General features: G+C 68.3%; 53 protein-coding genes (2 of these 53 cut by a window edge). 35 read left to right on the top strand and 18 right to left on the bottom strand.

Annotation, left to right across the window (positions count from 1 at the left end; all coding sequences use genetic code 11):
• Positions 1–82, bottom strand: the 5' portion of a protein-coding gene (locus tag AC5Y5V_RS19355; RefSeq protein WP_499938619.1) for an FAD-dependent oxidoreductase. 1,274 nt of this gene lie to the left of the window's left edge; 82 of the gene's 1,356 nt are visible here — the first part of the coding sequence; the start codon lies at positions 80–82; its stop codon lies beyond the left edge, outside the window.
• An 82-nt stretch (positions 83–164) separates the two neighbouring features.
• On the opposite strand from AC5Y5V_RS19355, the gene AC5Y5V_RS19350 reads away from it, so the two are divergent.
• The 16 genes from AC5Y5V_RS19350 (at position 165) to secA (ending at position 18,688) form a co-directional block, all read left to right on the top strand.
• Positions 165–1,670, top strand: a complete 1,506-nt coding sequence (locus tag AC5Y5V_RS19350; protein WP_499938571.1) for an amino acid permease — start codon at positions 165–167, stop codon at positions 1,668–1,670.
• Between the two features lie 603 nt (positions 1,671–2,273).
• Positions 2,274–3,518 carry an alkane 1-monooxygenase gene (locus AC5Y5V_RS19345; RefSeq protein ID WP_499938567.1) on the top strand — a complete coding sequence of 415 codons (1,245 nt, stop codon included), beginning with the start codon at positions 2,274–2,276 and terminating at the stop codon, positions 3,516–3,518.
• The gene (locus AC5Y5V_RS19340) at positions 3,515–3,679 is read left to right on the top strand and encodes a rubredoxin (protein ID WP_499938565.1); all 165 of its coding nucleotides are present in this window, start codon (positions 3,515–3,517) and stop codon (positions 3,677–3,679) included. Before AC5Y5V_RS19345 ends, AC5Y5V_RS19340 begins: the two co-directional genes overlap by 4 nt.
• 21 nt (positions 3,680–3,700) lie before the next feature.
• Positions 3,701–3,883: a rubredoxin gene (locus AC5Y5V_RS19335; RefSeq protein WP_499938563.1), complete on the top strand. Its 183-nt coding sequence runs from the start codon at positions 3,701–3,703 to the stop codon at positions 3,881–3,883.
• A complete protein-coding gene (alkX, locus tag AC5Y5V_RS19330; RefSeq protein WP_499938561.1) occupies positions 3,880–4,530 on the top strand; it encodes a TetR family transcriptional regulator AlkX in 651 nt (216 codons plus the stop codon). Before AC5Y5V_RS19335 ends, alkX begins: the two co-directional genes overlap by 4 nt.
• Positions 4,531–4,614: 84 nt before the next feature.
• Entirely contained in the window at positions 4,615–6,093 is a 1,479-nt protein-coding gene (gene ahcY, locus AC5Y5V_RS19325; RefSeq protein ID WP_499938559.1) for an adenosylhomocysteinase, read from the top strand.
• Between the two features lie 181 nt (positions 6,094–6,274).
• Positions 6,275–7,975 carry a PE family protein gene (locus tag AC5Y5V_RS19320; protein ID WP_499938557.1) on the top strand — a complete coding sequence of 567 codons (1,701 nt, stop codon included), beginning with the start codon at positions 6,275–6,277 and terminating at the stop codon, positions 7,973–7,975.
• 25 nt (positions 7,976–8,000) lie between these two features.
• Complete coding sequence (locus tag AC5Y5V_RS19315) at positions 8,001–8,666, top strand: dTMP kinase (RefSeq protein WP_499938555.1); 666 nt, start codon at positions 8,001–8,003, stop codon at positions 8,664–8,666.
• Between the two features lie 70 nt (positions 8,667–8,736).
• On the top strand, positions 8,737–9,423 hold the full coding sequence (mtrA, locus tag AC5Y5V_RS19310) for a two-component system response regulator MtrA (RefSeq protein ID WP_499938553.1): 687 nt from the start codon (positions 8,737–8,739) through the stop codon (positions 9,421–9,423).
• Between the two features lie 67 nt (positions 9,424–9,490).
• Positions 9,491–11,173, top strand: coding sequence for an MtrAB system histidine kinase MtrB (gene mtrB / locus AC5Y5V_RS19305; RefSeq protein WP_499938551.1), 1,683 nt, complete (start codon positions 9,491–9,493; stop codon positions 11,171–11,173).
• A complete protein-coding gene (gene lpqB / locus AC5Y5V_RS19300; protein WP_499938549.1) occupies positions 11,173–12,936 on the top strand; it encodes an MtrAB system accessory lipoprotein LpqB in 1,764 nt (587 codons plus the stop codon). Before mtrB ends, lpqB begins: the two co-directional genes overlap by 1 nt.
• A gap of 48 nt (positions 12,937–12,984) precedes the next feature.
• A complete protein-coding gene (locus tag AC5Y5V_RS19295; RefSeq protein ID WP_499938547.1) occupies positions 12,985–13,806 on the top strand; it encodes a hypothetical protein in 822 nt (273 codons plus the stop codon).
• A 32-nt stretch (positions 13,807–13,838) separates the two neighbouring features.
• Positions 13,839–14,030, top strand: coding sequence for a hypothetical protein (locus AC5Y5V_RS19290; RefSeq protein ID WP_499938545.1), 192 nt, complete (start codon positions 13,839–13,841; stop codon positions 14,028–14,030).
• A 42-nt stretch (positions 14,031–14,072) separates the two neighbouring features.
• Positions 14,073–14,705, top strand: coding sequence for a ComF family protein (locus AC5Y5V_RS19285; protein WP_499938541.1), 633 nt, complete (start codon positions 14,073–14,075; stop codon positions 14,703–14,705).
• 320 nt (positions 14,706–15,025) lie between these two features.
• Positions 15,026–15,733: a ribosome hibernation-promoting factor, HPF/YfiA family gene (gene hpf / locus AC5Y5V_RS19280; RefSeq protein WP_499938617.1), complete on the top strand. Its 708-nt coding sequence runs from the start codon at positions 15,026–15,028 to the stop codon at positions 15,731–15,733.
• Between the two features lie 87 nt (positions 15,734–15,820).
• Positions 15,821–18,688 carry a preprotein translocase subunit SecA gene (gene secA, locus AC5Y5V_RS19275; protein ID WP_499938538.1) on the top strand — a complete coding sequence of 956 codons (2,868 nt, stop codon included), beginning with the start codon at positions 15,821–15,823 and terminating at the stop codon, positions 18,686–18,688.
• Positions 18,689–18,703: 15 nt separating this feature from the next.
• Here secA and AC5Y5V_RS19270 read toward each other — a convergent pair whose 3' ends face one another.
• Positions 18,704–19,171, bottom strand: a complete 468-nt coding sequence (locus tag AC5Y5V_RS19270) for an SRPBCC family protein (protein WP_499938536.1) — start codon at positions 19,169–19,171, stop codon at positions 18,704–18,706.
• A gap of 84 nt (positions 19,172–19,255) precedes the next feature.
• Here AC5Y5V_RS19270 and AC5Y5V_RS19265 point away from each other — a divergent pair, with 84 nt between their 5' ends.
• Positions 19,256–19,747: a cation:proton antiporter regulatory subunit gene (locus AC5Y5V_RS19265; protein WP_499938533.1), complete on the top strand. Its 492-nt coding sequence runs from the start codon at positions 19,256–19,258 to the stop codon at positions 19,745–19,747.
• A 3-nt stretch (positions 19,748–19,750) separates the two neighbouring features.
• A complete protein-coding gene (locus tag AC5Y5V_RS19260; protein ID WP_499938531.1) occupies positions 19,751–20,902 on the top strand; it encodes a cation:proton antiporter in 1,152 nt (383 codons plus the stop codon).
• On the opposite strand, the gene AC5Y5V_RS19255 is transcribed toward AC5Y5V_RS19260, so the two are convergent.
• Positions 20,903–21,457, bottom strand: coding sequence for an Rv3235 family protein (locus tag AC5Y5V_RS19255; RefSeq protein WP_499938529.1), 555 nt, complete (start codon positions 21,455–21,457; stop codon positions 20,903–20,905). It lies immediately after the preceding gene.
• A gap of 201 nt (positions 21,458–21,658) precedes the next feature.
• Here AC5Y5V_RS19255 and AC5Y5V_RS19250 point away from each other — a divergent pair, with 201 nt between their 5' ends.
• The 9 genes from AC5Y5V_RS19250 (at position 21,659) to AC5Y5V_RS19210 (ending at position 33,256) form a co-directional block, all read left to right on the top strand.
• Positions 21,659–23,068, top strand: coding sequence for a WS/DGAT/MGAT family O-acyltransferase (locus tag AC5Y5V_RS19250; RefSeq protein WP_499938527.1), 1,410 nt, complete (start codon positions 21,659–21,661; stop codon positions 23,066–23,068).
• Between the two features lie 44 nt (positions 23,069–23,112).
• Positions 23,113–23,976, top strand: coding sequence for a polyphosphate kinase 2 (gene ppk2, locus AC5Y5V_RS19245; RefSeq protein ID WP_499938525.1), 864 nt, complete (start codon positions 23,113–23,115; stop codon positions 23,974–23,976).
• Positions 23,973–24,485, top strand: a complete 513-nt coding sequence (locus AC5Y5V_RS19240) for a DUF6912 family protein (RefSeq protein ID WP_499938614.1) — start codon at positions 23,973–23,975, stop codon at positions 24,483–24,485. Before ppk2 ends, AC5Y5V_RS19240 begins: the two co-directional genes overlap by 4 nt.
• Before the next feature lie 147 nt (positions 24,486–24,632).
• Positions 24,633–25,781 carry a ferredoxin reductase gene (locus tag AC5Y5V_RS19235; protein ID WP_499938523.1) on the top strand — a complete coding sequence of 383 codons (1,149 nt, stop codon included), beginning with the start codon at positions 24,633–24,635 and terminating at the stop codon, positions 25,779–25,781.
• Positions 25,782–25,863: 82 nt separating this feature from the next.
• Positions 25,864–27,150 carry a fatty acid desaturase family protein gene (locus AC5Y5V_RS19230; protein ID WP_499938521.1) on the top strand — a complete coding sequence of 429 codons (1,287 nt, stop codon included), beginning with the start codon at positions 25,864–25,866 and terminating at the stop codon, positions 27,148–27,150.
• An 880-nt stretch (positions 27,151–28,030) separates the two neighbouring features.
• Entirely contained in the window at positions 28,031–29,095 is a 1,065-nt protein-coding gene (locus tag AC5Y5V_RS19225) for an AraC family transcriptional regulator (RefSeq protein ID WP_499938519.1), read from the top strand.
• An 81-nt stretch (positions 29,096–29,176) separates the two neighbouring features.
• Positions 29,177–30,658: a flavin-containing monooxygenase gene (locus tag AC5Y5V_RS19220; protein ID WP_499938517.1), complete on the top strand. Its 1,482-nt coding sequence runs from the start codon at positions 29,177–29,179 to the stop codon at positions 30,656–30,658.
• On the top strand, positions 30,639–32,375 hold the full coding sequence (locus tag AC5Y5V_RS19215; RefSeq protein WP_499938514.1) for a GMC oxidoreductase: 1,737 nt from the start codon (positions 30,639–30,641) through the stop codon (positions 32,373–32,375). Before AC5Y5V_RS19220 ends, AC5Y5V_RS19215 begins: the two co-directional genes overlap by 20 nt.
• Entirely contained in the window at positions 32,375–33,256 is an 882-nt protein-coding gene (locus AC5Y5V_RS19210; protein ID WP_499938510.1) for a beta-keto acid cleavage family enzyme, read from the top strand. The genes AC5Y5V_RS19215 and AC5Y5V_RS19210 overlap by 1 nt, the downstream gene beginning before the upstream one ends.
• A 74-nt stretch (positions 33,257–33,330) precedes the next feature.
• On the opposite strand, the gene AC5Y5V_RS19205 is transcribed toward AC5Y5V_RS19210, so the two are convergent.
• From AC5Y5V_RS19205 to AC5Y5V_RS19195, 3 genes are all read right to left on the bottom strand, one after another.
• Entirely contained in the window at positions 33,331–34,893 is a 1,563-nt protein-coding gene (locus tag AC5Y5V_RS19205) for a phospholipase C (RefSeq protein WP_499938612.1), read from the bottom strand.
• 312 nt (positions 34,894–35,205) lie between these two features.
• Positions 35,206–35,694, bottom strand: a complete 489-nt coding sequence (locus AC5Y5V_RS19200; protein WP_499938508.1) for a DUF302 domain-containing protein — start codon at positions 35,692–35,694, stop codon at positions 35,206–35,208.
• The gene (locus tag AC5Y5V_RS19195; RefSeq protein ID WP_499938505.1) at positions 35,691–36,866 is read right to left on the bottom strand and encodes a thiolase family protein; all 1,176 of its coding nucleotides are present in this window, start codon (positions 36,864–36,866) and stop codon (positions 35,691–35,693) included. The genes AC5Y5V_RS19200 and AC5Y5V_RS19195 overlap by 4 nt, the downstream gene beginning before the upstream one ends.
• An 89-nt stretch (positions 36,867–36,955) precedes the next feature.
• On the opposite strand from AC5Y5V_RS19195, the gene AC5Y5V_RS19190 reads away from it, so the two are divergent.
• The gene (locus AC5Y5V_RS19190; RefSeq protein WP_499938501.1) at positions 36,956–37,429 is read left to right on the top strand and encodes a winged helix-turn-helix transcriptional regulator; all 474 of its coding nucleotides are present in this window, start codon (positions 36,956–36,958) and stop codon (positions 37,427–37,429) included.
• 40 nt (positions 37,430–37,469) lie between these two features.
• On the opposite strand, the gene AC5Y5V_RS19185 is transcribed toward AC5Y5V_RS19190, so the two are convergent.
• From AC5Y5V_RS19185 to aroA, 3 genes are all read right to left on the bottom strand, one after another.
• A complete protein-coding gene (locus AC5Y5V_RS19185) occupies positions 37,470–39,308 on the bottom strand; it encodes a PE family protein (protein WP_499938497.1) in 1,839 nt (612 codons plus the stop codon).
• A gap of 292 nt (positions 39,309–39,600) precedes the next feature.
• On the bottom strand, positions 39,601–40,581 hold the full coding sequence (gene rsgA / locus AC5Y5V_RS19180) for a ribosome small subunit-dependent GTPase A (RefSeq protein ID WP_499938495.1): 981 nt from the start codon (positions 40,579–40,581) through the stop codon (positions 39,601–39,603).
• Positions 40,578–41,855 (bottom strand): 3-phosphoshikimate 1-carboxyvinyltransferase, encoded by a 1,278-nt coding sequence (aroA, locus tag AC5Y5V_RS19175; protein WP_499938493.1) that lies wholly within the window; start codon positions 41,853–41,855, stop codon positions 40,578–40,580. The genes rsgA and aroA overlap by 4 nt, the downstream gene beginning before the upstream one ends.
• A gap of 44 nt (positions 41,856–41,899) precedes the next feature.
• On the opposite strand from aroA, the gene AC5Y5V_RS19170 reads away from it, so the two are divergent.
• Positions 41,900–42,655 carry an SOS response-associated peptidase gene (locus AC5Y5V_RS19170; RefSeq protein ID WP_499938491.1) on the top strand — a complete coding sequence of 252 codons (756 nt, stop codon included), beginning with the start codon at positions 41,900–41,902 and terminating at the stop codon, positions 42,653–42,655.
• 83 nt (positions 42,656–42,738) lie between these two features.
• The gene (locus AC5Y5V_RS19165; RefSeq protein ID WP_499938489.1) at positions 42,739–43,608 is read left to right on the top strand and encodes a 3-hydroxyacyl-CoA dehydrogenase family protein; all 870 of its coding nucleotides are present in this window, start codon (positions 42,739–42,741) and stop codon (positions 43,606–43,608) included.
• 197 nt (positions 43,609–43,805) lie between these two features.
• Here AC5Y5V_RS19165 and AC5Y5V_RS19160 read toward each other — a convergent pair whose 3' ends face one another.
• From AC5Y5V_RS19160 to AC5Y5V_RS19145, 4 genes are all read right to left on the bottom strand, one after another.
• Complete coding sequence (locus tag AC5Y5V_RS19160; RefSeq protein ID WP_499938487.1) at positions 43,806–44,051, bottom strand: hypothetical protein; 246 nt, start codon at positions 44,049–44,051, stop codon at positions 43,806–43,808.
• Between the two features lie 60 nt (positions 44,052–44,111).
• Positions 44,112–44,969, bottom strand: a complete 858-nt coding sequence (locus tag AC5Y5V_RS19155) for a PPOX class F420-dependent oxidoreductase (RefSeq protein WP_499938485.1) — start codon at positions 44,967–44,969, stop codon at positions 44,112–44,114.
• A gap of 85 nt (positions 44,970–45,054) precedes the next feature.
• Entirely contained in the window at positions 45,055–45,675 is a 621-nt protein-coding gene (locus tag AC5Y5V_RS19150; RefSeq protein ID WP_499938483.1) for a TetR/AcrR family transcriptional regulator, read from the bottom strand.
• 4 nt (positions 45,676–45,679) lie between these two features.
• Positions 45,680–46,438: an SDR family NAD(P)-dependent oxidoreductase gene (locus AC5Y5V_RS19145; protein WP_499938481.1), complete on the bottom strand. Its 759-nt coding sequence runs from the start codon at positions 46,436–46,438 to the stop codon at positions 45,680–45,682.
• Between the two features lie 42 nt (positions 46,439–46,480).
• Between AC5Y5V_RS19145 and AC5Y5V_RS19140 the strand changes: the two genes are divergently transcribed.
• From AC5Y5V_RS19140 to AC5Y5V_RS19125, 4 genes are read left to right on the top strand one after another with little or no spacing between them, the layout of a single operon-like run.
• A complete protein-coding gene (locus AC5Y5V_RS19140) occupies positions 46,481–47,725 on the top strand; it encodes an alkyl sulfatase dimerization domain-containing protein (protein WP_499938479.1) in 1,245 nt (414 codons plus the stop codon).
• On the top strand, positions 47,722–48,477 hold the full coding sequence (locus AC5Y5V_RS19135) for an SDR family NAD(P)-dependent oxidoreductase (protein WP_499938477.1): 756 nt from the start codon (positions 47,722–47,724) through the stop codon (positions 48,475–48,477). Before AC5Y5V_RS19140 ends, AC5Y5V_RS19135 begins: the two co-directional genes overlap by 4 nt.
• 3 nt (positions 48,478–48,480) lie before the next feature.
• Positions 48,481–49,659, top strand: coding sequence for a sulfotransferase family protein (locus AC5Y5V_RS19130; protein ID WP_499938475.1), 1,179 nt, complete (start codon positions 48,481–48,483; stop codon positions 49,657–49,659).
• Positions 49,656–50,663 (top strand): zinc-dependent alcohol dehydrogenase, encoded by a 1,008-nt coding sequence (locus AC5Y5V_RS19125; protein WP_499938473.1) that lies wholly within the window; start codon positions 49,656–49,658, stop codon positions 50,661–50,663. The genes AC5Y5V_RS19130 and AC5Y5V_RS19125 overlap by 4 nt, the downstream gene beginning before the upstream one ends.
• Positions 50,664–50,729: 66 nt before the next feature.
• On the opposite strand, the gene AC5Y5V_RS19120 is transcribed toward AC5Y5V_RS19125, so the two are convergent.
• From AC5Y5V_RS19120 to AC5Y5V_RS19110, 3 genes are all read right to left on the bottom strand, one after another.
• Complete coding sequence (locus tag AC5Y5V_RS19120) at positions 50,730–51,401, bottom strand: chymotrypsin family serine protease (RefSeq protein WP_499938471.1); 672 nt, start codon at positions 51,399–51,401, stop codon at positions 50,730–50,732.
• Between the two features lie 177 nt (positions 51,402–51,578).
• Positions 51,579–53,000, bottom strand: a complete 1,422-nt coding sequence (locus AC5Y5V_RS19115) for a phytoene desaturase family protein (RefSeq protein ID WP_499938468.1) — start codon at positions 52,998–53,000, stop codon at positions 51,579–51,581.
• Complete coding sequence (locus AC5Y5V_RS19110) at positions 52,997–54,772, bottom strand: DUF3556 domain-containing protein (protein ID WP_499938466.1); 1,776 nt, start codon at positions 54,770–54,772, stop codon at positions 52,997–52,999. The genes AC5Y5V_RS19115 and AC5Y5V_RS19110 overlap by 4 nt, the downstream gene beginning before the upstream one ends.
• Before the next feature lie 139 nt (positions 54,773–54,911).
• Between AC5Y5V_RS19110 and AC5Y5V_RS19105 the strand changes: the two genes are divergently transcribed.
• Complete coding sequence (locus AC5Y5V_RS19105) at positions 54,912–56,213, top strand: PucR family transcriptional regulator (protein ID WP_499938464.1); 1,302 nt, start codon at positions 54,912–54,914, stop codon at positions 56,211–56,213.
• A gap of 49 nt (positions 56,214–56,262) precedes the next feature.
• Here AC5Y5V_RS19105 and AC5Y5V_RS19100 read toward each other — a convergent pair whose 3' ends face one another.
• Complete coding sequence (locus AC5Y5V_RS19100) at positions 56,263–56,451, bottom strand: hypothetical protein (protein WP_499938462.1); 189 nt, start codon at positions 56,449–56,451, stop codon at positions 56,263–56,265.
• Between the two features lie 197 nt (positions 56,452–56,648).
• Positions 56,649–57,289: the 3' portion of a PucR family transcriptional regulator gene (locus AC5Y5V_RS19095; protein WP_499938460.1), read on the bottom strand. The gene runs 538 nt beyond the window's last position; only the last 641 of its 1,179 coding nucleotides appear in the window; the start codon falls outside the window, past its right edge — the gene reads right to left on this strand; the stop codon is at positions 56,649–56,651.

Raw genomic sequence — 57,289 nt, 5'->3', positions numbered from 1 at the left:
GGTCGTACACCGTGACGCGTTCGTAGAAGTCGGAAAGCACCCGCGCCGCGCACAAGCCGGCGATGCTGCCCCCGATCACCACCGCGTGTTTACTTTGGTCGCGCATCATCGCGAGGTTACCCAGTACTGTGCGGTCACAACCAGTGCGAGGAAAGGGCGGGCAGATGGCCGGTCGATGGCGGACAAAGTCAGTCGAACAGTCGATCGCCGACACCGACGAGCCCGGGAAGCGGCTGCGCAAGGACCTCACCTGGCTGGACCTGGTGGTGTTCGGGGTCGCGGTGGTGATCGGCGCGGGGATCTTCACCGTCACCGCATCCACCACGGGCGACATCGCCGGCCCGGCCATCTGGATATCGTTTCTGATCGCGGCGATCACCTGCGCGCTGGCCGCGCTGTGCTACGCCGAGTTCGCCTCGACGCTGCCGGTGGCGGGCAGCGCGTACACCTTCTCCTACGCCACCTTCGGCGAGTTCCTCGCCTGGATCATCGGCTGGAACCTGTTGCTGGAGTTGGCGATCGGCGCTGCCGTCGTGTCCAAGAGCTGGTCGAACTACCTGGGTGAGGTGTTCGGATTCGGCGGTGGCACGGTCAAAGTCGGCTCGGTGCATCTGGACTGGGGCGCGCTGCTGATCGTCGGCGTGGTGGCGACCCTGATCGCGCTGGGCACCAAATTGTCGTCGAGATTTTCGGCGGTGGTCACCGGCATCAAGGTGACGGTGGTGCTACTGGTCATCGTCGTCGGCGCGTTCTACATCAAGGCCTCGAACTATTCGCCGTTCATTCCCAAGCCGGAGTCGGGGGGAGAGGCCAAGGGCATCGACCAGTCGGTGCTGTCGCTGCTGACCGGCGCCCACAGCAGCCACTACGGCTGGTACGGCGTGCTGGCCGGGGCGTCGATCGTGTTCTTCGCGTTCATCGGTTTCGACATCGTCGCCACGATGGCCGAGGAGACCAAGAACCCGCAACGCGACGTCCCCAAGGGGATCCTGGCGTCGCTGGCGATCGTGACCGTGCTCTACGTCGCGGTGTCCGTCGTGCTGTCCGGCATGGTCTCCTACACCAAGCTCAAGACCGGCTCCGGCGATCGTCACGCAAACTTGGCCACTGCATTCACGGAAAACGGGGTGACCTGGGCGAGCAAGATCATCTCCATCGGAGCCCTGGCCGGGCTGACCACGGTGGTGATGGTGCTGATGCTCGGGCAGTGCCGCGTGTTGTTCGCGATGGCCCGCGACGGTCTGCTGCCGCGGGGACTCGCGAAGACGGGTTCGCGTGGGACCCCGGTGCGGATCACCGTGCTGGTCGCGGTGGTGATCGCGCTGACGGCGTCGGTGTTCCCGATCAACAAGCTCGAAGAGATGGTCAACGTCGGGACGCTGTTCGCGTTCGTGCTCGTCTCCGCCGGCGTCATTATGCTGCGCCGCACCCGGCCCGACCTGCCGCGCGGCTTCCGGGCGCCTTGGGTCCCGGCCCTTCCTATCGCGTCCATCCTGGCGTGTGTCTGGCTGATGGTGAACCTCACCGCGTTGACCTGGGTGCGATTCGCGGTCTGGCTGGTCGTCGGGACGTTGATCTACGTCGGCTACGGGATGCGCAATTCGGTGCAGGGCAAGCGGCAGGCCGGGGAGATCGAGGCCGCGCCTGACCCGGATCCCGCGCCCGCGTAGTTTCGCGGCCTTTGGCAGCGGCTCGCCACCGCCCCGCGTTTGAGTCTGTGTGTACTGCGCGGAAGTGCGAGTGGGGGCCGCAGTGAGCGCAGAGTCAACGGCCCGGCGCGGGGCCGCCGCCACCCGCCGGCGTTTGAGTCTGCGTGTGCTGCGCGGAAGTGCGAGTAGCGACAGCAGTCAGCGCAGAGTCAACGGCTGGCGCGGGGCCCCGCCACCCGCGGCGTTTGAGTCTGCGTGTACTGCGCGGAAGTGCGAGTGGGGGCCGCAGCCAGCGCAGAGTCAGCGGCATGGCGCGCGGCGGCGGCCGGGGCCGCCACGGGCCGGTGCTTGAGTCTGCGTGTGCTGCGCAGAAGTCCGAGTAGCGACAGCAGCCAGCGCAGAGTCAACGGCCCGCTGCGGGGCCCCGCCACCCGCCGGCGTTTGAGTCTGCGTGTACTGCGCGAAAGTCCGAGTAGCGACAGCAGCCAGCGCAGAGTCAGCGGCCCGCCGCGCCCCCGCAGACCCACCTTGCTTTACAAAGCAAGCACTAATGTCTAGACACAAGACGCAATAGCCGATATTGTCAACCGTGAACGTGGTGTGGCACACAAGGAGGTTTGGCATATGACCACCCAGATCAGCCCGGAAGTAACTCCGGAATCAGCACACGAACCCGAGTGGCGCGACAGGAAGCGCTACCTGTGGCTCATGGGACTCATCGCGCCGACGGCGTTGTTCGTGATGCTGCCGATTACCTGGGGTTTCAATCAATTCGGCTGGCACACGGCGGCGCAGGTACCGCTGTGGATCGGGCCGATCCTGCTCTACATCCTGCTGCCGGCGCTGGACCTGTTCTTCGGGCCCGACGGGCAGAATCCGCCCGAAGAGGTGATGGAGCGGCTCGAGAACGACAAGTACTACCGCTACTGCACCTACATCTACATTCCGTTCCAGTACGCGAGCGTGGTGCTGGGCGCCTACCTGTTCACCGCGTCGAACCTGCATTGGCTGGGTTTCGAAGGCGGCCTGAGCTGGGCCGGAAAGATCGGCGTGGCGCTCTCCGTCGGCGTCCTCGGCGGCGTCGGCATCAACACCGCGCACGAGATGGGGCACAAGAAGGACTCGCTGGAGCGCTGGCTGTCCAAGATCACCCTGGCGCAGACCGCGTACGGACACTTCTACATCGAGCACAACCGCGGTCACCACGTGCGCGTCTCCACTCCGGAGGACCCGGCGTCGTCCCGGTTCGGCGAGACCTTCTGGGAATTCCTGCCCCGCAGCGTCATCGGCAGCGCCCGCTCGTCGGTCCACCTTGAGGCACAGCGGATCCGCCGACTCGGCAAGAGCCCGTGGGACCCCAGGACCTACCTGTCCAACGACGTGCTGAACGCGTGGGCCATGTCGGTGGTGCTGTTCGGGGCGCTGATCGCGATGTTCGGTCCGGCGGTCATCCCGTTCATCGTCATCCAGGCAGTGTTCGGCTTCAGCCTGCTGGAAGCCGTCAACTACCTCGAGCACTACGGGCTGCTGCGGCAGAAGAAGGACACCGGTCGCTACGAGCGCTGCGCACCCGTGCACAGCTGGAACTCCGACCACATTGTCACCAACCTGTTCCTGTACCACCTGCAGCGGCACAGCGACCACCACGCCAACCCCACGCGGCGCTACCAGACGCTGCGCAGCATGGAAGGCGCGCCCAACCTGCCCAGCGGCTACGCGTCGATGATCTCGCTGACCTACTTCCCGCCGCTATGGCGCAAGGTGATGGACCACCGGGTGCTCGCGCACTACGACGGCGACATCACCAGGGTCAACCTGCAGCCGCGCCTGCGCGAGAAGTTGCTGGCCCGGTACGGAGCGGCCGCATGACGAACACCTACCGGTGCCCCGTGTGCGACTACGTCTACGACGAAGCCAAAGGTGATGCGCGGGAAGGCTTCCCGGCCGGAACACCCTGGGACCAGATTCCCGACGACTGGTGCTGCCCGGACTGCTCGGTCCGCGAAAAGCCCGACTTCCAACCCGTCTGAACAGAGTTAAGGAGCAAGAAAATGACCGACTACAAACTCTTCCAGTGCGTGCAGTGCGGCTTCGAGTACGACGAGGCGCTGGGCTGGCCGGAGGACGGCATCGAGCCCGGCACCCGGTGGGACGACATCCCCGACGACTGGAGCTGCCCGGACTGCGGCGCGGCTAAGTCGGACTTCGTGATGGTGGAGGTGGCGCGATCATGATCGGCGCCACACGCCTCGCGAAAACCGATATCGTCGCTCCTGTGAAGCGGATTCCCTACGCCGAGGCATCGCGGAATCTGCTGCGCGAATCGGTGCTGGATGCCATGCGGGACCTGCTGCTGACCCGCGACTGGTCCGCCGTCACGCTGTCGGACGTGGCCCGCGCCGCGGGCATCAGCCGGCAGACCATCTACAACGAGTTCGGCTCCCGCCAGGGCCTGGCGCAGGGTTACGCCCTGCGCCTAGCCGACCGCCTGGTGGACACGGTCAAGGGCGCCCTGGACGCCAACGTCGGCAACATCTACGAGTCGTTCCTGGAGGGCTTTCGGGCCTTCTTCACCGAGTCGGCGGCCGACCCGCTGGTCATCTCACTGCTGACCGGGGTCGCCAAACCGGACCTGCTGCAGCTGATCACCACCGACAGCGGACCGATCATCACCCGCTCGTCGGCCCGGCTGGCCACGGCGTTCACCCAGACCTGGCTGGCCACCAGCGACGACGACGCCAACGTGCTGGCCCGGACGATCGTGCGGCTGTGCCTGAGCTACGTGTCCATGCCACCGGAGGCCGACCACGACGTCGCCGCCGACCTGGCGCGCTTGATGACGCCCTTCGCGGAGCGGCACGGGGTCATTAACGTGCCCTGATCGGGTGGGGCCGACGGCGGCCGCTCCGGGTTGACTACAGTGGCGCGAGAACATACTCAAGCTATCTAAGGATGAGACACCCCGATGACGACGACCGAAAATTCGCTCAAGCCTGACGTTGTAAACGGCATCGATTTCAAGATCGCCGATTTGTCGCTGGCGGATTTCGGCCGCAAGGAACTCGACCTCGCCGAATACGAAATGCCCGGCCTGATGTCGCTGCGCCGCGAGTACGCCGAGGTGCAGCCGCTGAAGGGGGCGCGCATCTCGGGCTCGCTGCACATGACGGTGCAGACCGCGGTCCTCATCGAAACCCTGACGAGCCTCGGCGCCGAGGTGAGGTGGGCGAGCTGCAACATCTTCTCCACCCAGGACCACGCGGCCGCCGCCGTCGTCGTGGGCCCGCACGGCACTCCGGAGGAGCCCAAGGGCGTGCCGGTCTACGCCTGGAAGGGCGAGACGCTCCAGGAGTACTGGTGGTGCGCCGAGCAGATGCTGACCTGGCCCGACGCTGACAAGCCCGCCAACATGATCCTCGACGACGGCGGCGACGCCACCATGATGGTCTTGCGCGGCATGCAGTACGAGACGGCCGGCGTAGTGCCGCCCGCCGAGGACGACGACCCCGCCGAGTGGAAGGTCTTCCTGAGCGTCCTGCGCGAGCGCTTCGAGTCCGACAAGACCAAGTGGACCAAGATCGCCGAGTCGGTCCAGGGCGTCACCGAGGAGACCACTACTGGCGTGTTGCGGCTCTACCAGTTCGCCGCGGCCGGGGACCTGGCGTTCCCGGCGATCAACGTCAACGACTCGGTCACCAAGTCCAAGTTCGACAACAAGTACGGCACCCGGCACTCGCTGATCGACGGCATCAACCGCGGCACCGACGCGCTGATCGGCGGCAAGAGCGTGCTGATCTGCGGCTACGGCGACGTCGGCAAGGGCTGCGCGGAGGCCGTCAAGGGCCAGGGCGCGCGCGTCGCCGTCACCGAGATCGACCCCATCAACGCGCTGCAGGCGCTGATGGAGGGCTTCGACGTGGTCACCGTCGAGGACGCGATCGGCAATGCGGACATCGTCGTGACCGCGACCGGCAACAAGGACATCATCTCGCTCGAGCACATGAAGGCGATGAAGGACCACGCCATCCTGGGCAATATCGGCCACTTCGACAACGAGATCGACATGGCCGCGCTCGAGCGGTCGGGCGCGACGCGGCTCAACATCAAGCCACAGGTCGACTTGTGGACGTTCGGCGACTCCGGCAAGTCGATCATCGTGCTCTCCGAGGGCCGGCTGCTGAACCTGGGCAACGCCACCGGACACCCGTCGTTCGTGATGAGCAACAGCTTCGCAAACCAGGTGATCGCGCAGATCGAGCTGTGGACCAAGAGCGACGAATACGACAACGAGGTCTACCGGCTGCCCAAGCACCTGGACGAGAAGGTCGCCCGCATCCACGTCGAGGCGCTGGGCGGCCAGCTGACCAAGCTGACCAAGGATCAGGCCGAATACCTCGGCGTCGACGTCGAGGGCCCGTACAAGCCCGACCACTACCGCTACTGACCGCGGGCGCGTAGCGCCGCCGCGACGACACCGCGAAACAGTTCGCGGGAGCGCGCCGGCGCGCCAAATATTTGGCGGGAACTCACAGCTCATCGGCAGCCTGTAATAGGCAAACTGGCCTACAGATGACTCGACGACGATCGAGCGGATCGCCGTAACTCCATAGCCACTTGGAGGTGCGATGTCATCGTTTCTAATCGCAGAACCCGACGTATTGGTGGCGGTCGCGACGGACTTGAGCCGCATCGGCTCGGGGATCACCGCCGCCAACGGCGCGGCGGCCGCCTCGACCGTCGGATTGCTGCCTGCCGGCGCTGATGAGGTGTCGGTGGCCATTGCGGAGCTGTTTTCCGCGCGCGGCCTGAGCTACCAGGCCGTCGCCGAACGGGTGGCGGCATTTCACGACCAGTTCGTCCAGGCCTTGACCGCCGGTGCGGGCGCCTACGCGTCGGCCGAGGCGGGCAATGCGTCTCCGTTGCAGACCGTCCAGCAGGAGGTGTTGGGCGTGGTCAACGCGCCCACGGAGGCGCTGCTCGGCCGCGCGCTGATCGGTAACGGTGCCAACGCCACGACGCCGGGGGGCAATGGCGGTGACGGCGGCATCCTGATCGGCAATGGCGGCAACGGCGCTGCCGGTGCGGCAGGCCAGGCCGGCGGCGCGGGAGGCAACGGCGGGATCTTCGGCAACGGAGGCGCGGGGGGCTCGGGCGGCACGGGTGTCCCCGGCGTCAACGGCGGCAACGGCGGCAACGGGGGTGCGGGCGGTGCCGGCGGCAACGCGGGGCTGCTCTACGGCAACGGGGGCCACGGCGGCGACGGCGGGAACGGGGCTCTGGGCGCCAACGGCGGCACCGGGGGTAACGGTGGTGCCGGGGGCAGCGCGGGCCTCGTCGGGGCAGGCGGGTCCGGTGGGCATGGGGGACTGGGCGCGTCCGGTGCCAATGCCGTAAACCCGGGCCTTGCCGCGCCGAACGGGCAAGCAGCTACCGGCACACCCGGCGCCGCCGGTGGCAACGGGGGCGCCGGCGGGCCGGGGTCGCCCGGCGTAGCCACAGGGCAGACCGGCGGTACGGGCGGTCAGGGCGGCGACACCGGCAGGGCCCTGGGCGGCCAAACCCTTACCGGCGGCACCGGCGGCACCGGTGGCACCGGCGGTCCGGGAGCCCCCGGCGGCGCCGGCGGCGCGGGCGGCGCGGGCAGCTCGGACGGGGGCATCGGCAACGGGGGCCTCGGCGGTACGGGCGGCGGTGGTGGGGCCGGCGGCCCGGGTGGCGAGGGTGGTGCCGGCGGTAACTCCACCATGTCGGGCACCGGCGGCGCCGGTGGCAACGGCGGTGTCGGCGGCACCGGGGCCGCGGGCGGTCGCGGCGGTGACGGTGGTAGCGCCCTCGAGGGGGTTGGTGGCGCGGGTGGCAACGGCGGTACGGGCGGCGTGGGCTCAAGCGGCGGCTCGGGCGGCGCCGGCGGCACCGGCGGGGCCGGTGGACACGGCGGCCTGCTCGCGGGCGCCGGCGGCGCCGGCGGTGCGGGCGGTATGGGCGGAGTCGGAGGCAGCGGGGCCCAGGGCGGCACCGGCGGTGCCGGCGGTAATGCCGGTACCGGCCAACTCGGCGTCGGCGCGGCGGGTAACGGCGGCACCGGCGGCACCGGAGGCAGCGGCGGTGGCGGCGGTGCGGGCGGTGACGGTGGCGCCGGCGGTGCCGGCGGATTGCTGGGCGCCGCGGGTTCACCGGGCGCCGGTGCGCCGGGAGGCAGCGGCGGTGTCGGCGGTCTGCCCGGTGCGGGTGGCGCTGCGGGAACCGGGTCCGGCGACGGTGCGCCGGGCGCTCCCGGCCAGTTCGGTGCATCAGGGGCATCCGGAGCGTCGGGCAACGTCGGGTAGCGGCCGTGCCGTATAGGCTCGCGCCGTGCTGATCGCGATCGAGGGCGTTGACGGCTCGGGCAAGCGGACGCTGACCGACGGCCTGCGCAGGGCGTTTCAGGCCGACGGCAAGTCGGTCGCGACGCTGGCCTTCCCGCGTTACGGCCAGTCCGTCACCGCCGACGTCGCCGCGGAGGCGCTGCACGGCGGGCACGGCGACCTGGCGTCGTCGGTGTATGCCATGGCGATGCTGTTCGCGCTCGACCGCGCAGGCGCCGTCGAGCAGATCGAGCGGCTGCACGGCGGCCACGACGTGCTGATCCTGGACCGCTACGTCGCCTCCAACGCGGCCTACAGCGCGGCGCGTCTGCATGAGGACGCCGCCGGGGAGGCAGTGGCCTGGGTGCACCGCATGGAATACCAACGGCTGGGGCTGCCCGCGCCAGACTGGCAGGTGCTGCTCGCGGTGCCCGCCGAACTCGCCGGTCAGCGCGCACGCAGCCGCGCCGAAAGCGACCCGAACCGGGCCCGCGACAGCTACGAACGCGACGACGACCTGCAGCGTCGCACCGGCGCGGTGTACACCGGTCTGGCCGAAGCGGGGTGGGCCGGACCGTGGCTGGTGGTCGACGCGGACGTCGATCCGGGCGCCCTGGCGGCCACATTGACGGCCCCAGGACGGGGTCCGGGACACCCGAATAGCACAATTTGATCTCGATTCGGCCTTATCAGGCGAGAAACGCCCGTGTGGCGCGCCGGTTTTGTCCCGATCTGGTGACACCATGGACGGCATGAGGCAAAGGATTTTGGTCGTTGATGACGACGCTTCGCTGGCCGAGATGCTGACGATCGTGCTGCGTGGGGAGGGCTTCGACACGGCGGTCGTCGGCGACGGCACCCAGGCCCTTACCGCAGTGCGTGAGTTGCGTCCCGACTTGGTGCTGCTGGACTTGATGCTGCCCGGTATGAACGGCATCGATGTCTGCCGGGTGCTGCGCGCCGACTCCGGCGTTCCGATTGTGATGCTGACGGCCAAGACCGACACCGTGGATGTGGTGCTCGGCCTGGAGTCGGGCGCCGACGACTACATCATGAAGCCGTTCAAGCCCAAGGAGCTGGTCGCCCGGGTGCGGGCGCGGCTGCGGCGCAACGACGACGAGCCGGCCGAGATGCTGTCCATCGCCGACGTCGAGATCGATGTGCCCGCGCACAAGGTCACCCGCAACGGCGAGCAGATCTCGCTGACGCCGCTGGAGTTCGACCTGCTCGTCGCGTTGGCGCGCAAACCCCGTCAGGTGTTTACTCGGGATGTGCTGCTCGAACAGGTGTGGGGCTATCGGCACCCGGCGGACACCCGCCTGGTGAACGTGCACGTCCAGCGGCTGCGGGCCAAGGTCGAGAAAGACCCTGAGAACCCGACTGTGGTGTTGACCGTTCGAGGAGTGGGATACAAGGCCGGACCCCCGTGACCCGCGCTGGCGACGATGCAGAGCGTAGCGATGCTGAGGAGCGGCGCAATGCACCTGAGCGACCCCGGTGATGCGGGGTTCGCGTCGTCGCACTCGTAGTCGTTGGGGCCGCTCAGGCCCTATGACGCGCGGTATCGGTGCGCTGAGCCGAGCCGTGAGCGTCGTCTGGCGCCGATCGCTGCAGCTGCGCGTCGTGGCGCTGACCCTCGGGCTCTCGCTGGCCGTCATCCTGGCGCTGGGCTTCGTGCTGACCAGCCAGCTCACCAATCGCGTGCTGGACGTCAAGGTCAAGGCCGCCATCGAGCAGATCGAGCGTGCGCGTACCACCGTCAGCGGCATCGTCAACGGCGAGGAGACCCGCTCGCTGGACAGCAGCCTGCAGCTGGCCCGCAACACGCTGACCTCGAAAACCGACCCGGCTTCCGCCGTCGGGCTCGCCGGCGCGTTCGACGCGGTGCTGATGGTGCCCGGCGACGGTCCGCGCGCGGCGACCACCGCCGGACCCGTCGAGCAGGTGCCCGGGTCGTTGCGCGGCTTCGTCAAGGCCGGCCAGGCGGCCTACCAGTACCACACCGTGCACACCGAGGCCTACAGCGGACCGGCGCTGATCATCGGCACGCCGACGTCGTCGCGGGTGGCGAACCTCGAGCTGTACCTGATCTTCCCGCTGAAGAACGAGCAGGCCACCGTCACGCTGGTGCGCGGCACGATGGCCACGGGCGGCCTGGTGCTGCTCGTGCTGTTCGCCGGCATCGCGATCCTGGTCTCGCGCCAGGTGGTGGTGCCGGTGCGGTCGGCGTCGCGGATCGCCGAGCGGTTCGCCGAGGGACACCTGTCCGAGCGCATGCCGGTGCGCGGCGAGGATGACATGGCCCGGCTGGCGGTGTCGTTCAACGACATGGCCGAGAGCCTGTCCCGCCAGATCACCCAGCTCGAAGAATTCGGTAACCTGCAGCGCCGCTTCACCTCCGACGTCAGCCACGAACTGCGCACACCGCTGACCACCGTGCGGATGGCCGCCGACCTCATCTACGACCACAGCGCCGACCTCGACCCCGCGCTGCGCCGCTCCACCGAGCTGATGGTCAACGAGCTGGACCGGTTCGAGACGCTGCTCAACGACCTGCTGGAGATCTCCCGCCACGACGCCGGTGTGGCCGAGCTGTCCGTCGAGGCGGTCGATTTGCGGACGACGGTGCAAAGCGCCCTGGGCAACGTCGGGCACCTCGCCGAGGAGGCCGGCATCACGCTGCAGGTGGACATGCCGACCGAGGAGGTCATCGCGGAGGTCGACGCGCGGCGGGTGGAGCGGATCCTGCGCAACCTGATCGCCAACGCCATCGACCATGCCGAGCACAAGCCCGTCGACATCCGGATGGCCGCCGACGAGGACACCGTTGCCGTCACGGTCCGGGACTACGGCGTGGGGCTGCGGCCCGGTGAGGAGAAGCTGGTGTTCAGCCGGTTCTGGCGGTCGGACCCGTCGCGGGTGCGGCGCTCCGGCGGGACCGGGCTGGGCCTGGCGATCAGCATCGAGGACGCCCGCCTGCACCAGGGCCGGCTGGAGGCGTGGGGTGAGCCCGGCGAGGGCGCCTGCTTCCGCCTGACGCTGCCGCTGTTCCGCGGCCACAAGGTCACCACCAGCCCGCTGCCGATGAAACCCATCCCGCAACCTAACCAGCCGGGTGGGCAGCCGCCGCATTCACCGCGCCAGGAGCGCCAGCGCGAGCACGCCGACAGGAGCGGGTGATGCGGCCGACGCTGCGGTTGCTGCTCGTGTCGCTGGCAGTGCTGGTCTCGGGCTGCGCCGGCGTGCCCAGCTCGTCGGCGCCGCAGGCCATCGGCACCATCGAACGGCCGGCGCCGACCAACCTGCCCAAACCCACCCCGGGCATGGATCCCGACGTGCTGCTGCGCGAATTCCTCAAGGCCACCGCCGACCCCGCGAACCGGCACCTCGCGGCACGGCAGTTCCTCACCCAATCGGCGTCCAATGCCTGGGACGACGCCGGTAGCGCGCTGCTGATCGACCACGTGGTGTTCGTCGAAACCCGTGCCGCCGAGCGTGTTTCGGCGACCATGCGGGCCGACATCCTGGGCTCGCTGTCCGACGTCGGGGTGTTCGAGACCGCCGAGGGCGTGCTGCCCGACCCGGGACAGATCGAACTGGTCAAGACCTCGGGCGGCTGGCGCATCGACAAGCTGCCCAACGGCGTCTTCCTGGACTGGCAGCAGTTCCAGGCGACCTACAAGCGCAACACGCTGTACTTCGCCGACCCCACCGGCAAGACCGTCGTCCCCGACCCGCGCTACGTCGCGGTCTCCGACCACGACCAGCTGGCCACCGAGCTCGTCTCCAAGCTGCTGGCCGGGCCACGGCCGGAGATGGCGCACACCGTGCGCAACCTGCTCGCCCCGCCGCTGCGGCTGCGCGGCCCGGTGACCCGCGCCGACGGCGGCAAGAACGGGATCGGCAGCGGGTACGGCGGCGCACGAATCGACCTGGAAAAGCTGTCCACCACCGACCCGCACAGCCGGCAATTGCTTGCCGCGCAGATCATCTGGACGCTCGCCAGGGCCGACATCCGGGGCCCGTACGTGATCAACGCCGACGGCGCCCCGCTGGACGACAGGTTCGCCGAGGGCTGGAACACCTCCGACGTCGCCGCCACCGACCCGGGCGTCGCCGACGGCGCGGGTGCGGGGCTGCACGCGCTGGTGAACGGGTCGCTCGTCGGGCTGGACGGCCAGCGGATGGCCCCGGTACCCGGAGCATTCGGACGCATGGGTGACCAGACCGGCGCCGCGCTGTCGCGCAGCGGGCGGCTGGTGGCGTCGGTGGTGACGCTGCGCCGCGGCGCCCCGGACACCGCGGCGTCGCTGTGGATCGGTGACCTCGGGGGCGAGGCCGTGCAGTCCGCCGACGGGCACAGCCTGACGCGGCCCAGCTGGGCGCTCGACGACGCGGTGTGGGTGGTCGTCGACGCCAACAACGTGCTGCGCGCGATACAGGAACCCGCATCGGGTCAGCCCGCCCGCATCCCGGTCGACTCCGCCGCGGTCACCACGCGCTTCCCGGGGCCGATCACCGACCTGCAGCTGTCCCGCGACGGGACCCGCGCCGCGCTGGTCATCGGCGGGCAGGTGATCCTCGCCGGCGTCGAGCAGACCCAGGCCGGGCAGTTCGCGCTGACCTATCCGCGCCGGCTGGGCTTCGGGCTGGGCACGTCGGTGGTGTCGCTGTACTGGAGGACAAGCGACGACATCGTGGTGACCCGCAACGACGCCACGCATCCCGTGTCGTACGTGAACCTCGACGGGGTGAACTCCGATGCGCCGGCGCGCGGCCTGACGATTCCGCTGTTCTCGATCGCGGCCAACCCGTCGACCGTTTATGTCGGTGCGCCGCAAGGGATCCTGGCGTACTCGGCGTCGGTAGCCGAAAATCAGCAGGGCTGGTTCGAGGTCCCCGGGCTGATGTTGCAGGGGGCGGCACCGGTGTTGCCGGGTTGATCCGCGGGTTACCCTCAGCAGTCAGGAGCCTTCGAGAAAGTCCCGCGGATGTCGCCTAGAGTTCCCCGGCTGGATCCCTTCGGCGCGCTGGAGATGCTGGGCTCGCTGTGGTCCTCGACCGGCTTGTCGTCCGTCACCGCCGGAGCCGCCCAGGCCGCCGCGGTGCCGTACCGAACGTTGTTCCTCACGTTGCAGCAGCTGCTCGTCGGCAAGGAAGTCACGGTACGCATCGGCGAGCACGACGTGGTGCTGACCGTCACGGAGCTGGAATCCGCCCTGGAGCCGCAGGGTTTGGCCGTCGGACAGCTCGGCGACGTGCGGTTGGCGGCCCGCGACGTCCGTTGGGACGACAACCATTTGCGCAGCGCCGTCGCCGTCCTGCACAACCTGCACATCCGTCCGGGCATGCCGCCGGTCGTGGTGGCCGCGCCGGCGGAGTTGTCGACGTCGGTGTCGGCCCACATCTTCGACGACGTACTGCGGCAGGCGGCGCCGCAGCTGCGCACCGAGCTGCGCGAGGACGGCAACGCGCGGCTGCGCTGGGCCCGTCGGCCCGCCTGGGGCGGGCTGGACGTCGACGTCGGCGTGATGGGCAAGACATTGTGGTTGCGTCCGCAGGCGGTGGTCACCGGGCGGCGGCGCTGGGCGCTGCCGGCGCGCACTCCCGCCTATCAGGTGCCGCTGCCCGAGTTGCCGCACGGCCTGCTCGTCACCGGCGTCAGCCTGAGCATGGATTCGCTGGACATCTATGGCCTGCTGCCGGAATGGCGCATGGACCTGCCGCTGCGCTACCTCGAGGACCTGATCACCCAGCTGAGTCAGGGCGCGCTGAGCTTCGCGTGGCCGTCTTTGTTCAAGGGCTCCGACTGAGCGGGCGCGGAGTAGAACAAACCTCCAAGGTGTTGGCGCGGATCAAAGGCGGCGAGGAGATCACACTGACCGAGCGCGGCAAGATCATCGCGCGCGTCGTCCCGGCTACCCCGGGACCGCTCGACGAGTTGATCAGTGCGGGTAGGGTGCGCCCGGCGGTGGTGGGTGGTCCTGCGCCGCGGCGACGATCCCGATGCGCGGCGTCGCCGGGCGCCGAAGCCTGAGCGGGCGCCTGGATTGTCACCCCCGAGCGCGACACTTGCCGTGTGCTCGACCTGATCCTGCCGCTGGAATGCGGCGGCTGCGGCGCGTCGTCGACGCGGTGGTGTGCCGCCTGCGCCGCCGAACTCGTCGTCAGACCCGACCAGCCGCACGTGGTGAACCCGCGCGTGGACCCGGAGGTGCCGGTGTTCGCGCTGGGCCGGTATGCCGGTGCGCGGCGCCAGGCGATCCTCGCGATGAAGGAGCATGGCCGCGGCGATCTCGTCACCCCGCTGGCCTATGCGGTGGCGGTGGGCGTGCACCGGCTGCTGACCTGGGGCATGGTCGAGACCCCGCTGACGGTCGTGCCCGCACCGACGCGGGCCTCGGCGGCGCGGCGCCGCGGCGGTGACCCGGTCGCGCGGATCGCCCGGGCCGCGGTGGCCGGGCACCCGGACGTCGCTGTCGTGCGGGCGTTGCGGATGACGGCGCTGGCGCGCGACTCGGTGGGCCTGGGCACGTCGGCGCGGGAACGCAACATCGCGGGCCGGGTGCGGCTGCGGGGCCGCCGCCCGGATGCCGAAGTGGTGCTCGTCGACGACATCGTCACCACCGGCGCGACGGCGCGGGAGTCGGTCCGGGTGCTGCATGCGGCCGGGGTCCGGGTGGCCGCCGTGCTGACGATCGCCGCCGCCTGAGCTTCGTCGGCGACAGAAACCCGTGAACTTCCCATGAGTACGTGAAGAACTCGCAACACCTGTACCAAATCGGTGGCACGCCGGGGCGAACACGGGCTAACGTCGAGAACAACCTTCAAAACTCAGGTCGCGATTTTCCCAGGTTGAGACGCCAGCGCGGGAGGGGGTGAGTATTCGACACCTTGCACCGGCGGGCAGCCTGCGGCGGTGACTTCGGAACCGCTCCAACCCTCGTCGATGCGTTTGTACCGAATGCCGGCACGCAAGGCGCGTGTGACGTGGAAAAGAGAAACGAGTTGTCACGTATGTCAAGGCTAACCGTGGATACGGGTCAGATTCTGGACGAAGCACCGGTCGACACCGACGAGTCGACCGAACCGAAACTCAATGCCGAAGTCGTATACAAAGGCCGCAACGTCGAGATCCCCGATCACTTCCGCATCTATGTCTCGCAGAAACTCGCTCGTTTGGAACGATTCGACCGGACCATCTACCTGTTCGACGTCGAACTGAATCATGAACGCAACCGTCGCCAGCGCAAGTCTTGTCAGCGCGTGGAGATCACCGCCCGCGGCCGCGGGCCGGTAGTCCGCGGGGAGGCGTGCGCCGACAGTTTCTATGCCGCACTCGAATCGGCCGTCGTCAAACTCGAGGGCAGGCTGCGTCGGGGCAAGGACCGCCGCAAGGTGCACTACGGTGACAAGACGCCGGTCTCGCTGGCGGAGGCCACCGCGGTGCTCCCGCCGCTGTCGGAGCGGGCCTTCGACGACGCCTTCGACAAAGGCGCTGACGAGGCCGCCGAGCCCCACCAACACGATGGCGCCGGTCTGGACGTCAAAGACCACGAGCCGGGCCGCGTCGTGCGGATCAAAGAACACCCGGCCAAGCCGATGTCGGTCGACGACGCGCTCTACGAGATGGAACTCGTCGGACACGACTTCTTTTTGTTCTACGACAAGGAGTCCGAACGGCCGACGGTGGTCTACCGTCGGCACGCTTACGACTATGGCTTGATCCGACTGGCTTGATCAGACTGGCTTGATCAGACTCGCGTAGCCGCTCGTCACCTACGATGGGAGTCGCCTGATCGAACAAGACTCCTAGGGGACATTGCTGTGCTGTCGAAGTTGCTGCGCCTTGGTGAAGGTCGCATGGTCAAGCGCCTCAAGAAGGTGGCGGACTACGTCAACACGTTGTCCGACGACGTCGAGAAGCTGTCCGACGAGGAGCTGAAGGCCAAGACCGACGAGTTCAAGAAGCGGCTGGAAGAGGGCGAAGACCTCGACGACCTGCTGCCCGAGGCCTTCGCGGTGGCCCGCGAGGCCGCCTGGCGGGTACTCGACCAGCGCCCGTTCGACGTGCAGGTGATGGGTGGCGCCGCGCTGCACCTGGGCTACGTCGCCGAGATGAAGACCGGTGAAGGAAAGACGCTGACCTGTGTGCTGCCGTCGTATCTCAACGCGCTGGCCGGCAAGGGCGTGCACATCGTCACCGTCAACGACTACCTGGCCAAACGCGACAGCGAGTGGATGGGCCGGGTGCACCGCTTCCTCGGGCTGCAGGTCGGCGTGATCCTGGCCAGCATGAACCCCGACGAACGCCGGGCCGCCTACAACGCCGACATCACCTACGGCACCAACAACGAGTTCGGCTTCGACTACCTGCGCGACAACATGGCGCACTCGCTCGACGACCTGGTGCAGCGCGGGCACAGCTACGCGATCGTCGACGAGGTCGACTCGATCCTGATCGACGAGGCCCGGACCCCGCTGATCATCTCCGGTCCCGCCGACGGCGCGTCCAACTGGTACACCGAGTTCGCCCGCATTGCGCCGCTGATGGAAAAGGACACCCACTACGAGGTTGACCTGCGCAAACGCACCGTCGGTGTGCACGAAAAGGGCGTGGAGTTCGTCGAGGACCAGCTCGGCATCGACAACCTCTACGAGGCCGCCAACTCGCCGCTCGTCAGCTACCTGAACAACGCGCTGAAGGCCAAGGAGCTGTTCAGCCGCGACAAGGACTACATCGTCCGCGACGGCGAGGTGCTGATCGTCGACGAGTTCACCGGCCGCGTGCTGATCGGTCGCCGCTACAACGAGGGCATGCACCAGGCCATCGAGGCCAAGGAGCACGTCGAGATCAAGGCCGAGAACCAGACCCTGGCCACGATCACGCTGCAGAACTACTTCCGCCTCTACGACAAGCTCGCCGGCATGACCGGCACCGCCCAGACCGAGGCGGCCGAGCTGCACGAGATCTACAAGCTCGGCGTGGTCAGCATCCCCACCAACAAGGAGATGATCCGCCAGGACCAGTCCGACCTGATCTACAAGACCGAGGAGGCCAAGTACATCGCGGTGGTCGACGACGTCGCCGAGCGCTTCGAGAAGGGCCAGCCGGTGCTGATCGGCACCACGAGCGTCGAGCGGTCGGAGTACCTGTCGCGGCAGTTCACCAAGCGCCGCATCCCGCACAACGTGCTCAACGCCAAGTACCACGAGCAGGAGGCCGGCATCATCGCGGTCGCGGGCCGCCGCGGCGGCATCACCGTGGCCACCAACATGGCCGGCCGCGGCACCGACATCGTGCTGGGCGGCAACGTCGACTTCCTCGCCGACCAGCGGCTGCGCGAGCGCGGGCTGGACCCGGTGGAGACGCCCGAGGAATACGAAGCGGCCTGGCACGAGGAGCTGCCCAAGGTCAAGGAAGAGGCGAGCGCAGAGGCCAAAGAGGTGATCGAGGCCGGCGGGCTGTACGTGTTGGGCACCGAACGGCACGAGTCGCGGCGCATCGACAACCAGCTGCGCGGCCGCTCCGGCCGCCAGGGTGACCCGGGCGAGTCGCGCTTCTACCTGTCGCTGGGCGACGAGTTGATGCGGCGGTTCAATGGCGCTGCCCTGGAAACTTTGTTGACGAGGCTGAACCTGCCCGACGACGTGCCCATCGAAGCCAAGATGGTCACCCGCGCGATCAAGAGCGCGCAGACCCAGGTCGAGCAGCAGAACTTCGAGGTCCGCAAAAACGTCCTCAAGTACGACGAGGTGATGAACCAGCAGCGCAAGGTGATCTACGCCGAGCGTCGCCGCATCCTCGAGGGCGAGAACCTCAAGGAGCAGGCCCTCGACATGGTCCGCGACGTCGTCACCGCCTACGTCAACGGCGCGACGGCCGAGGGTTACGCCGAAGATTGGGACCTGGAGAAGCTCTGGGAAGCGCTCAAGACGCTGTACCCGGTGGGAATCGACCACGAGACGCTGACCCGGCCCGACACCGACTCCGACCGCGACGAGCTGACCCGCGAGGAGCTGCTCGACGCCCTGCTCGAGGACGCCGAGAGGGCTTACGCGACAAGGGAAGCCGAATTGGAGGAGCTGGCTGGCGAGGGCGCGATGCGCCAGCTGGAACGCAACGTGCTGCTCAACGTCGTCGACCGCAAGTGGCGTGAGCACCTCTACGAGATGGACTACCTCAAGGAGGGCATCGGCCTGCGCGCGATGGCGCAGCGCGATCCGCTGGTCGAGTACCAGCGCGAGGGCTACGACATGTTCACCGCGATGCTCGAGGGCATGAAGGAGGAGTCCGTCGGCTTCTTGTTCAACGTGACCGTCGAGACCATCCCGGCGCCGCAGGTCGCCCCGGTGGACGCGCCGGAGGGTCTGACGGACTTCGCGACGTCGGCGGCGGCCGCCGCCGGTGAGCCGGACGGTGAAGCCCCGGCGGCATCCGAGGAACCCACCGAGCAGCCCGTCAAGGAGCCGGCGAGCACCTTGCGCGCCAAGGGGATCGACAACGACGACGCGCCAGCCCTGACCTATTCCGGGCCGTCCGAGGACGGCTCGGCGCAGGTACAGCGCAACGGCGGCGGCGCGGCCAAGTCGACGGCCGGTGCGGGCGCCGGTGGCAGTCGTCGCGAGCGACGTGCCGCGGCGCGGCAACAAGGCCGTGGCCCCAAGCCGCCGAAGTCGGTCAAGAAGCGCTGATGGCGAGCGCCTGAGCTAGCTCTCGACCAGTGCCGCGATTCGCTCCAGGGTGGCGCGCATGCCGTCGGCGGTCAGTTCGGGCATCGAGCCGCGGGTGATCATCCGCTTCTGCTTGTCCTGCGACACATCCCAGGTCTCGCGGACCAGCGTCCCGCCGTCGGGGGCCTGGCTCAGCTCGTAACGCCAGATCCGGCCGCCGATCAGCCCGCCCAAACCGTAGGTCTGCCAGGCGATCCGGCGATCCGGCTCGTACTCGATGACGGTGTTGGTGGTGCGATACGGGAGGAACAGCGTCTCCTTGCGCCCGCGCATGGCCATCCCGAACTTCGAGCCCCGCGACAGCGGCGCAGACTCCTGCGCGGCGTGGTTGAGTGACCCCGAACCGTCGAAGCTGGCGTGTTTGCCCGCGTCGGCCAATAACGCGAAGACCTTGTCGGGGGACGCTTTGATGACGCGCTCGACGCTGACCGTGTTCCCGTCCATGTCGCCACCCTAGCCGCGCTCGGAGCGTATGAGGTTGGCCAGTACGGGTTACATCCCGGCGGCAAGTCGTCAAGGATTGAATCCATGGATGTCAAAGAAGTGCTGCTGCCGGGCGTCGGCCTGCGGTACGAGTTCACCAGCCACATGGGTGAGCGCATCGGCATCATCGCGCGGCGCGGCGGTGAATTCGAGATCGTCACGTATTCCCGCGACGACCCGGATCAGGCCCGACCGGTCGTCCGGCTCACCGACGAAGAGGCCGACACCGTGGCCCAGATTTTGGGCGCACCCCGGATCGCGGAACGCTTCACCGAATTGACCCGCGAAGTGCCCGGCCTGCAGGCGGGTCAGGTGCGCATCGTCCCGGGCAGCACGTTCGTAAACCGGCCGCTGGGCGACACGCAGGCCCGGACGCGCACCGGCGCGTCGATCGTCGCGATCGTGCGCGAGGAGCACGTGCTCGCCTCGCCGAGCCCGGCCGAAATCCTGCGGGACAAGGACGTGCTCATCGTGATCGGCACCGAAGAGGGCATCGCCGGCGTCGAAAAGATCCTGTACCAGGGCAGTCAGGGCTGAGCCGTGCAAGTCTCGGGGGCGCTGCTGTTTCAACTCGGAGCCCTCCTGACCGGCCTCGCGGTATTGGGCGCCGTGGCACGACGATTCGCGCTCTCGCCGATTCCGGTCTATCTGCTGGTGGGACTCGGCCTGGGCAAGGGCGGCCTCCTACCGGTGGCCGCCGCCGACGATTTCATCATGACCGGCGCGCCGATCGGCATCGTGCTACTGCTGCTCACCCTCGGACTCGAGTTCTCCGCGACCGAATTCGCCAGTAGCCTTCGGCACCACCTGCCGTCGGCGGGCGCCGACATCATCCTGAACGCGACACCCGGCGCCGTCGCGGGCTGGCTGCTGGGCCTGGACGGCGTCGCGGTCCTCGCCCTGGCCGGGGTCACCTACATCTCGTCGTCGGGGGTCATCGCGCGCCTGCTGGAGGATCTGCAGCGACTCGGCAACCGGGAAACTCCGGCGGTGCTGTCGGTGCTGGTCCTCGAGGACTTCGCGATGGCCGGCTACCTGCCGCTGTTTGCCGTGCTGGCGTCGCGCGGCAGCTGGCTGGAGGCCGTCGGCGGGATGCTGGTCGCGCTTGGCGCCCTGGCCGCGGCGTTCGTCGCGTCGTTCCGTTGGGGTCATCACGTCGGTCGGCTGGTGGAGCATCCCGACTCCGAGCAGCTGCTGCTCCGCGTCCTGGGGATCACGCTGATGGTGGCGGCGCTGGCCGAGTCCCTGCACGCGTCGGCGGCCGTCGGCGCGTTCCTGGTCGGCCTCACCCTGACGGGTGCGACCGCCGACCGGGCCCGCATGGTGCTGATCCCGCTGCGTGACCTGTTCGCCGCGGTGTTCTTCCTGGCGATCGGGCTACAGGTCGATCCCAAAGCGTTGCTGCCGATGCTGCCGGTGGCCCTGGCGCTGGCCGTGGTCACGACGGCGACGAAGGTGCTCACCGGGATGTACGCCGCCCGCCGCGACGGGGTGGCGCGCCGCGGCCAGGTGCGCGCCGGCATGGCGCTGGTTGCCCGCGGCGAGTTCTCCCTGATCATCATCGGCCTGGTCGGCACGTCGATCCCCGCGGTCGCGGCGCTGGCGACGTCGTACGTCTTCATCATGGCGATCGCGGGCCCGGTGCTGGCCCGCTACACCGGCAGCTCGCGTCCCGTGAAGTTCGTGAACTGATCAACCGATATGCAGCGCCACCACGAGCCACCGGCTGCCGCTGACCGCGCGCACCCGTTCGATGCGGCCGGCGATGGCGTGGACCCGGTCGCCGCGGCTGTAGGAGCCGAAAATTTCGGCCGCGGCCGCCGGATCGGGATGCCCGGCCGGTTGCAGCCGCAGCCGGCGCAACACCGCCGCGCCGGCCGGTTCGGTCTGGCCGGCCGAGAGCACCGAGTCCACGAGGCTCGGTGTCAACAGCGGTCGCAGCTGGGCCAGCGGGCGACGGCGGTCGATGACCTCCAGCACCCGGCGCACGGCGGCGTCGGCGAAGGCGGCCATCTCACCCATCCCCGGGCGCATCGGCGCGACGGGCGCGCTCGGCGCGACGTGCGCGACGGGCGCGCCCGGGACGCTCGGGACGCTCGGGATGCGGTGCGGCGATCGTGCGTGGGATGATTGCCGGCACTGCGCGGCGCTGCGCGGCAGACTCTGGCTTTCAGGCTCGTACTCCACGACAGGCGATACCGCGAAGGCGTCCCCGCGAGGTGGCTTCGGACTAGAAATTACGGTCAATGGGCACTCTCCAACTCAACGACTGCGCACGGGGAGCCTGCTGGAGAGTGGCAAGCAACTGATTTCTGCGAGTTCAGTTGCGGGCCATCATCGCACAACCCGGGCCGGCGCGTACCCGCGCCGCAATGCGCGCGAGAAGGCGGTTACCGTGGGCAGGACTTCGGTAGACGCGTGATGAATGACGGGAGGGATGGCGCCGCAATGGTGACCCGCTTGTCCACGGCGGACGCGTCTTTCTTTCGGTTGGAGAACACGGCCACCCCCATGTACGTCGGGTCGGTGGCCATCCTGCGCCGCCCCCGCGCCGGGTTGAGCTACGAGACGCTGCTGGCCACCGTCGAACAGCGGCTCCCGCAGATACCGCGCTACCGGCAGAAGGTCCGCGAGGTGAAGATCGGTATGGCCAGGCCGGTCTGGCTCGACGATCCGGACTTCGACATCACCTACCACATCCGGCGCTCGGCGCTGCCGTCGCCGGGCACCGACGAGCAGCTGCACGAGCTGATCGCGCGGCTGGCGGCGCGACCGCTGGACAAGTCGAGGCCGCTGTGGGAGATGTATCTCGTCGAGGGCCTGACCAAGAACCGCATCGCCCTCTACACCAAGTCGCACCAGGCGCTCATCAACGGCATGACCGCACTGGAGATCGGCCACGTCATCGCCGATCGCACCCGTCGTCCGCCGCCATTCCCGGAAGACATCTGGATCCCCGAACGCGACCCCGGCAACACGCGGCTACTGCTGGGCGCCATCGGCGACTGGGTGGTGGGACCCGGCGCACAGATGCAGGCCGTCGGGTCCGCGATCGCGGGGGCGGCAACCAGCACCGCACAGCTGGCCGACACCGGCCGTCGGGTCTTCGACGTCGCCCGCACGCTGGCGCGCGGCACCGCGCCGAGCAGTCCGCTCAACGCGACCGTCTCGCGCAACCGGCGGTTCACCGTCGCCAGTGGCAAGCTCGACGACTACCGGACCGTACGGGCGCGCTATGACTGCGACGTCAACGACGTGGTCCTCGCCGTGATCGCCGGCGCGCTGAGCAACTGGCTGATGTCGCGCGGCGAAACGGTGGCGCAGACCACGACGATTCGGGCGATGGCGCCGCTGTCGGTCTACCCCGATGACCAGCTCGACTCGACCGGGCCCGGTCAGGCGATCAGCCGGGTTACACCGTTCCTGGTCGACCTGCCGGTGGGGGAGGGCAACGCGGTGGTGCGGCTCTCGCAGATCGCCCACGCCACCGAATCGAACCCGACTGCCTCCAGTCTGGTCGACGCCAGGACCATCGTCACGTTGTCGGGTTTCGCGCCGCCCACCCTGCACGCGATGGGTATCCGGGTGGCCACCACGTTCTCGGCGCGGCAGTTCAACCTGTTGATCACCAATGCCCCGGGGGCGCAGTCGCAGATGTACGTCGCGGGCACCAAGTTGCTGGAGACCTATGCGGTGCCGCCGCTGCTGCACAACCAGGCGCTGGCGATCAGCGTCACGTCCTACAACGGCATGCTGTATTACGGGATCAACGCCGACCGCGACGCGATGGCCGACGTCGACATGCTGCCCGGCCTGTTGGGCCAGGCTCTCGACGAGCTACTCGAGGCTTCCCGATAGCCGTCCGGGCTCAAAACAGCAGCTTACGGCTACCATTCGTTGATGTGAGCACCGTGAAGAGCGACGGCTCGTCGGCCAAGCCGAAGAAGAAGAAATCGGGCGGGCCGGCCAAAGCGAAGATCTCCGACGTCGTCTACGAAGCCGAATTACTACGTCTGCAAACGGAATTCGTGAAGTTGCAGGAGTGGGTGCGGGAGTCCGGCGCGCGCGTCGTGATCCTCTTCGAGGGCCGTGACGCCGCGGGCAAGGGCGGCGCGATCAAGCGGATCACCGAGTACCTCAGCCCGCGCTTCGCCCACATCGCGGCTTTGCCGGTGCCCACCGAACGGGAACGCGGCCAGTGGTACTACCAGCGGTATATCCGCCATCTGCCCACCAAGGGAGAGATCGTGCTCTTCGACCGGTCGTGGTACAACCGCGCCGGCATCGAGAAGGTCATGGGATTCTGCACCCCACAGGAATATGTGCTGTTCCTGCGTCAGACACCGATCTTCGAGCAGATGCTGATCGACGACGGGATTCTGTTGCGCAAGTATTGGTTTTCGGTCTCCGATGCCGAACAGCTCCGCCGCTTCAAGGCGCGACAGAACGATCCGCTGCGGCAGTGGAAGCTCAGCCCAATGGACCTGGAGTCGGTCTATCGGTGGGACGATTATTCGCGCGCCAAGGACGAGATGATGGTGCACACCGACACCCCGGTCAGCCCCTGGTACGTCGTGGAATCCGATATCAAGAAGCACGCCCGGCTCAACATGATGTCGCACCTGCTTTCCACGATCGACTACCAGGACGTCGAGACGCCGAAGGTCACGCTGCCCCATCGGCCGGTCGTGAGTGCCGACTACAAACGGCCCCCGCGTGAGCTGTCGAGATATGTCGACGACTACGCCGCGACGTTGACCGGCTGATGCAGGTCTACATCCCGGCGACCCTGGCGATGCTGCGCCAGCTCGTCGCCGACGGTTCATTACGACCGGTGAACGGTACCGCGTTCGCCGTGACGCCGACGCTGCGCGAGTCCTATGCGCAGGGTGACGACGACGAGCTCGCCGAGGTGGCTTTGCAAGAGGCGGCGCTGGCGTCGCTGCGGCTGCTGGCCTCCGAAGGCGACGACGACCTGCCGCCGCGGCGCGCGGTGCTGGCCGCCGACGTCGAGCTGGGCGAATCCGGGGCCAAGTACCGTCCCGACCTCGACGACGCCGTCGTCAGGCTCGCCGAGCCGGTCGCGATCGACCAGGTCGTCGCGGCCTACGTCGACAACGCCGGCGCCGAGGCGGCCGTGACCGCAGCGATCGCCGTCATCGACGCCGCGGACCTTGGCGACGAGGACGCTGAACTGGTGGTCGGCGACGCCCAGGACCACGATCTGGCCTGGTATGCCAACCAGGAGCTGCCGTTCCTGCTGGAACTGCTGTAGTCCTGGCGCTGCCGCTTCGTGGTTGAGTCTGCGGTGAGCGGGGTCATAGCGGGTGTAAACACAGCCGGGGGCTAGCTACGGTACCGTAAGTTACGGTATCGTAGCTTATGCGGTGGGCCCGGTGTCCGCCCTGATCAGGAGCCTCCAATGAGCAGCAAAACTACGGCGATCACCGCGAATGTCGTCAAAACCACCCGTCCGACCGTCGCCGGAGCGGACCAGCATCCCGGCTGGCACGCGCTGCGCAAGATCGCCGCGCGCATCACCACGCCCCTGCTGCCCGACGACTACCTGCGTCTGGCCAATCCGCTGTGGTCCGCCCGCGAATTGCGTGGCCGCATTCTCCAGGTCCGTCGCGAGACGGAAGACTCCGCCACCCTGGTGATCAAACCGGGCTGGGGCTTCAGCTTCGACTATCAGCCCGGCCAGTACATCGGGATCGGGCTGTTGGTCGAGGGCCGCTGGCGCTGGCGGTCGTATTCGCTGACCTCGACCCCCGCCGCCCAGACCCGCGGATCGGCGCGGACCGTGACCATCACCGTCAAGGCCATGCCCGAAGGCTTCCTGTCCACCCACCTGGTGGCCGGCGTCGAGCCGGGGACCATCGTGCGACTGGCCGCGCCGCAGGGCAATTTCGTGCTGCCGGACCCGGCGCCGGCGTCGATCCTGTTCCTCACCGCCGGATCGGGTATCACCCCGGTGCTGTCGATGTTGCGAACGTTGGTGCGCCGCAATCAAATTACCGACATCGTCCACCTGCATTCGGCGCCCACCGCGGCCGACGTGATGTTCGCCGACGAACTGAACGCGCTCGATGCCGGGCATGACGGCTACCGGTTGCGGGTGCGTGAGACCCGCACGCAGGGACGGCTCGACCTGTCCCGGCTGGACGCGGAGGTGCCGGACTGGCGTGAACGGCAGACCTGGGCCTGCGGCCCGGAGGGCCTACTCAACCAGGCCGAGAAGGTGTGGGCCACCGCGGGCGTAGGCGACCAGCTGCACCTGGAGCGGTTCGCGGTGTCGCGGGCGGCACCCGCTGGGGCCGGGGGGACAGTCACCTTCGCGCGCAGCGGCAGGAGCGTGGCCGCCGACGCCGCGACGTCGGTGATGGACGCCGGCGAGGGGGCAGGTGTGCAGATGCCGTTCGGTTGCCGGATGGGTATCTGTCAATCGTGCGTGGTCGAATTGGTCGACGGGCACGTCCGTGACCTGCGCACCGGCCAGGAGCACGAGCCCGGCAGCCGCATCCAGACCTGCGTGTCCGCGGCCTCCGGCGATTGCGTCGTCAACATTTAACGCTACTGACTAGTAACTTACGGAATCGTAGGTTACGATGGCGTAGGTCCGGTAAGTATTCATCGACCGCAGGGAGAAGACGATGGCGATCACAGACGTCGACGTATTCGCACACCTGACAGACGCCGACATTGAGAACCTGGCCGTGGAGCTGGACGCTATCCGCCAGGACATCGAAGACTCACGCGGTGAGCGGGACGCCCGCTACATCCACCGCACCATCGCCGCGCAACGCGCACTCGAGCTCTCCGGCCGGCTGCTGCTGGCCGCCAGCTCACGCCGCTCGGCCTGGTGGGCAGGCGCCGCGACGCTCGGCGTGGCCAAGATCATCGAGAACATGGAGATCGGCCACAACGTCATGCACGGCCAGTGGGACTGGATGAACGACCCGGAGATTCACTCCTCGACATGGGAGTGGGACATGTCCGGGTCGTCCAAGCACTGGCGCTACACGCACAACTTCGTGCACCACAAGTACACCAACATCCTCGGGATGGACGACGACGTCGGCTACGGCATGCTGCGCGTCACTCGCGACCAGCGTTGGAAGCGCTTCAACATCCTCAATCTGGTCTGGAACTCGTTGCTGGCGTTGCTCTTTGAGTGGGGCGTCGGCATGCAGCATGTGGAGATCGGCAAGATTCTCAAGAAGCGGATGGACCACACGGAGGCCCGCGAGCGCATCGACGAGTTCCTGTCCAAGGCCGGTCGCCAGGTGCTCAAGGACTATGTGGCCTTTCCCGCGCTGACCGCACTGTCGCCGGGCGCCACCTACCGGTCCACCCTGACGGCCAACGCGACGGCCAACGTGATCCGCAACGTGTGGGCCAACGCGGTGATCTTCTGCGGCCATTTCCCCGATGGCGCAGAGAAATTCACCAAGACCGACATGATCGGCGAAACCAAGGGCCAGTGGTACCTGCGGCAGATGCTGGGCAGCGCCAACTTCGACGCCGGGCCCACACTGCGGTTCATGAGCGGCAACCTGTGCCACCAGATCGAGCACCACCTGTATCCCGACCTGCCCAGCAACCGGCTGCACGAGATCTCGGTGCGGGTGCGCGCGGTGTGCGACAAGTACGACTTGCCTTACACCACAGGCTCATTCCTGGTTCAATACGGGAAGACCTGGCGCACGCTGGCGAAGCTGTCGTTGCCGAACAAGTACCTCCTCGACAACGCCGACGACGCGCCGGAGACCCGCAGCGAGCGGATGTTCGCCGAGCTGGGTCCGGAGTTCGGGGCCATCGACCCGGTGACCGGCCGCCGGCGCGGCCTGAAGTCCGCGATCGCGGCCGTGCGGGGCTGGCGGCGCGCCAAGCGTGTGGCGGCCGAGACCGTCAGCGACGCCGACGATCTGGCGGCCTGACGGCGGCCTAACGGTCCCGTCGCGGAGCTTCGGCTTTCTTTCGGCCCGCGAGGGCGCTCAAATTGTCGTTTCGGCCCGCGAGGGCGCTCAAATTGGCGGAAATTCGGCCGGATGCCTGGATTTTGGGGCCGCTCGCGGGGGTTGGCCCGTCGCTCGCGGGGCCGGGTCGGCGTTTCGGCCCGCGAGGGCGCTCAAATTGTCGGATATTCGGCCGTACGCGTGGATTTTGGGGTCGCTCGCGGGGCCGCAGCCCGTCGCTCGCGGGGGTCGGGCCGGCGTTTCGGCCCGCGAGGGCGCTCAAATTGTCGTTTCGGCCCGCGAGGGCGCTCAAATTGGCGGAAATTCGGCCGTATGCGTGGATTTTGGGGTCGCTCGCGGGGCCGCAGCCCGTCGCTCGCTGGGCCGGGTCGGCGTTTCGGCCCGCGAGGGCGCTCAAATTGTCGGAAATTTGGCCGTATGCCTGGATTTTGGGGCCGCTCGCGGGGGTTGGCCCGTCGCTCGCGGGGCCGTGTCGGCGTTTCGGCCCGCGAGGGCGCTCAAATTGTCGTTTCGGCCCGCGAGGGCGCTCAAATTGTCGGAAATTCGGCCGTACGCGTGGATTTTGGGGTCGCTCGCGGGGCCGCAGCCCGCCACTCGCGGGCGCCGCAGCCCGCCGCTCGAGGGGTCGCAGCCCGTCGCTCGCGGGGGCAGCCGGCCGCTCGCGGGGGCAGCCCGCCGCTCGCGGGGCAGCCGGCCGCTCGCGGGGCAGCCCGTCGCTCGCGGGGGCAGCTCGTACCTCCCGGCGGGTAGCCCGTCGCGGGCAGGCCGTCACTCGCGGTGCGGGCCACGGGCGCACTACGTTCGGCGCAGTCGACCCGGGCTCTCGGCGATACTGGTCTGCGTGGAGGTGTTCGCGGGAAAGCAGGTCTCGCACTGGGATTTCCCGCGGAGTACGGCCAGCGTCGCGTTGATGGCCGAATTCGGTCGCCGCAGCGGGCTTGCCCCGGCGGACGTGCTCAGCGGGTCAGGCCTGTCGGAGGCGGACCTGCGCGACCACACCCGGATGATCGCCGGACGCCAAGAGCTGGCGGTCGCGACCAACCTGGTGAACCTGCTGGGCGACGCGGCCGACCTGGGCGTTCGGGTGGGGGAGAGCTATCACGTCGGGGCCTTCGGCATCTTCGGCTTCGCCTGCCTGACCAGTTCGACGCTGGGCGATGCCGTCCGCTTCGCGGCCCGGTTCTACGAACTGAGCTACGGGTTCTGCCTGCCGACCGTCATCGTGGCGGGTCCGGTGGCGGAGTTGCAGCTCGACCTGCCTGACTTGACCGGCCCGGTAGCGGAGTTTCTGGTGCGGCGCGACCTGGCGGCAATGGCCCGGGTCATGGCGGAGCTGCTGGGCAGCCCAATCCCCTTCAGCGCGATCGAGTTCGCGGGTCCCGCGCCGGCGTCGGGTGACGCGGCGGCGTGCGAGGCGTTCGGCGTGACACCGGCCTACGACTCCCCGGCCAATGTGGCGCGCTGGCCGGCGGCGCTGCTGGACAACCGGCTGCCGCAGGCCAGCGACATGAGCGTGATGATGTGCGAACAGCAGTGCAGCGCACTGTTGGAACGGCGGCGCCAGCGCACCGGCGTCGCGCGGCGCGTCCGCGAGCGACTGGCGTCGATCGACGGCGAACCCCACACGATCGGGGCCGTCGCCCGGCAGCTGGCGATGAGCGAGCGGACCCTGCGTCGGCGCCTGGCCGAGGAGAACACGACCTTCCGCGAACTGCTCGACGAGGTGCACCGGGTCCTCGCGGAGGAGCTGTTGGCAACGGGTGCGCTCTCGGTGGACGACGTCGCATTGCGGCTGGGCTATGCCGAGGCGACGAGTTTCATCGCCGCGTTCAAACGGTGGACGGGCACGACGCCCGCCCGCTACCAGCGTTCGGCGGCGCCGCGCTCACGGTTAATGGCGGTCTGAAAAGGCTCCTTGGCCGGAATTATGGATTTGCCGTCCGCAATGGACTACCGGCGACACGTCCGCCTGCATACCGTCTGAGGTATGACTTCCACGACTCGCCCCCGCGTGCTGGTGATCGGGGCCGGCTTCGGCGGCCTCGCCGCGGCCTACGAGCTGTCCAGGGATGGCCTCGCCGACGTGACGGTGCTGGAGAAGGCCGGCGACATCGGAGGCGTCTGGCGCGAGAACACCTACCCGGGTGCCGCGTGCGACGTCCCGTCGAACCTGTACTCCTACTCGTTTGCCCGCAAGACCGACTGGGGCCGGCGATACGCCGAGCAGCCCGACATCCTCGGCTACATCCACGACACCGCCGACCGGTTCGGCCTGCGCGATCTGGTGCGGACCGGCGTCGAGGTCACCTGCGCCGAGTACGACGACGGCAGCGCCACCTGGCGGGTGACGACCTCGTCGGGCGAAGTCCTCGAGGCCGACGTCCTGGTGCCCGCGGTGGGCCAGCTGTCGCGGCCGTCGTACCCGAACATCCCGGGGCTTGACACGTTCGCCGGCCCCTCCTTCCATTCGGCCGAGTGGCGCCACGACGTCGACCTGACCGGCAAGCGCGTCGCGGTGCTGGGCACCGGCGCGTCGGCGATCCAGTTCGTCCCGCGGATCCGCGAGACCGCGGGGCGGGTCACCGTCTTTCAGCGCTCGGCGCCCTATGTCGTGCCGAAGCTGGACCGCGCCTACACCGACCGGCACCACGCGGCATTCAAGAAGGTGCCGGGTTTCGCCGCGGCCATGCGCGGGACGATCTGGGAGACGACGGAGCTGCTGGGCTTCGCGTTGACCAAGGCGGCCCCGCTCGCCCGGGTGCTGCATGCCCTCGCGATGTCAAACCTGAAGCGCCACATCAAAGATCCGGTGCTGCGGGCGAAGTTGACTCCCGACTACCCGATCGGCTGCAAGCGCGTGCTGTTCAGCAGCGAGTGGTACCCGGCGCTGGCCGCCGACAACGTCGACGTCGTGACCGACGCGATCGAAGAGGTGACGCCGACGGGCGTGCGCACCGGCGACGGCACGCTGCACGAGGTGGACGTCATCATCTACGGCACCGGATTCAAGGCCACCGAATTCCTGGCCCCGATGACGATCACCGGCCGCGGCGGCCGCGACCTGCATGCCGAGTGGGCGGAGGGTGCGCGCGCTCATCTCGGCATGGCGGTGCCGGGCTTCCCGAACATGTTCCTGATCTACGGCCCGAACACCAACCTGGGCAGCAGCTCGATCATCCTGATGATGGAGCAGCAGGCCGGTTACATCCGCCAGCTCGTCGAGGAACTCGCCCGCCGCGGTGGGGGCCGCGCCTTCGAGGTCCGGCGTTCCGTCGAGCAGGCCTACGACGCGGAGGTCCAGGCCCGCCTCGAGAAGGGCGTATGGAGCAGCTGCGACTCCTGGTATCGCACGGCTTCCGGCCGGGTAACCACGAACTGGCCCGGGCTGGTCCACGAGTACCAGCGCCGCACCCGGACCGCCGTCCTCGAGGACTTCCAGGAGGTGTCGCGTGACTCGAGCCTCGTTTGACTATGACGTGCTGGTCATCGGATCCGGCTTCGGCGGCAGCGTCACCGCACTGCGCCTGACCGAAAAGGGTTACCGGGTAGGCGTTCTCGAGGCGGGCCGACGCTTTCGCGACCAGGACTTCGCGAAGAACAGCTGGCACGTCCGCGATTACCTGTTCCAGCCCGCCCTCGGCTGTTACGGCATTCAACGCATCGACGTGCTGACCGACGCGGTCGTGCTCAGCGGCGCTGGGGTGGGCGGGGGCTCGCTCGTCTACGCAAACACGCTGTACCAGCCCAGCGACGGCTTCTTCGCCGACCCGCGCTGGAGCGCCATCACCGACTGGCGCGACGAGCTTGCGCCCTGGTACGACCAGGCCAAGCGGATGCTCGGCGTCGAGACCTATCCGCGGACCACGCCCTCGGACAAGGTGATGCTGCAGATCGCCACCGACCTCGGAGTCGCCGACACGTTTCACGCCACCCCGGTCGGCGTGTGCTTCACCGGCGCCGACGGCCAGCTCGCCGCGCCGGGCGCACCGGTCGGCGACCCGTACTTCGGCGGGGCCGGCCCGGAACGCAACGCGTGCCTGCATTGCGGCGAATGCATGACGGGATGTCGGCACAACGCCAAGAACACGCTGGTCAAGAACTACCTCTACCTGGCCGAGCGACTGGGCGCGACGATCCACCCGCTGACCACGGTCGTCGACGTGCGGCCCCGTCCCGACGGCGGGTACGACGTGGCGACGCGCCGTACCGGGGGCAAACTGCGCCGGCGTCGTCGTACATTCACCGCAGAGCAGGTGGTGTTCTCCGCCGCCGCGCTCGGCACCCAGAGGCTACTGCACCGGCTGCGCGACGGCGGCAGCCTGACGCACATTTCACCCAAGCTCGGGGAGCTGTCGCGGACCAATTCCGAGGCGATCCTGGCCGTGCGCGCGCGCCGCGACGACGTGGACTATTCCGAGGGCGTGGCCATCACGTCCTCCATCCACCCGGACAGCCACACCCACGTCGAGCCCTGCCGCTACGGCCACGACTCCAACCTGATGGGACTGATGGGCACCGTTCTGGTCGACGGCCTCGACGGTCTCACCGAGAAGGGGCGCTGGCGGACGGGGTTGAAAGAGCTTGTGCGGCAACGCCGAGACCTGCGCCGCCTGCTCAACCCCAGGCGCTGGTCGGAGCAGACCATCCCGCTGCTGGTGATGCAGACCCACGACAACTCGCTCACCACCTACACCCGCCGGGGGTTGTTCGGGCGGCGCATGAAATCCCGTCAGGGCGTGGGCGAACCGAACCCGACCTGGATTCCGGTCGGCCACGAGGTCGCCCGGCGCGCGGCCGAACACCTGGACGGGATCGCCGGCGGGGCCTGGGCGGATCTGGCGGACATCCCGATGACGGGACACTTCATCGGCGGCTGCGTGATCGCCGAAACAGCGGACGCCGGCGTGGTGGACCCCTATCACCGGATGCACGGGCACCCGGGGCTGCACGTCATCGACGGCTCCACGATCACCGCGAACCTGGGCGTCAACCCGTCGCTCACGATCACCGCGCTGGCCGAGCGTGCCACGTCGCTGTGGCCCAACAAGGGCGAGCCGGACCCGCGGCCGCCGCTGGGCTCGTCCTACGTGCGGATTTCTCCCGTGGCCCCGGTCCACCCCGCCGTGCCGGCGAACGCGCCCGGGGCATTGCGGCCGCTGGACGTCGTCGGGGACGTGCTTGCCTAATGGGTCCCGTCATCATCGAATGTGCTATCAACGGCGTCACGTCGAAGGCGTCCAATCCCCATGTGCCGGTCGAACCGTCGGAGATCACCGCGGATGCCCTCGCCTGCATCGAGGCGGGCGCCGCGATCATCCACAACCACATCGACCTCTTCGGCGTCAGCGTGGAGCAGGCCGCCGAGCGGTACCTCGAGGCATGGCGGCCCATCCTTGCGGCTCGGCCCGACGCCCTGCTCTACCCGACGGTCCACTTCGGCGAGGGCTTTTCGATTTCTTACGAGCACCTCGTCCCGCTCGCCGCGGCCGGGCTGCGTGTGGGCCTGACCGACCCCGGGTCGGTCAATCTGGGCGGCACCGACGCCGACGGCCTACCCACGGGAAATCTGGTCTACAGCAACTCGTTTCAAACGATCGGCCGTGCCTTCGAGATCTGCCGCCAAGCGGGCCTGGGGCCCAGCCTGGCCATCTACGAACCCGGCTTCCTGCGGACCGCGCTGGCCTGGTGGCGGGCCGGTCGCCTGCCCCGAGGCGCCATGATCAAGCTCTACTTCTCCACCGAAGGCGGTTACCTGGGAGCGCCCTTCGGGCTGCCTCCGACGGAGCGCGCACTGGACGCCTACCTGGAAATCCTTGACGGATGCGATATCCCGTGGGCCGTCTCCGTCGTCGGCGGCGACCTGTGCGCCAACACGATTGCCGGGCTCGCGCTCGAACGCGGCGGGCACCTGCACCTGGGACTCGAGTTCTACCGCGGCGACCGCCGGCCGACCAACGTCGACTTGGTGACCGAGGCCGTGACCCTGTGCAGACAGCTTGGCCGCACCGTCGCCACACCCGACGAGGCCGCACAGATTCTCGGGCTGCCGTCGGCGCAGAACTCCTGAGCGGCTATGCGCCGAAGGCGATGGGGATGCTGGTCGGCCCGCTCAGTCCGAACAGATGCTTGGTAGTGGCGCACTTAGCAAGTGCCGCTGGGAATCCCGCGCGTGGGTGCGGTCTCTTGGGTCGGCATCGACTGGGGGTAGGGCACCCGATACGGGATGCCCGTCGGAACCCCCGTCACCGGATTCGGGTTTACCCCCACCGTCCCCAACCACACATTGGGTACGCACTGCGGCAGTTTCGGAAGCGCGGCAAGCCCTGGATGGTCCAGCTTGGGTATCGACGGGTTCGGCGGAGCGGCGAAGTTGAACGCCGACGTTAGGTCGCCCACCGTGCCGTTGCGCCAGTCGGTGAGATTGGGAACCGGCACGCCAAACCGCTTACTGATGAACTTCAGTTGTGAGGTGTGGTCGAACACGTCGTGATTCATGAGCGGCCCGCGACTGTAGGGAGAAATGACGAAGCACGGGACGCGGAAGCCCAAGCCGATGGGTCCGCGTATTCCCCCGGATCCCGCGACACTATTGATGTCGGGCACGGTGAGGTATTCGCCGGGGGTTCCGGGCGGCGGGGTGGGCGGCACTACATGGTCGAAGAAGCCGCCATTTTCGTCGTACGCGACGATCAACGCGGTCTTTTCCCAGACCGCCGGATTGGATAGCAAAATTCTGAGCAGGTTCACGATGGTGACGGCACCGACGGCCGGCGGAAATGCCGGATGTTCCGACTCGATAGTGTTCGGCACGATCCAGGAAACCTGCGGCAGTTTATTCGCCTTGACGTCGGCAACGAAGTCGTTGGGGTATGTCGGGGCGATGCCGAAGCGCGCCAGATCGGAGCGGGGATCTTGGGCTTGCTTGAAATACATCATGATTCGGTCGTAGGTGTAGTTGAAGTACGCACTCCCGATGGCACCCAGGCTCTTGTTGCGATACAGCTTCCAGCTGACGCCGGCGGCGCTGAGGTTCTGCGGCATGGTGGTCCAGCTGAATTGACCGATTGGCTCGAACGTGGGGCTGGTGAGCTGTGGCCCGCCCTGCGATCCGTCGGCGCCGAGGTTGGCTCCGATCCAATACAGCCTGTTCGGCAGGGTGGGGCCCAAGACCGAACAAAAGTACCGGTCACAGATGGTGAACGTGTCGGCCAGCAGGTAATGGACCGGAATGTCCTTGCGCGTGTGGTAACCCATCACCACGGGGACGTTGCCCGCAATCGGGCTGTTGCCGACCTGCGCGGGCAGCCAGTTGTCGTTTGCGCCCCCGTTCCAGGAATTGTGCATGCCCTTCCAGGAGTGGTCGGGGTCGTTAAGGCATTCGCCGTCGACCAGTGGGCCCCTGGTCGTGTCGAAGCGAAACGGCATTGTGATGCCGGCGGGGTCAACTTTCTGCGTCTGCGGGTTCCACCCTTTTTGCTGGAATAGCGGCGAAGGTGTATTGAATCCATCAGTGCCGGAGAGCGTTCCGAAGTAGTGGTCGAATGATCGGTTCTCCTGTAGGAACAACACGATATGTTCGATGTCGCTCAGATGACCGCTGCATGGCCCGGCTCCGTAAGCCTTTTCGATAACGGGCCCGGCGAACGACATCAATGCTCCGGTGGTGGCGGCGACGCTTTGTGTCAGAAACCTTCGGCGGGGCATCCCGCGGCCGATCGGGCTTACCCGCAACACCGTGCCTTTCCGTCGCTGATAGTCGTTCAAGTTATCAATGCGACGGCGAATATTTGACACACGCCGATCAGCGTGTCGACCCGGATTCCGAACTCTCGAGTTAATAAGAGAGAAACTGTCAATACTTGTGGATCGGGGTGCGACGTCCGCGCCGTTCAATTCCCCCTTGCTTGTGCCGTCTGGTTCGCGACGACTCGTGGTCGTGGAGGGTGCGTGGTGCGATTACGGCCAGTCGGGGAATTAAGCGGAGTCTTGCCGGCGCCCTCGCATCGGCTGCGGCCCCTAGTCGCTGATCACCTTGGTCGCCAACGCCGCGAGCTTCGCATCGAGTTCTTCTGCGGCATTGAGCAGTTCGGGATTGTCTTCGACCACCATGAGTGACGACGGCTTGACGTAGGTCAGGCTGCTGCCGTCGGGCTCGTCCTTCAGCAGCAGCTCGACCGGGGCGAACAGACCCGCCGTCACGTCGTGCCGCAGCATCGTGATCGCTATCAGTGGATTGCCGAGGATGACGCGCAGGACCTTGCGATCGATGCCGGCCTTCGCGATCCAGCCGCCGTGGTCGAGCAGCCCGAAAAGCATGAATCCGCTTGGGCCGACGTGGGTTTCCACCGCGGACCGGTAGGACTCCCAGTCGTCGTAGCGCTGGGCGAAGGAATCGATCGGGACGGGCTGCACGCCGATGTCGGCCAGCAGCGCGGCCACAAGGTCGTCATAGTTCTTGGCGCTGTCATGGCGAACCCGCACGCCCTCGAACGGTGTCTCCGTCATGACAGCCGTTCGATGATCGTGGCGTTGGCCATGCCGCCGCCCTCGCACATCGTCTGCAGCCCGTACCGGCCGTCGCGCTGCTCCAAGGCGTTGACCAAGGTCGCCATGATGCGCGCGCCGCTGGCGCCCAGCGGGTGGCCGATCGCGATGGCCCCGCCATGCACGTTGGTCTTGGCAAGATCGGCGCCGGTATCGGCGGCCCATGCCAGCACGACGGGGGCGAACGCCTCGTTCACCTCGAACAGGTCGATGTCGGCCAGCGTCAATCCCGCTCGTCGGAGCACCTTTTCGGTCGCGGGGATGACGCCGGTCAGCATGTAGAGGGGGTCGGAGCCGACCGCCGTCGCGGTGTGGATGCGCGCCAGCGGGCGCAGGCCGAGCTTCGCCGCGACGTCGCTGCTGGTGATCAGCACGGCGGCGCTGCCGTCGGACAGCGGGGACGAGTTGCCCGGCGTGATCGACCAGTTGATCTGCGGGAAGCGCGCCGCCGTCGCCTCGCTGTAGAACGCAGGCTGCAGCCCGGCCAGCGTCTCGACCGTCGTTCCGGGACGGATGATCTCGTCGTGCGACAGCCCGGCGATCGGGGCTAGTTCGTCGTCGAACCGCCCGTCCTTGGTGGCCGCGGCGGCCTTTTCGTGGCTGGCCGCGGAGAACTCGTCGAGCTGGGCGCGCGAGAGGCGCCACTTCGCGGCGATCAGCTCGGCGCTGACGCCCTGCGGCACCAGGCCGTCGGGATAGCGCGCAGTCATGTCGTTGCCGAACGGGTTGCTGCCAGGCAGGACCGAGGTGCCCATCGGGACGCGGCTCATCGATTCCACGCCGCCGGCGATCACCAGGTCATACGCACCGGCGACCACGCCCTGCGCGGCGAAGCTGATCGCCTGCTGACTGCTGCCGCACTGCCGGTCGACCGTGGTGCCGGGCACCGACTCGGGGAAACCCGCGCCCAGCAACGCATTACGGGCGATATTGACGGCCTGGTCACCGACCTGGGTGACGGCGCCGGCGATGACGTCGTCGATCTGGGCCGGGTCGACTCCGGCGCGGGCCACCAGTTCGCGCAGGCTGTGCGCGAGCAGGTCGGCGGGCAGCACGTCGTGCAGGGCGCCGTTGGCCTTGCCCTTGCCGATCGGGGTGCGGACAGCGCCGACGATCACGGCGTCTCGGGTCATGGCTCCTCCTCGAAGCTGAGTATTGACTGCTATACCCAGCTATAACACCTAGGTATAGTCAAAGCAACCCAGACGGGAGAGTGATCCGCATGACAATGCTGCAGGGCCGGTTGGCCGACCGCGATGCGTGGTCGGCGGTCGGGGAGTGTGCGATCGAGAAGACGATGACGGTGGTCGGCACCAAGTCCGCGATGCTGATCATGCGCGAGGCGTACTACGGCACCACCCGATTCGACGACTTCGCCCGGCGGGTGGGCATCACCAAGGCCGCCGCCTCGGCGCGCCTGGCCGAGTTGGTCGACATCGGGCTGCTGCGCCGCCAGCCCTACCGGGAGCCCGGCCAGCGCAGCCGCGACGAGTATGTGCTGACCGACGCCGGCATCGAGTTCATGCCGGTGGTCTGGGCGATGTTCCAGTGGGGGCAGCGTCACCTGCCGGGGCGGCATCGCCTGCGTCTGACGCATCTGGGCTGCGGGGCCGACGCAGACGTCGAGATCCGCTGTGCCGAAGGGCATTTGGTACCGCCGGACGAGCTCGGCATGCGGCTGGTCAAGCCTCGCTGACAGCCACACAATGCCATGCGTACGCCCTAGCTTCGCGCAATCAGCCTGCGTGTCCGGCGTTTCCAGGTTGGCCGTCTGCGCCGTTGGCGCCGTGTTCGCCCGGAACGCTGCCGCCGCCGGCGGCGCCACCCAGACCGCCGGCGCCCGCCGCACCACCCGCCCCGCCCGCTCCCGCCGCCCCGGCGCCACCGCTGTTGCCGGCGGTGCCGAACAGCAACCCGCCCGCACCGCCAGAACCGGCCAGGGCGCCGCCGGCTCCGCCGTTGCCGCCGGTGCCCCCGTTGCCACCCGCGCCGCCTTCGCGACCCCAGCCGCCCCGGCCGAGTGTGTTGGACGAGTCGTAGCCGTCGGCGCCTGCGCCGCCGGCACCGCCCGCGCCTCCGGCACCGCCCGCGCCACCGGCCCCAGCGGTTCCACCGTTGCCGCCGTTGCCGCCGTTGCCGATCAGTCCGGCGCTACCGCCATTGCCCCCCGCGCCGCCGAGAGCGCCATCGCCGCCGACGCCCAGAGCGTCGCCTCCGACGCCGCCGTGACCTCCCCACCCGCCCCGGGCCTCGAGGCTGAGGCTCGGGTCGGTGCTGGTGGTGGACACGGCACCGCCGGAACCGCCGTTGCCGCCGGCACCGCCGGGAGCTGCGGCTCCACCGGCGCCGCCGGTGCCGCCCGCACCCCCGGCGCCGCCGTTACCGACGAACTTGCCGCCGTCACCGCCGTTGCCGCCGGCGCCGCCGAAGCCCGAGGCGTTTCCGCCGTTGATGGTGCTGTCAGCGCCACTGCCGCCGTGGCCACCCCGTCCGCCGACGACGCTGGCCGCGCCTCCGGTCGCCTCGCCTCCGAGACCGCCGTTGCCTCCGGCGCCGCCGTTGCCGAGGGCGTTGCCCGCGTCCCCGCCGAAGCCGCCGTTGCTGTAACCGTTGGCCGAGCTGGCGCTGCCGCCTAGGCCGCCGTCGCCGCCGTTGGCCCCCGCGGTGCCACGTCCACCCCAGCCGCCGCTCGCGGTGCCGTGACCGGTGACCGTCGCGGTACCACCGGTTCCGCCGTTGCCGCCGGACACCGTGGTGTCACCAAGACCGCCACTTTGGCCGTAGCCGGCTTGTGCATCGCCCTCAGCGGTAACGGAGGTGCCCACGTCGCCGTCGCCGGCCGTGCCTGTCGGTGCGGGATTGACGCCGTTTGCGCCGGCCATGCCGGTGCCGCCCTTGCCGCCCGCGCCGCCGTCGCCAAACCAGAATGCATTGCCGCCATCTCCGCCGGTGCCGGCAAGGCCGCCGTTGATTCCGGCCGTCGCGGTGCCGCCTTGGCCGCCGTTGCCGCCGCTACCGAACAGCAATCCGCCCGTGCCCCCTCGGCCGCCGGACGCGCCCGCGCCACCGGCTCCGCCGTTGCCGCCGTTGCCGATCAGCCCGGCGCTGCCACCCGCTCCGCCGGGCTGGCCCGGTGCACCCGTGCCGCCGGCTCCACCGTTGCCGATCAGCAATCCGCCCGCACCGCCGGCTTGGCCCTGACCACCGGTGGTGCCGTTTCCGATCAGCGGACGCCCCAAGAGCGCCTGCGTCGGTGCATTGATCACGTTCAGCAATCCCTGCAGCGGGGAAGCATTTTCCGTCTCGGCGGCAGCGTAACCGACCGCGCCGGAGATCAGGGTCTGCACAAAGCGGTCGTGGAAAGCTGCCGCCTGAGCGCTGAGAGCTTGATAACTCAGACCGTGCGTGTTGAACAGTTTCGCAATCGCTACCGACACTTCGTCTTCAGCTGCGGCCAGCATTCCGGTGATGGCAGGAGCGGCAACGACATTCGCCGCTGTGACTGTCGATCCGATCCCGGCCATGTCGGCGCCCGCGGTCGTGAGCAGCTCTGGTGTTGCGATCACATATGACATCAGCCAACCTCCGATGAACGTGGCGTGTCGATCCCTGGCGATTAGCCGATCATGGCCTAGGCTCATGCGCTCTGTGCAGCAAAAAATGTGCGACACGCACGGCTTAGGTTGCGTGCGAATGCATTTCGCGATGGTTGCACGTACTCGAAGTGAGATTGCCGCCGGCAGTTGCGCAACCGCACGGTTTCTCGACAGAGGTGAGCGCCCCTGCGCCGTCGGCGCGAGCGGACACGTAATGCCGGTCACCGCGGCATGGTGCCGTACGTTCGCGCTCGGCAGAGGCCGAGCCGGGTCACTGCTCGCTGAGCGCGGCCAGCAGTCGCCGGGCGGCCGCGACCCGCCGCTCGGCGGGACCGGTGAGTGCGTCGAGCGCGCACTCGGGGTCGGCCGGCGGACCCAGGTGCCCGCAGCCGCGCGGGCAGTCCTCGATCGCCTCGGCCAGGTCGTTGAACGCCATGATCACGTCGTCGGGCTCGATGTGGGCCAACCCGAACGAGCGGATGCCGGGGGTGTCGATCACCCAGCCGCCGGCGTCCAGCGGCAGGGCCACGGACTGCGTCGAGGTGTGCCGGCCGCGGCCGATGTCGGTGACCTCACCGACGGCCCGGTCCGCCTCGGGCACAAGGCGATTCACCAGCGTCGACTTGCCGACGCCCGAATGCCCCAGCAGCACGGTGATCTTGTCGTCCAGCAGATCCGCGACGGCGAGCAGCGGATCGTCGACGCCGGCCGCGACCACCGTCAGGTCCAGGTCTACGAACTGTTCGGCGAACGGTTCGGGCGGGGCGAGGTCCGTCTTGGTCAGGCACAGGATCGGCGTGAGGCCGCCGGCGTAGGCGGCGATCAGCGTGCGGTCGACCAGGCCGGTGCGCGGCGGCGGGTCGGCCAGTGCCACCACGATCAGCAGCTGGTCGGCGTTGGCGACCACCACCCGCTCGGTGGGATCGGTGTCATCGGCGGTGCGCCGCAACACCGTTCGCCGCGGTCCACGGCGAACGATGCGGGCCAGGGTGTCGGTGCGGCCGGACAGGTCGCCGACGATGTCGACGTCGTCGCCGACGACGATCGGCGTGCGACCGAGCTCGCGCGCCCGCATGGCGGTGACTCGGCGGTCGGGGTCCCCGCCCAGCACGCAGCCCCAGCGGCCGCGATCGACGCTGACCACCATGGCGGTCTCGGCGTCGGCGTGCTGCGGGCGGGTCTTGGTGCGGGGTCGTGAACCCCTGCCGGAGCGGATCTTGACGTCGGACTCGTCGTAGTCGCCAGGCCTCAAGTGCCGAGCACCATTTCGGTCCACAGTTGCGGGAACTCCGGCAGCGTCTTGGTGGTGGCGCCGATGTCGTCCACCTCGACGCCGGCCACCCGCAGCCCGACGATCGCGCCGGCCATCGCCATCCGGTGATCGGCGTAGGCGCGCCAGGTGCCGGGACCCAGCGGCGTCGCGGTGATCACCAAGCCGTCCGCGGTTTCGCGGCAGTCGCCGCCCAGGCGGTTGATCTCCGTACTCAGCGCGGCGAGCCGGTCGGTTTCGTGGCCGCGCAGATGGGCGATGCCGCTCAGTCGCGACACCGAGCCTGGCGTGGCCAGGGCCGCCAGCGCCGCCACCGTCGGGGTGAGCTCGCCGACGTCGCGCAGGTCGACGGCGAAGCCGTCATAGGCGACGCCGCGCACCTCGAACCCTGAATCGGTATGGCTGACAACGGCATTCAGCTTACCCAGGATCTCCAGGATGTGGTCGGCGGGCTGCACGCTGGCGGCGGGCCAGCCCGTGATGCGCACGGTGCCGCCGGTGACCACGGCCGCGGACAGGAAGGCGACGGCGTTCGTCAGGTCGGGCTCGACGTCCCAGTGCCGGGCGCGGACCGGGCCCGGCCGCACCCGCCATTGGTTGCGGGCGGAGTCGTCGACCTCGACGCCCCCTTGCCGCAGCATCGCGACCGTCATCGCGATGTGAGGCGCCGACGGCAGCGTGGCGCCGGTGTGTTGCACGGTCAGGCCCTCGGTGAACGACGGCCCACACAGCAACAGGCCCGACACGAATTGCGACGACGCCGATGCGTCGATTGCTACCGTGCCCCCGGCGACCGACCCGCTGCCAGCCACCCGGAACGGCAACCCGGTGCCGTCGATCGCGACACCGAGCCCGCGCAGCGCGTCCAGCAGCGGTGCGATGGGCCGGGCCCGGGCCTGCTCGTCGCCGTCGAAGGTGACCGGGACGGCGCTCAGCGCGGCCAGCGGCGGCACGAAACGCAGGACCGTGCCGGCCAGGCCGCAGTCCACCCGGGCGTCGGGGCCCGGCCGGATTTGGCCGCTGATTGTGAGGTCGGAGCCGTCGCCGTCGACGCGCAGGCCCAGCGTCAGCAGGGCGCCGATCATCAGGTCGGTGTCCCGGCTGCGCAGCGCGCCCGAGACCGTCGACGTGCCCTGCCCCTGCGCGGCCGACAGGCCCGCGAGCACCAGCGCCCGGTTGGTCTGCGATTTCGAGCCCGGGACGGTCACGGTCGCGTGTACCGGCGCCGACGCGGTCGGTGCCGTCCATGTGCTCACCGCACCATCATGGCTTGTCGGACCGCTCTGCCACCATGGGAGGCATGTGTGGACGGTTTGCGGTGACGACTGATCCGGCCCTGCTGGCCGAGAAGATCAAGGCGATCGATGAAACTACAGCGGCTATGGACGCTCGGGCGTCCGAGCCGAACTACAACGTCGCCCCCACCACGAGCATCGCAACCGTAGTGACCCGCCACGACGAGCCCGACGACGAGGCCACCCGCCGGGTGCGGCTGATGCGTTGGGGGCTGCTGCCGCCCTGGGTGAAGGCCGGTCCGGACGGCGCGCCGGACACCAAAGGCCCGCTGCTGATCAACGCCCGCGCCGACAAGGTGGCCACGTCGCCGGCGTTCCGGACCTCGGCGAAGAGCAAGCGCTGCCTGGTGCCGATGGACGGCTGGTACGAATGGCGGGCCAATTCGGAGCAGAAGTCGCCGAAGACGCCGTACTTCATGCACCGCGACGACGGTGAGCCGCTGTTCATGGCGGGGCTGTGGTCGGTGTGGAAGGCGGACAAGCAGGCCGACCCGCTGCTGAGCTGCACGATCATCACCACCGACGCGGTGGGCGAGCTGGCGCAGATCCACGACCGGATGCCGCTGATCCTGGCCGAGGAGGACTGGGATGCCTGGCTGAATCCCGACGCGCCGCTCGACACCGCGCTGCTGGCCCGCCCGCCGGATGTGCACGGCATCGACGTGCGCGAAGTGTCGCGGCTGGTCAACAGCATTCGCAACAACGGGCCCGAGCTGTTGGAGCCCGCCGAGCCGGAGCCCGAGCAGATCACCCTGCTCTGACTTATTCGTCGCCGACAACTCTCGGCTGATCTTTGTCGTTCGGCTACGGATCCGCGGGTGTGTCCGCGCCATAACATGCGTGTGTGACCGGCTCCTACACCTACACGTTCGAAGAGATCCGAAACCGCCCGGCCGCCGTGATCGGCGCGGGCACCCTGGGCCGGCGCATTGCGCTGATGCTGGCCAGCCGCGGCGGTACCGTGCGGATCTATGCGCGCCGCGCCGAACAGCGCGACGAGGCCACCCGGTTTGTGACGGAAAACCTACCGAACCTGGTGGCCGGCAGAGGCTTTGGTGAGGTGGGCACCGTCGTCGGCACGGGGTCGCTGCAGGAGGCGCTGGACGGGACCTGGCTTGCGGTGGAGTCCGTCCCGGAGCGCCTCGACGTCAAGATCCCGCTGTGGGGCGAGATCGACCGGGCCGCGCCGCCGGACACCATCTTCGCGACCAACTCGTCGTCGTACCCGTCGCGCCTGATGGCCGAAAATGTGCGCGACAAGACGCGCCTGTGCAATACGCACTTCTACATGCCGCCGCAGTTCAACGCGCTCGACCTGATGTCCGACGGCCAGACCGACCGCGGCCTGCTCGACACCCTCCTGGCCGTGCTGCCGGAGTTCGGCGTGCATCCCTTCGAGGCGCGCAAGGAGTGCACCGGGTTCATCTTCAATCGGGTCTGGGCGGCCATCAAGCGCGAGTGCCTAGCCGTCGTCGCCGAAGGCGTGGCCCGCCCGGAGGACGTCGACGGGATGTTCAAGGTGAACTGGGGTGTGCCGGCGGGGCCGTTCCAGATGATGGACCTGGTCGGGTTGGACGTCGCGCTGGACATCGAGAACCACTACGTCGACGAGTTCGCAAACCTGCCCAAGGGCCCGCGCGACCTGCTGCAGGAGTATGTCGACGCCGGCAAACTGGGGCTCAAGAGCGGCGAGGGCTTCTACCCGTATCGCTAAAGCCGCTCCTTTCGCCCAACGTGAATTCCCTGCGAAAAACCCGCCGCTTTTTCGCGGTCACTTCACTCTCGGCGTGAGGGATGCATCCGACGCCCCTTTTGCGCAGAAATGGCGGGGCGCACGGCCCTTTCGACGTCGGAGCACGTTGGGTGCAGCGGATGAAACGGGCGCCCGCAGCGCGGCGCACCCAGGCATGCCTAGGGCATGCGGAGAGTCAGCAACCAGTTGCCGTGAACCTTGGGATCGGGAGCGCAGAAGAAGTCCGTCCACGTGAATGGCGGTACGGTGACCTTCTTGCCGGGCCCGGCGTCCTGACACGCCTGGTGGGTCGGGTAGCTCCCCTCGGTCTGCACCGTGTCCGCGTTGCTGGTGCCCACGCCGATCGTCACTGATCCCGCAACCAGCACACCCGCGGCGACAACTCCGAACGTCGATCGCTTCATGTCCATCCAATCCTCGTGCGGTGCTCCCCCTTGGAGCCAGAGCACTAACGTTAGGCCTGGTCAGGCCACTACACCAGAGCTATCGGTGACGCGCGTGCGGCTGTTACAGCGGGACTCCGACACCGGCGGCGGAATCAGCTCTGCATGCACTGTCCGTCCATACCTGGACCGCATCAGGCGGTGCACCAACGGGACGACCACGCCATGCAGCACGGGGTATTTGCGCCGCAGCAGTCGCGCCGCATCTCGGTACTCGGACCCCTCGAGCATGCGCACACGCGCCGGCAGCATCGGTCCGGTCGGCTTGCCCGACATCGTCGCGGGGCCGAATTCGACGTTCGGGTCGCGCCGGATCCGGCGTGCCTTAATCGCTCGTTCGTACGTGCGAAAGTAGGCACGGTCGCCGTCCACGACGACGCTGACGGGACTGGTTCCAGCGGTACCATCCTTGCGAAATGTGGTGAGCCTGATTGTCTTCTGCCGAACGAACGGGACTAGCAGCGGGTCGGTCGCCACGCCGACTTCGCCCAGGACATAGCCCAGTTGACCCAGCCGCAGGGCGATCGCGATGCCCATCACGACCGATGCCGCGCCGAGTGCCCACGCCTGCAGCGCCGAGCCGCCGAGGTCGAGGTCGACGACGTGATTCACGGTATGCACGGTGTTGGCCACGAAGTATCCGGCAAGTACGGTGACCAGCGCATCCGACCAGATCAAAGCGAGCAGCAGCGCCAGGCCGAACCCCACCTGGAACGCGCCGAGGTCGTGCAGGAAGTGTTCATGTGCGGGGAACCCGACGGCCATTGCGAACGAGAAGGGACTGCTCAGACACCAGACCCCGATCCCGCCGGTGACCAACCCGGTCAGTGCCGTGGCCGCGACCAGGTATACCCGTGCCGGGGTTGCGCCAGGAATCATGTGCCGTCCTCCAGTCGTGTCGTCTTCGCAATGCCAGACGAGACGGCGCGCAGATGTGTGACACGAGGATGTGTGACGCGAGCACTTATGGCGGCTCGCCGGCAAACGTGACGGCCGTGGCGACGGCCTGCAGCAGCCGCGCCAGTTGCTCGGCGCTGTTGATCGCGTGGTCGCCGGCGGCCAGCCGGGTGAACACTCCCGCGATGAACGTGGTGACGGCGGTGGTCTGCTCCGCGAGCAGGTCGGGATCGTCGGTACCGGGTTGTAGGTGGGCGATGGCGTCGCGCGCGAGGCCGATGATCCGCGCCGCGAAATCCTGCGACGTCTCGGCCAGGCCGGCATCGCGTGCGGCGCCCAGCAGCAGCTCGTGCCGCGCCCGATTCAGTATCAGGCCCGGCCCGTCGGCCTGCATCATCGTCAGCTCCGCGAGGTGCGTGAACGGCGAATCCGGGTCCAGCGGCGTGTCGATCACCGATTGCAGGTTGGCCGTGTCGATTTCGGCGACGCGCCGCCCGACGCCGCGCAGCAGCGCCGCGCGCGTGCGGTAGTAGTACGACGTGGTGCCGTCGGGAACCCCGGCGTACTTGTCCACCTGTCCATGGGTGAGCCCACGCGACCCGTGCTCGGCCAACACCTGGATTGCCGCGTCACATAACTCGCGCCGCCGCTCGTCGCCGTTGCGTCTCCTCGTTGGGTTGGCCGTCATGGGGTCAGCGCAGCACCGTGCCGCCGTCGATGTTGATCACCTGACCGTTGATCCACGCGCCTTCCTCGCTCAGCAGGAAGGCGACCAGCGACGCGATGTCGTCGGGAGCGCCGACGCGGTCACCGCGGATGCGTTTGAGCGCGCCGGCCTGCAGCTGCTCCCACTGCGGCACGGAGCGGATGGCCTCGGTCGCGGTGAACCCGGGCGCGACCGCGTTGCAGCGGATGCTTTCCTTGCCCCACCGCGACGCGACATGTCTTGTCAGCGCGCCGATTCCGGCCTTGGCGGTCGCGTACGCAGGCCGGGCGGGCTCGCCCTGGAACGCCGCGGCCGAGGACATGTTGACGATCGCGCCGCCACCGCGGGCCAGCATGCGCGGGATGGCGTACTTCATGGCGGCCACATACCCGCGCAGGTTCACCGCCATCACCCGGTCCCACACGGCGAAATCGATGTCGACCACGTCGGAGTCGCCGGCCAGCGCCGACATGTCCGCGCCGACGTTGAACATCAGGTCGACCTCTTCGGCGGCGTCGATCAGCGCGGCGACCGACTCGGGCTCGGCCAGGTCGAAGCCGACGTGCGTCGCGGCCCCGCCCGCCGAGACGATGCGGGCGGCGGTCTGCGCCGCGGCATCGACGGCCACGTCGCCGATCACCACCCGGCAGCCCTCCGCGCCGAGCCGGGCGGCGGTCGCCGCGCCGATGCCGGTAGCGCCGCCGACCACCACCGCAACCTTGCCGGCCAGTCCGCGTAGTCCCATGTCTGTTGACATTACCTCTAGAACTATAGAGGATCGCATCTCATGGCCGGGATTCATCGAGAGCGCCCCGGTGCCGCCGAACTCGCGGCGGCCACCGGCGCCGCCGCGACACCGCTGGGCGACGACATCTGGATGTCGTCCGGCGTCTCCAACGCCTACGCGGTCGGCACCGACGACGGCCGCGTCGTCGTCAACGCCGGGCTGGTGTTCGAAGGGCCGTTGCACCGCAAGGCTTTTGCCGACGTCACGGGTCCCACCCGCGCGATCGTCATCACCCAGGGGCACGCCGACCACTGGGGTGCGGTGAACGCGCTACGCGACGAGCACACCGAGATCGTCATGCACCGCAATTACCGGTACTGGCGCGACGACAACCAACGCCTGATGGGCTATCGCGTGCCCAAGACGGCGTTTGCGTTCCAGAAGTTCTCGGACGCGGTGATCGAGCACGCCAAGACGCAGGACCCCGCCGCCTTCGACTTCACGTTTCCCGAACCGACCACGACGTTCGACCGTCACCACGAGCTGACGGTCGGCGGGCGCACCTTCGAGCTGGCGTGGACACCCGGCGGCGAGACCACCGACTCGATCGTGGTGTGGCTGCCGTCAGAGCGAATCCTGTTCAGCGGTAATCTTTTCGGACCGTTGTTCGGGCACGTGCCGAACCTGATGACCATTCGCGGCGACAGGTACCGCGACCCGGTGCTCTACATCGAGTCGCTGAACACGGTGCTGGAGTTCGGGCCGGACAAGATCATCACCGGCCACTTCACCCCCATCGAGGGCGCCGATCGCATCGCCGAGGAGGTCACCGCGATGCGTGACGCCATGCAGGCCGTTCACGATCGCACCCTCGAGCTGATGAATTCTGGGGCCGACGTCTACACCGCCATGCGCGAGGTCAGGATTCCTGAGCACCTCGACGTCGGCGAAGGCTACGGCAAGACGTCCTGGAATGTGCGCGCCATCTGGGAGATGTACGCCGGCTGGTTCCAGCACCGATCGACCACCGAGCTCTACGGGGTTGCGCCGAATGCCGTTGCGGCAGAGGTGGTCAGCGCCGCCGGTGCGGCGAGTCTCGTCGAGGCGGCCGGCAGCCACGTCGCCGCCGGACGCGCGGTGCAGGCGCTGCAGTTGACCGACCTCGTCCTCGCCGCCGAGCCCGGCCACGCCGGAGCCCGCAAGGTGGCCGGCGATGCCCACGAGGCGCTGCTGGCCGGCACCGAGAACTTCTGGGAAAGAGCCTGGCTCACCAAGGAGATCAACGAATTGAGGGACACCGAATGAACACCCTGCGCTTCGACTTCACCGGCGCCAACGTGCTGGTTACCGGGGGCACCAGCGGCATCGGCAACGGCATCGCCGCCGCTTTTGCCGAAGCCGGGGCCTCGGTGACGATCACCGGAACACGCCCGGCTGCCACCGATTACGAATCGGACGGCGCGGATCTCAGCGCGTTCGAGTATCGGCAGTGCCGGATTCAGGAGCCCGAGTCCGTCGATGCGCTGGCAAACTCGCTGACCGCGCTGGACATTCTGATCAACAACGCCGGTGGGCCCTATCCGGCGGGCGACGAATACGATCCGGACGGCTACGTCGCGTCGGTGGCCCAGAACCTGCTCGGTCCCATGCGACTGACCATGCGTTGTCACGAGTTGCTCAAGGCGAGCACGGCCGCCGGCGGGGCAAGCGTGGTCAGCGTCGTCTCGATGTCGGCCTTCCGGTCGGCCGTCTTCGTCCCCGGGTACGGATCGTCGAAGATGGGCCTGGTCTCGTTGACCATGAATCTGTCCCGTCGCTGGGCGAACGACGGCATCCGGGTCAATGCCATCGCGCCCGGCCTCATCGACACCCGGATGACGCATCCGGCGATGAGCATCCCGCAGGTGATGGATGTCGAGATCGGCTTTCACACGCCGCTCGGCCGACCCGGCACGCCGCGCGACTGTGCGGGTGCGACGCTGTTCCTCTGTACCGACGCCGCGTCCTACATCACCGGGTCGACGATCGCCGTCGACGGCGGCTACCTGACGGTCTGAGCCATGGGTGAATTCGACTCGATCGCCTGCGCGGAAGACGTTTTCAAGCTCGCCGCGCAGCGCACCGGCCTCACCGAGACCGACTCCGACTCCTGGCGGGACGGGCTGGAAATCATCGTCGACGAGGTCAACACCTCGCCGGCGTTCACCCCGTTCGGCCGCGACCGGATCCTCAACGACGCCACCGACGCCCTCGGCCGGCGCCTGCAGGTCCACGACTACATCCAGTCCCACCCCGAGGTGCTCGACACGCCGGTCGAGAGGCCGCTGATCGTGCTCGGCATGCCGCGCACCGGCACCACCGTGATCAGCTACCTGCTGGACCAGGACCCGGCCCGACGATCGCTGCTGCACTGGCAGTGCGTGGACCCGATCCCGCCGGCGCCCGCCGAGATGTTGCGCACCGACCCGCGCTGCCTGGGCCTGCTGGAGGAGCAGCGCAAGATCCTGGAGCTGGTCACACAGGCGAAAGTGCCGCTGCCGCACTGGGAAGACGCCGACGGACCCACCGAGGACATGTTCATCCACAACCAGGATTTCAAGGGCCTGTCCTGGGACTCCTTCCTGTCGACGCGGCGCTACGCGGAATGGCTGTTCGACGAGACCGACATGTTGAGCACCTACGAGTACCAGAAGCGCTACCTGCAGGTGCTGCAATCCACCGCGCCGGGTGCGTGGAGCCTGAAGATGCCGTCGCACTCGGTGCACATCGAGGCGCTGCTGACGGTGTTTCCCGACGCGCGACTGGTGTGGGCCCACCGCGACCCGTACAGGGCGACGAGTTCGCTGGCCAACCTGTGGCGGCTGCCGAAGGGAATGACGCAGCACGCGCTGGACCTGGAGGCGATGGGACGCGACGCCCGGTGGCAGATGCGATACCACGTCGAGCGGCCGCTGCGGGCCCGCGAGCGGATCGGCGCGGACCGGTTCTTCGACATGTACTACCACGAGATGATGCGTGACCCGATGGATGTCATGCGGCGCATCTACGAGTGGGCCGGTGACCCGCTCACCGCCGAAGCCGAAGCGCGCATGCGCAATTGGCTCGCCGGGCATCCTCAGGACCGGTTCGGCCTCAGCTCCTACAGCCTCGAGGAGTACGGGCTGAGCGTGCCGGAACTCGAACCGGTCTTCGCCGAATACCTGGACACCTTCGACATCGAGCTGGAGGTGGCGCCGTGAAGGCCGCCATGGTCACCGGGCCGGGTCGCACGGAGGTCGTCGACGCGGAACGCCCGACGGTCGGTCCCGACGACGTGCTGGTGGCGATGCGCGCCTGCGGCATCTGCGGCTCCGACGCCTTCTACATCAGCATCGGCGGCATCCCGCCGCGGCAGGGCCGCCTGCCCCTGGGACACGAACCCGCGGGCGAGGTCGTCGAGGTCGGCTCGGCCGTGTCCGGTGTCGCCGTCGGCGACCACGTCGTGATCAACCCGATGGCCGCTCCGGGCGGCATCATCGGCAACGGGGGAGCGGCCGGTGCGCTGGCCGATTACCTGCTGATCGAAAACGCCGTCTGCGGAACAAGTTTGGAAGTGATCCCAAAGCACATCCCGTGGCAGGTCGCCGCGCTGAACGAGCCGATGGCCGTCGCGCGGCACGGTGTGAACCGCTGCAAGCCGCGGCCTTCCGACAACGTCGTCGTCTTCGGCGCCGGGCCGGTGGGGCTGGGCGCCGTGCTGGCCTTCAAATCCGTCGGCGTCCGGCACGTGGTCGTCGTGGACCTGATCCCGGCCCGACTGGACAAGGCGCTGCGGGTCGGTGCCGACGCCGTCGTCAACGCGGCCGACGAGGATGTCGTCGGGCGCCTCATCGAACTGCACGGTTCGGGGGAAAGCATGTTTCCCGGCAAAGCGGCCACCGACATCTACCTCGACTGCGCGGGCGTCCCCGCCGTCGTCAACACGGCCCTGGCGGCCGCCCAGAAGGGTGCGACCCTGGGTATCGTCGGCGTGCACAAGGAGCCGGTGCCGGTCGAGTTCGTGAACCTGATGAGCAACGAGATCACCATCGTCGGCAGCATGGGCTATCCCGACGAAATCTTCGAGGTGACCAAGGACATCGTTGCGAACTGGGAGAAGTATGCGCTGATCGTCAGCCACACCGTCCCGTTCGACGACGTCACGGAGGCATTGCGGCTGGCGAGCACGCCCGGTGCCGCCGACAAAGTAGTGGTCACCTTCTAGTGCCGAGCAGACGCAAAAGCCCGCCAAAACGATGCGTTTTGGGGGATTTTGCGTCTGCTCGCGGGGTCACCGCACGTACACGGAGAAGCCCCGGCCATAGCGTCCGGCGCCCGTCCTGATTTCCTGCTCGAGCGAATCGATGGGTTGCGCCTGCGCGGCCCCGCTTCCGTCGCTGGTGCTCGACGCAATCCCGACCAACGTCGGGCCCTGCGTGTACAACGGGCCGCCCGAATCGCCAGGGGCCTGAGCAACATTGGAGGTGAGCAGGTCCAGGTCGGGCCTGCCCGTGGTGTGCGAGACATCGGTGACCGTGCCGTTGGTACCGGCGGTTCGCTGCCCGTAGAGGCGTACGCGATCGCCGACCTTGGCCGTCCCGACGCGGGCGAAGAACGCCTGGATGCCGAAGGATTTGTAGGTGTAGATCACCGTGAACCCGCGCGAGCCGGTCAGTTTTCCATTGCCGTCCTTGGCATCTGGCTGCCAGGCGACAACTTCGCCGATCTGCTGACCCCACGCGTTGTAGACCCTTTCATGCAACGCCTGCGCGCAGTGCCCAGCCGTGACGGCGAGCTGGTCGCCGACCGAGTCCGTCGCGAAGAACCCCAACGAACAGTCGCGGGAGTTGATATGTAACTTCATGCCCACCGTCAGGACGCCGCCTCTGGCATGGGCGGGCGCGGGGACGAGCGCCGCCAGCGCCATTGCGGCGACGAGCGCGCCGAACAACTTCGCGATCATCGGCGTAACGTGCCGGGAACGTCTTGGGGAATTCTTGGCGGTTTGGCGCGGGTTTGGGGACGGCGCGCGAGCGTAACGTGGCTGCGGAATCCGGTCGCGGTTTTCGCAGTGTGGTTACGCTCGCGAAGTCCCGCGCGTGGCCCCGCCGCAAAGGCCCCGTCGCGCGATACCTCGCGATTAGCCCCGCGAGCCCAGCCGGCGCAACGCCAGCCGCGCGGCGTTGGCGCCGCACATGCCGTGCGCGCCGGGCCCCGGCGGGGCGGCCGCCGAGCAGATGTACATCCCCGGCACGCCAAGGGTGTAGGGCGACAGCGTGATTCGCGGACCGAACGTCAACTGGCGAATGTCCTTCGAGCCGGTCATGATGTCTCCGCCGACGTAATTGAGGTTGTACGAAGATATCTCGGTGGTGCTCCGCACGGCCTGCCCGACGATGCGGTCGCGGAAGCCGGGGGCGAACCGCTCGATCTGCGCGACGATGGCCTCGGTCGCGTCGCCGGTGTAGCCGTTGGGCACGTGCGCGTAGCTCCACACCGGATGAACGTCGCCGACCGATCGCCCGGGGTCGGCCAGATACTGCTGCCCGACGAGCACGAACGGACGTTCGGGCATCCGTCCGGCGTGGATCTCGCGCTCGGTGAACGCCAGTTCCGCGTAGTTGCCGACGAGATGCACCGTGCCGGCCCGGCCCGCATCCGGATTCGTCCACGGCACGCCGCCCTCGACGGCGAAATCGACCTTGAACGCGCCCGGCCCGCGCCGGAATCTACGGAACGCCCGCGAGATCCGCCGCGGCAGCCGGTCCCCGAGAATGCCCGCGACCGCGCCGGGGGCCAGGTCGAACATCGTGATGTCGGCGGGCGGCAGCTGCGAGGCGGCCGAGACTCGCACACCCGTCTCGATCTTGCCGCCCAGCTCGCCCAGCGCCGCGACCATCGCGTTGGTGATCGCCTGCGTTCCGCCCTCGGCGACCGCCCAGCCGTGCCGGTGTCCGGACGCGACGATGCCCATCCCGATCGCCGTGGTCATCGGGTAGTGCAGCGGCCGGAAGGCATGCAGCGCAACACCTCCGAACAGCGCCCGCGCCGCCGCGGTGCGGAACAGCCGGGCGAACGTCGACGCCGGCAGCAGCGTCGGGCCTCCGAAGCGGGCCAACTTCACCGGGTGGTGCGGCAACCGCAGCAGTGGGCCCATGATGTCGTCGCTCAGGGCGTCGAACCGCGACGCCGGGTAGCCGAACGCCAACCGCCAACGCGACCCGTCGCGGCCGAGAGCCGAAGCGGTCTGGTCCACCGACCGGTACAGCACCCCGGCGGATCCGCCGTCCAGCGGATGCACGCAGTCGATCTCCGGCAGGCGCCAGTTCAGCCCGTGCCGCTGCAGGTCGAACTCGGCGTGGAACGGCGAGCCGACGGCCATCGGGTGGATCGCCGAGCAGTGGTCGTGCAGCAGGCCGGGGAGGATGGCCTCGCTGCTGCGGGCGCCGCCACCGACCTCGTCGGCCGCCTCCAGCACGGTGACGTCCACGCCCTCGGCGGCCAGGGAGATGGCGGCGGACAGGCCGTTCGGCCCGCCGCCCACCACCACTGCTGTGCTCATACCGACACTCCTTGCTTCCCGTCGCGCAGCGACCATCCGACCTGGGTGGGGATGGGGCCGTTGGGCAGCCAGGGCTGCTCGGCGACCGCGTCCGCCACGTTCCAGGTGCCGCGCTCGATGACCCCGAGGGCCGCGTCGATCAGCTGGTAGTGCTGGACACCGCTGCCGAAGGCCTCGGACTCCACCCAGGCGATGACGCACTCGCCCGGTTCGAACTCGGCTTCACGCTGCACGGCGTTGATCAAGTCTTCATTGTGCAGGTGCCCGTCACCGAAGTTGAAACCGATCAGGGAGTTGCAGATGAATTCGCCCTCCCGCACGGTGCGGGCGTCGACGTCGGGCAGGCGGCTGATCAGCAGCGAGAACAGGCCCCGGCCCTGGCTGTGCATGGAGCGCCAGGCGATCGTCTTCTGGCAGGTGATCTCCGCGAAGGTCGGGTCGTAGCCGAAGGCGACGAACTGGTCCACCTGGTTGCCGGTCGAGCGGGTGACCCGGTTCAGCTTCGCTTCGGTGCCGGGTGCGAACGTCCACACGGCCGACGCCCAGTTGCCGGCGTACTGACGTAGCGACGGCAGGAACGACACCTTGTCCGGGCGCAGGTTGCCCAGCACCGGGAAGAACAGCAGACCCGCCGCCAGCGCCGCAGTCAGCCACGGCGAGGACATGTCGGTGATGTAGTAACCGTGCCAGGCCGGGAAGCCGAGGAACAGGAACACCGTGGTGTAGGCGAACACGACGTTCCATTCCAGCGGAACCGCCAGCGGGAACGTCGAGATGATGAACAGGTGGAATCCCACCATGAACAGCGCCGCGGCCAGAGTCAGCCACTTGTTGGTGGAGAAGAACAGCGCCAGCGGGGCGGCGATCTCGACGAAAGTTCCGTTCACGTGGGCCATGAAGCCGGCCACCCGCGACGGCCGCATGTCGTGCGGGAACTCCCGGTAGTGGGCCCGCTTGAGCGACTTGAACGGAATGAACGGGCTGTTGCTGACCATCGGCGGTATGACGTTGGAGAAGTGCTTGCCGAACTTGGAGAAGCCGGCACCGACCCACACGACAACGATCAGCATCTTCAGCGCGATGATCATGTCGGTGAAGGGCAGCACGGTGAAGAAGAGCAGCGCCGGGAAGTACTGCTCACCGCGCGCGGCCAGGAAGATGGTCTTGTCCCGCAATCCGATCAGCACCATCAGCGCCATCGGGGCCAGCAGCAGGGCAGGGTTGACCAATCCGGATATGTTGTCCGGCAGCATCTTTGACAAAGAGTCGCTGTGCACGCCCGGCAGCACCAGCGCCACCGCCAGGCTCACCAGCATGCCCACGTACAGCGCGATGTCGAACCAGCCGCGCCGGTCACCGTCGGTGAACGGCATCCACTTCCATGGCCGCAGCCGGATGGTGCCCGGCCGCGCCCAGAACAGGATGCCGCCCGTCATCGGCTTGACCTTGCCGGCCAGCGGTCCCCAGGACCCCGCGATGCCGACGGACTCGAGCAGCACGGTCCACAGGATGACCTTCTGATAGACGATGGGCTGGTTCCACCACTCGGCCACATGCCAGAAGGCCGGCAGTCCCGACGTGGCGGTGGCCACCGTGATGCCCCCGATCGCGAAGAGCACCAACTTCACGATGTAGATCAGATGGACCATCCGCGGTGAGCCGAAACCGTTTTCGGCCCAGTCCGCGCCGAGGATCCGAATCCGTTCCATTAGCGGTTTGCGCAGAAACGCATCCTGGTCGAATGCGGGGAGGGTTGGCTTGGTGAATCCCATGGTCGTTGCTCCTTGACGAATGGCGATAAGGCTGTCGCCAACGTTAGGAATCGCGCGCGGCGCTAGACAGTCGCTGATCGACAAAGCCGTCCAGCGGGGTTATCGCTGGAAGACAACCCCGAGGTCTAACGTCACTGGGATGAGCAAGCAAGGTCCTCGAGGCCTCGATGTTCAAGTCGGCGTGGACCGCTACGTCGCCGAGATCGCCGGTCAACTGCACGGCCGGTTGGCCGACGCGGTGGCGGAGATCCATCGCGCCCTCGAGAATCAGATCCCGGATCTGCCCCGGGACCCGCGGATCGCCGAGCTGCTCGGCGCCAGCGTCGAGGGCAACGTCGACACGATGTTGCGCGCGCTGCGCTACCAGATCGCCGTCGAGCGCGTCGAGGCGCCGACGGCGGCGCTGGAATACGCCCGCCGCCTGGCCCAGCACGGCGTGCCCGTGAACGCCCTGGTGCGCGCCTATCGGTTGGGTCAGCGCCGGATGAACGAGCTGATCTTCGCCGAATTGCGCGCGACCGATATCCCCGAATCGATGCGGGTGGCGGTGATCGAGGCGATGAGCGCCGCGATATTCGACTACATCGACTGGATGTCGCAGCAGGTCGTCGGCGTCTACGAGGACGAACGCGAACGCTGGCTGGAAAACCAGAACAGCCTGCGCGGCGTTCGGGTGCGCGAGATCCTGGCCGCGACCAATGCCATTGACGTCGACGCGGCAACCAACGCGATCCGCTACCCGCTGCGCTGGCACCACGTGGGGCTGGTCATGTGGTACCCGGACCAGGGCGCCGAGGTCGACGGGCTGCCTCGGCTGCAACGGTTTCTGCGCGGACTGGGCGAGGCTGCCGGCACCAACGGCGCCCCGCTGTTCGTTGCCGACGACCGCAGCTGCGGGTGGGGCTGGCTGCCGTACCGGGCGCCGTCCGACGACGCTGTCGAGACGGTCCGTCGGTACGCGCTGGGCCGGCCGGATCCGCCCAGCGTGGCGATCGGCGGCGTCTCCGTCGGCGTCGACGGCTTTCGCCGCTCACACCGCGAGGCGGTGCAGGCCCGCGGCGTGGCGATCGTCAGCGAGCACAATGCGCCGACGGTGATCGCCGCCGGTGATCCCGGATTGTCCGTGGTGGCACGGCTCGGCGGCGACGTCGCCGGGTCCCGCGAGTGGGTGGCGGAGGTACTTGGTGACCTCGCCGCCGATACCGACAACGACGCCCGGCTGCGCGAGACGCTACGGGTCTATTTGGGCTGCAGCTGCAGCTACAAGCTGGCCGCCGAGGAACTCAACATGCACTTCAACTCGGTGAAGTACCGCGTGGGCCGTGCGGTGGCCCGACGCGGCCGCGAGATCGGCATGGAGATCGGTGGGGACCGGCTGGACGTGGAACTCGCGTTGCTCGCCTGTCATTGGTACGGCGCAGCGGTCCTGCAGCCGAAATGACCGGGCCTGCAACTCATGGCGGGCCCGGTCGGGTCGGTGGGGGCGGGGATCACGCCGCGGCGGGGACGGGGAGCCGACGGCGTGCGGCGACTCGCGGGAGCGCATCGGTGCGGTCTTGCCGGTCGGCGGTCTGCCGCCGCTCACGGACGACGTACACAACGTGTAGGACCGCCGGGACGAGCACCGGGGACAGCACCATCGTGAGGTAGATGGTGATTTGCATGATCGCTTCGGACATGGCGTCGCCTACATTCCTCCGCTGCGCGGAATCGTCAGGATTATCGGATGAGTTGTAGCACTTGATGTTTCGGGCTAACGTTGGCCGAACCGCCGTGCACTCGCAAAAATCTACCCAGGGCGCTTCGGTTCTGTGATGTCGCGAACCGACTAAGTTCTGACGGGTTCTTGTTTCGCGGAAACAAACCGCACGTTTGCTTACGGCAGACGCTTTTCGACCTCGAAGGCCAGGCAGAGCTCAGCGAGATCCCTTGGCCGCGAAAGCGATCGGCCGGTCAACTCCTCGATGCGGCGCAACCGGTGCCGCACGGTGTTGGGATGACAATAGATCAGCGCCGCGGTGTCGTTGGCGGAGCCGCCGGCCCGCAGCCAGGCTTCGAAGGTGTCCAGGAGCACCGCGCGCTCCTCGGCGGGCAGTTCGTCCACACGCCCCAGCAGCGCGGACTTGATCTTCGTCATGACGTCCGGGGCGCTGACTGCGGCGACCGCCAGCGGGGTGTCGTCGAACACGGCGACGAGCGATTCCGTCGACGCCTTCCCGCCGACCGCCACCCTCGCGTAGCGCAGCGCGTCGCTGGTCTCCGACAGCTCGTGAAACGGCGCGCTGATACCGACCCGGGTCGTCGCCGCCTGCTCGAGGATGGCCACAAGTCCGCCGAGCCCGTCGGGCCGCAGGTGGACGATGCCGACCTGCAGGTCGGGCAGCAGCCGCCACGCCGAACGGAAGTCGCGCGCGGAGAGCTTGTTCTCGATGGCGGGCAGCGCGGCCTTTCCTATCGCCGGCAGCGCCGCCGCCACCACGACATACGGCCCGGAGGTGGGCAGCCGCAACAGGTCGG

Source organism: Mycobacterium sp. NGS68 (genome assembly GCF_059812195.1).
The sequence above is the reverse complement of the archived record's forward strand: the minus strand, read 5'-3'. Positions and strand labels throughout refer to the sequence as shown.

What these genes read in the sequence shown, in the direction of transcription:
- mtrA (WP_499938553.1), top strand. Translation starts at nt 8,737, where the DNA reads ATGGACGGCATGAGGCAAAGGATTTTGGTCGTTGATGACGACGCTTCG.
- AC5Y5V_RS19140 (WP_499938479.1), top strand. Translation starts at nt 46,481, where the DNA reads ATGGCCGGGATTCATCGAGAGCGCCCCGGTGCCGCCGAACTCGCGGCG.
- lpqB (WP_499938549.1), top strand. Translation starts at nt 11,173, where the DNA reads ATGCGGCCGACGCTGCGGTTGCTGCTCGTGTCGCTGGCAGTGCTGGTC.
- AC5Y5V_RS19210 (WP_499938510.1), top strand. Translation starts at nt 32,375, where the DNA reads ATGGGTCCCGTCATCATCGAATGTGCTATCAACGGCGTCACGTCGAAG.
- AC5Y5V_RS19320 (WP_499938557.1), top strand. Translation starts at nt 6,275, where the DNA reads ATGTCATCGTTTCTAATCGCAGAACCCGACGTATTGGTGGCGGTCGCG.
- AC5Y5V_RS19100 (WP_499938462.1), bottom strand. Translation starts at nt 56,451, where the DNA reads ATGTCCGAAGCGATCATGCAAATCACCATCTACCTCACGATGGTGCTG.
- AC5Y5V_RS19120 (WP_499938471.1), bottom strand. Translation starts at nt 51,401, where the DNA reads ATGATCGCGAAGTTGTTCGGCGCGCTCGTCGCCGCAATGGCGCTGGCG.
- AC5Y5V_RS19145 (WP_499938481.1), bottom strand. Translation starts at nt 46,438, where the DNA reads ATGGGACTACGCGGACTGGCCGGCAAGGTTGCGGTGGTGGTCGGCGGC.
- AC5Y5V_RS19340 (WP_499938565.1), top strand. Translation starts at nt 3,515, where the DNA reads ATGACGAACACCTACCGGTGCCCCGTGTGCGACTACGTCTACGACGAA.
- AC5Y5V_RS19250 (WP_499938527.1), top strand. Translation starts at nt 21,659, where the DNA reads ATGGTGACCCGCTTGTCCACGGCGGACGCGTCTTTCTTTCGGTTGGAG.
- AC5Y5V_RS19235 (WP_499938523.1), top strand. Translation starts at nt 24,633, where the DNA reads ATGAGCAGCAAAACTACGGCGATCACCGCGAATGTCGTCAAAACCACC.
- AC5Y5V_RS19115 (WP_499938468.1), bottom strand. Translation starts at nt 53,000, where the DNA reads ATGAGCACAGCAGTGGTGGTGGGCGGCGGGCCGAACGGCCTGTCCGCC.
- AC5Y5V_RS19170 (WP_499938491.1), top strand. Translation starts at nt 41,900, where the DNA reads ATGTGTGGACGGTTTGCGGTGACGACTGATCCGGCCCTGCTGGCCGAG.
- AC5Y5V_RS19335 (WP_499938563.1), top strand. Translation starts at nt 3,701, where the DNA reads ATGACCGACTACAAACTCTTCCAGTGCGTGCAGTGCGGCTTCGAGTAC.
- alkX (WP_499938561.1), top strand. Translation starts at nt 3,880, where the DNA reads ATGATCGGCGCCACACGCCTCGCGAAAACCGATATCGTCGCTCCTGTG.
- AC5Y5V_RS19205 (WP_499938612.1), bottom strand. Translation starts at nt 34,893, where the DNA reads ATGCCCCGCCGAAGGTTTCTGACACAAAGCGTCGCCGCCACCACCGGA.
- AC5Y5V_RS19345 (WP_499938567.1), top strand. Translation starts at nt 2,274, where the DNA reads ATGACCACCCAGATCAGCCCGGAAGTAACTCCGGAATCAGCACACGAA.
- AC5Y5V_RS19155 (WP_499938485.1), bottom strand. Translation starts at nt 44,969, where the DNA reads ATGATTCCTGGCGCAACCCCGGCACGGGTATACCTGGTCGCGGCCACG.
- AC5Y5V_RS19110 (WP_499938466.1), bottom strand. Translation starts at nt 54,772, where the DNA reads ATGGGATTCACCAAGCCAACCCTCCCCGCATTCGACCAGGATGCGTTT.
- AC5Y5V_RS19185 (WP_499938497.1), bottom strand. Translation starts at nt 39,308, where the DNA reads ATGTCATATGTGATCGCAACACCAGAGCTGCTCACGACCGCGGGCGCC.
- AC5Y5V_RS19230 (WP_499938521.1), top strand. Translation starts at nt 25,864, where the DNA reads ATGGCGATCACAGACGTCGACGTATTCGCACACCTGACAGACGCCGAC.
- AC5Y5V_RS19160 (WP_499938487.1), bottom strand. Translation starts at nt 44,051, where the DNA reads ATGAAGCGATCGACGTTCGGAGTTGTCGCCGCGGGTGTGCTGGTTGCG.
- AC5Y5V_RS19105 (WP_499938464.1), top strand. Translation starts at nt 54,912, where the DNA reads ATGAGCAAGCAAGGTCCTCGAGGCCTCGATGTTCAAGTCGGCGTGGAC.
- AC5Y5V_RS19220 (WP_499938517.1), top strand. Translation starts at nt 29,177, where the DNA reads ATGACTTCCACGACTCGCCCCCGCGTGCTGGTGATCGGGGCCGGCTTC.
- ahcY (WP_499938559.1), top strand. Translation starts at nt 4,615, where the DNA reads ATGACGACGACCGAAAATTCGCTCAAGCCTGACGTTGTAAACGGCATC.
- AC5Y5V_RS19200 (WP_499938508.1), bottom strand. Translation starts at nt 35,694, where the DNA reads ATGACGGAGACACCGTTCGAGGGCGTGCGGGTTCGCCATGACAGCGCC.
- AC5Y5V_RS19270 (WP_499938536.1), bottom strand. Translation starts at nt 19,171, where the DNA reads ATGGACGGGAACACGGTCAGCGTCGAGCGCGTCATCAAAGCGTCCCCC.
- AC5Y5V_RS19350 (WP_499938571.1), top strand. Translation starts at nt 165, where the DNA reads ATGGCCGGTCGATGGCGGACAAAGTCAGTCGAACAGTCGATCGCCGAC.
- AC5Y5V_RS19150 (WP_499938483.1), bottom strand. Translation starts at nt 45,675, where the DNA reads ATGACGGCCAACCCAACGAGGAGACGCAACGGCGACGAGCGGCGGCGC.
- AC5Y5V_RS19195 (WP_499938505.1), bottom strand. Translation starts at nt 36,866, where the DNA reads ATGACCCGAGACGCCGTGATCGTCGGCGCTGTCCGCACCCCGATCGGC.
- AC5Y5V_RS19135 (WP_499938477.1), top strand. Translation starts at nt 47,722, where the DNA reads ATGAACACCCTGCGCTTCGACTTCACCGGCGCCAACGTGCTGGTTACC.
- AC5Y5V_RS19190 (WP_499938501.1), top strand. Translation starts at nt 36,956, where the DNA reads ATGACAATGCTGCAGGGCCGGTTGGCCGACCGCGATGCGTGGTCGGCG.
- AC5Y5V_RS19265 (WP_499938533.1), top strand. Translation starts at nt 19,256, where the DNA reads ATGGATGTCAAAGAAGTGCTGCTGCCGGGCGTCGGCCTGCGGTACGAG.
- AC5Y5V_RS19295 (WP_499938547.1), top strand. Translation starts at nt 12,985, where the DNA reads ATGTCGCCTAGAGTTCCCCGGCTGGATCCCTTCGGCGCGCTGGAGATG.
- AC5Y5V_RS19130 (WP_499938475.1), top strand. Translation starts at nt 48,481, where the DNA reads ATGGGTGAATTCGACTCGATCGCCTGCGCGGAAGACGTTTTCAAGCTC.